56 protein-coding genes and 2 tRNA genes (1 of these 58 cut by a window edge) are annotated in these 56,503 nt (G+C 56.3%); 29 read left to right on the forward strand and 29 right to left on the reverse strand.

Annotated features, from left to right (window positions below; genetic code table 11):
- Positions 1-209 precede the first annotated feature (209 nt).
- The 4 genes from pgi (at position 210) to B3527_RS01665 (ending at position 3,127) form a co-directional block, all read left to right on the forward strand.
- Positions 210-1,766, forward strand: coding sequence for a glucose-6-phosphate isomerase (gene pgi, locus B3527_RS01650; protein ID WP_290479465.1), 1,557 nt, complete (start codon positions 210-212; stop codon positions 1,764-1,766).
- A gap of 48 nt (positions 1,767-1,814) precedes the next feature.
- A complete protein-coding gene (locus B3527_RS01655; RefSeq protein WP_290479466.1) occupies positions 1,815-2,789 on the forward strand; it encodes a ribonuclease E/G in 975 nt (324 codons plus the stop codon).
- Entirely contained in the window at positions 2,786-2,995 is a 210-nt protein-coding gene (locus B3527_RS01660) for a DNA gyrase inhibitor YacG (RefSeq protein ID WP_206990518.1), read from the forward strand. Before B3527_RS01655 ends, B3527_RS01660 begins: the two co-directional genes overlap by 4 nt.
- A gap of 57 nt (positions 2,996-3,052) precedes the next feature.
- Positions 3,053-3,127 (forward strand) — tRNA-Phe (locus B3527_RS01665).
- Positions 3,128-3,146: 19 nt separating this feature from the next.
- Here B3527_RS01665 and B3527_RS01670 read toward each other — a convergent pair.
- Both B3527_RS01670 and B3527_RS01675 read right to left on the reverse strand, forming a co-directional pair.
- On the reverse strand, positions 3,147-3,779 hold the full coding sequence (locus B3527_RS01670; protein WP_290479467.1) for a GNAT family N-acetyltransferase: 633 nt from the start codon (positions 3,777-3,779) through the stop codon (positions 3,147-3,149).
- Positions 3,776-4,231, reverse strand: a complete 456-nt coding sequence (locus B3527_RS01675) for a hypothetical protein (RefSeq protein ID WP_290479468.1) — start codon at positions 4,229-4,231, stop codon at positions 3,776-3,778. Before B3527_RS01675 ends, B3527_RS01670 begins: the two co-directional genes overlap by 4 nt.
- 187 nt (positions 4,232-4,418) lie before the next feature.
- On the opposite strand from B3527_RS01675, the gene B3527_RS01680 reads away from it, so the two are divergent.
- Positions 4,419-5,369, forward strand: coding sequence for a LysR family transcriptional regulator (locus B3527_RS01680; protein ID WP_290479469.1), 951 nt, complete (start codon positions 4,419-4,421; stop codon positions 5,367-5,369).
- 1 nt (position 5,370) lies between these two features.
- Here B3527_RS01680 and B3527_RS01685 read toward each other — a convergent pair whose 3' ends face one another.
- Together B3527_RS01685 and B3527_RS01690 are read right to left on the reverse strand one after the other, a co-directional pair.
- A complete protein-coding gene (locus tag B3527_RS01685; protein WP_290479470.1) occupies positions 5,371-6,411 on the reverse strand; it encodes an acyl-CoA dehydrogenase family protein in 1,041 nt (346 codons plus the stop codon).
- 4 nt (positions 6,412-6,415) lie between these two features.
- Positions 6,416-7,609 carry an acyl-CoA dehydrogenase family protein gene (locus B3527_RS01690; protein WP_290479471.1) on the reverse strand — a complete coding sequence of 398 codons (1,194 nt, stop codon included), beginning with the start codon at positions 7,607-7,609 and terminating at the stop codon, positions 6,416-6,418.
- Positions 7,610-7,721: 112 nt separating this feature from the next.
- On the opposite strand from B3527_RS01690, the gene B3527_RS01695 reads away from it, so the two are divergent.
- Positions 7,722-8,486, forward strand: a complete 765-nt coding sequence (locus B3527_RS01695; RefSeq protein ID WP_206990523.1) for a crotonase/enoyl-CoA hydratase family protein — start codon at positions 7,722-7,724, stop codon at positions 8,484-8,486.
- 3 nt (positions 8,487-8,489) lie between these two features.
- Here B3527_RS01695 and B3527_RS01700 read toward each other — a convergent pair whose 3' ends face one another.
- Together B3527_RS01700 and B3527_RS01705 are read right to left on the reverse strand one after the other, a co-directional pair.
- Positions 8,490-9,713, reverse strand: a complete 1,224-nt coding sequence (locus B3527_RS01700; RefSeq protein WP_290479472.1) for a TIGR03862 family flavoprotein — start codon at positions 9,711-9,713, stop codon at positions 8,490-8,492.
- The gene (locus tag B3527_RS01705) at positions 9,706-10,467 is read right to left on the reverse strand and encodes an RNA methyltransferase (protein WP_290479473.1); all 762 of its coding nucleotides are present in this window, start codon (positions 10,465-10,467) and stop codon (positions 9,706-9,708) included. Before B3527_RS01705 ends, B3527_RS01700 begins: the two co-directional genes overlap by 8 nt.
- A gap of 76 nt (positions 10,468-10,543) precedes the next feature.
- Between B3527_RS01705 and B3527_RS01710 the strand changes: the two genes are divergently transcribed.
- On the forward strand, positions 10,544-11,764 hold the full coding sequence (locus B3527_RS01710) for an NADP-dependent isocitrate dehydrogenase (protein ID WP_034815359.1): 1,221 nt from the start codon (positions 10,544-10,546) through the stop codon (positions 11,762-11,764).
- A 171-nt stretch (positions 11,765-11,935) separates the two neighbouring features.
- Here B3527_RS01710 and gmk read toward each other — a convergent pair whose 3' ends face one another.
- The 7 genes from gmk to fabD form a co-directional block, all read right to left on the reverse strand.
- The gene (gmk, locus tag B3527_RS01715) at positions 11,936-12,589 is read right to left on the reverse strand and encodes a guanylate kinase (protein ID WP_206990526.1); all 654 of its coding nucleotides are present in this window, start codon (positions 12,587-12,589) and stop codon (positions 11,936-11,938) included.
- Complete coding sequence (locus B3527_RS01720) at positions 12,579-13,466, reverse strand: YicC/YloC family endoribonuclease (RefSeq protein WP_290479474.1); 888 nt, start codon at positions 13,464-13,466, stop codon at positions 12,579-12,581. The genes gmk and B3527_RS01720 overlap by 11 nt, the downstream gene beginning before the upstream one ends.
- Positions 13,463-14,491 carry an endolytic transglycosylase MltG gene (gene mltG / locus B3527_RS01725; protein ID WP_290479475.1) on the reverse strand — a complete coding sequence of 343 codons (1,029 nt, stop codon included), beginning with the start codon at positions 14,489-14,491 and terminating at the stop codon, positions 13,463-13,465. The genes B3527_RS01720 and mltG overlap by 4 nt, the downstream gene beginning before the upstream one ends.
- Before the next feature lie 62 nt (positions 14,492-14,553).
- On the reverse strand, positions 14,554-15,840 hold the full coding sequence (gene fabF / locus B3527_RS01730) for a beta-ketoacyl-ACP synthase II (protein ID WP_206990529.1): 1,287 nt from the start codon (positions 15,838-15,840) through the stop codon (positions 14,554-14,556).
- A 16-nt stretch (positions 15,841-15,856) separates the two neighbouring features.
- Complete coding sequence (locus B3527_RS01735; RefSeq protein WP_027839729.1) at positions 15,857-16,090, reverse strand: acyl carrier protein; 234 nt, start codon at positions 16,088-16,090, stop codon at positions 15,857-15,859.
- Between the two features lie 114 nt (positions 16,091-16,204).
- Positions 16,205-16,942, reverse strand: coding sequence for a 3-oxoacyl-[acyl-carrier-protein] reductase (gene fabG / locus B3527_RS01740; RefSeq protein WP_206990530.1), 738 nt, complete (start codon positions 16,940-16,942; stop codon positions 16,205-16,207).
- 5 nt (positions 16,943-16,947) lie between these two features.
- Complete coding sequence (fabD, locus tag B3527_RS01745) at positions 16,948-17,898, reverse strand: ACP S-malonyltransferase (RefSeq protein WP_290479476.1); 951 nt, start codon at positions 17,896-17,898, stop codon at positions 16,948-16,950.
- Between the two features lie 208 nt (positions 17,899-18,106).
- Here fabD and rpsF point away from each other — a divergent pair, with 208 nt between their 5' ends.
- The 4 genes from rpsF to B3527_RS01765 all read left to right on the forward strand — a co-directional run bounded on the left by rpsF (position 18,107) and on the right by B3527_RS01765 (position 20,949).
- Positions 18,107-18,445 carry a 30S ribosomal protein S6 gene (rpsF, locus tag B3527_RS01750; RefSeq protein WP_034815377.1) on the forward strand — a complete coding sequence of 113 codons (339 nt, stop codon included), beginning with the start codon at positions 18,107-18,109 and terminating at the stop codon, positions 18,443-18,445.
- 15 nt (positions 18,446-18,460) lie between these two features.
- Positions 18,461-18,718 (forward strand): 30S ribosomal protein S18, encoded by a 258-nt coding sequence (gene rpsR, locus B3527_RS01755; protein WP_034815380.1) that lies wholly within the window; start codon positions 18,461-18,463, stop codon positions 18,716-18,718.
- Positions 18,719-18,730: 12 nt separating this feature from the next.
- The gene (gene rplI / locus B3527_RS01760) at positions 18,731-19,318 is read left to right on the forward strand and encodes a 50S ribosomal protein L9 (protein WP_034815383.1); all 588 of its coding nucleotides are present in this window, start codon (positions 18,731-18,733) and stop codon (positions 19,316-19,318) included.
- A gap of 134 nt (positions 19,319-19,452) precedes the next feature.
- Complete coding sequence (locus B3527_RS01765; protein ID WP_034815385.1) at positions 19,453-20,949, forward strand: replicative DNA helicase; 1,497 nt, start codon at positions 19,453-19,455, stop codon at positions 20,947-20,949.
- Positions 20,950-20,952: 3 nt separating this feature from the next.
- Here B3527_RS01765 and B3527_RS01770 read toward each other — a convergent pair whose 3' ends face one another.
- Together B3527_RS01770 and B3527_RS01775 are read right to left on the reverse strand one after the other, a co-directional pair.
- Positions 20,953-21,921: an alpha/beta fold hydrolase gene (locus B3527_RS01770; RefSeq protein ID WP_290479477.1), complete on the reverse strand. Its 969-nt coding sequence runs from the start codon at positions 21,919-21,921 to the stop codon at positions 20,953-20,955.
- 7 nt (positions 21,922-21,928) lie between these two features.
- On the reverse strand, positions 21,929-22,840 hold the full coding sequence (locus tag B3527_RS01775; RefSeq protein ID WP_034815390.1) for a crotonase/enoyl-CoA hydratase family protein: 912 nt from the start codon (positions 22,838-22,840) through the stop codon (positions 21,929-21,931).
- Between the two features lie 150 nt (positions 22,841-22,990).
- On the opposite strand from B3527_RS01775, the gene B3527_RS01780 reads away from it, so the two are divergent.
- The 7 genes from B3527_RS01780 (at position 22,991) to B3527_RS01810 (ending at position 31,629) form a co-directional block, all read left to right on the forward strand.
- On the forward strand, positions 22,991-24,292 hold the full coding sequence (locus B3527_RS01780; RefSeq protein ID WP_290479478.1) for a metal-dependent hydrolase family protein: 1,302 nt from the start codon (positions 22,991-22,993) through the stop codon (positions 24,290-24,292).
- Between the two features lie 121 nt (positions 24,293-24,413).
- Positions 24,414-25,343, forward strand: a complete 930-nt coding sequence (locus B3527_RS01785; protein WP_290479479.1) for a sterol desaturase family protein — start codon at positions 24,414-24,416, stop codon at positions 25,341-25,343.
- Positions 25,344-25,452: 109 nt separating this feature from the next.
- The gene (locus B3527_RS01790) at positions 25,453-27,000 is read left to right on the forward strand and encodes an acyl-CoA synthetase (protein WP_290479480.1); all 1,548 of its coding nucleotides are present in this window, start codon (positions 25,453-25,455) and stop codon (positions 26,998-27,000) included.
- Positions 27,001-27,057: 57 nt separating this feature from the next.
- Complete coding sequence (locus tag B3527_RS01795) at positions 27,058-28,203, forward strand: aminotransferase class V-fold PLP-dependent enzyme (RefSeq protein ID WP_290479481.1); 1,146 nt, start codon at positions 27,058-27,060, stop codon at positions 28,201-28,203.
- Between the two features lie 110 nt (positions 28,204-28,313).
- Positions 28,314-28,769 carry a MaoC family dehydratase gene (locus B3527_RS01800; protein WP_034815688.1) on the forward strand — a complete coding sequence of 152 codons (456 nt, stop codon included), beginning with the start codon at positions 28,314-28,316 and terminating at the stop codon, positions 28,767-28,769.
- 147 nt (positions 28,770-28,916) lie between these two features.
- Positions 28,917-29,327: a peptide-methionine (R)-S-oxide reductase MsrB gene (msrB, locus tag B3527_RS01805; RefSeq protein WP_206993219.1), complete on the forward strand. Its 411-nt coding sequence runs from the start codon at positions 28,917-28,919 to the stop codon at positions 29,325-29,327.
- A 58-nt stretch (positions 29,328-29,385) separates the two neighbouring features.
- On the forward strand, positions 29,386-31,629 hold the full coding sequence (locus B3527_RS01810; protein WP_290479482.1) for a S9 family peptidase: 2,244 nt from the start codon (positions 29,386-29,388) through the stop codon (positions 31,627-31,629).
- Positions 31,630-31,690: 61 nt separating this feature from the next.
- Here the strand turns inward: B3527_RS01810 and B3527_RS01815 are convergent.
- From B3527_RS01815 to B3527_RS01840, 6 genes are all read right to left on the reverse strand, one after another.
- Positions 31,691-31,767 (reverse strand) — tRNA-Pro (locus tag B3527_RS01815).
- A 53-nt stretch (positions 31,768-31,820) separates the two neighbouring features.
- Positions 31,821-32,285, reverse strand: a complete 465-nt coding sequence (locus tag B3527_RS01820; protein WP_290479483.1) for a MerR family transcriptional regulator — start codon at positions 32,283-32,285, stop codon at positions 31,821-31,823.
- A gap of 16 nt (positions 32,286-32,301) precedes the next feature.
- Positions 32,302-32,595 carry an integration host factor subunit alpha gene (locus B3527_RS01825; RefSeq protein ID WP_034815398.1) on the reverse strand — a complete coding sequence of 98 codons (294 nt, stop codon included), beginning with the start codon at positions 32,593-32,595 and terminating at the stop codon, positions 32,302-32,304.
- A gap of 103 nt (positions 32,596-32,698) precedes the next feature.
- Complete coding sequence (locus B3527_RS01830; protein ID WP_206990538.1) at positions 32,699-33,670, reverse strand: beta-ketoacyl-ACP synthase III; 972 nt, start codon at positions 33,668-33,670, stop codon at positions 32,699-32,701.
- 23 nt (positions 33,671-33,693) lie between these two features.
- Positions 33,694-34,719 carry a phosphate acyltransferase PlsX gene (plsX, locus tag B3527_RS01835; protein WP_290479484.1) on the reverse strand — a complete coding sequence of 342 codons (1,026 nt, stop codon included), beginning with the start codon at positions 34,717-34,719 and terminating at the stop codon, positions 33,694-33,696.
- 92 nt (positions 34,720-34,811) lie between these two features.
- A complete protein-coding gene (locus B3527_RS01840; RefSeq protein ID WP_290481841.1) occupies positions 34,812-35,303 on the reverse strand; it encodes a ubiquinol-cytochrome C chaperone family protein in 492 nt (163 codons plus the stop codon).
- A gap of 135 nt (positions 35,304-35,438) precedes the next feature.
- Between B3527_RS01840 and B3527_RS01845 the strand changes: the two genes are divergently transcribed.
- Positions 35,439-35,915 carry an outer membrane protein assembly factor BamE gene (locus tag B3527_RS01845; protein ID WP_034815402.1) on the forward strand — a complete coding sequence of 159 codons (477 nt, stop codon included), beginning with the start codon at positions 35,439-35,441 and terminating at the stop codon, positions 35,913-35,915.
- A 240-nt stretch (positions 35,916-36,155) separates the two neighbouring features.
- The gene (locus B3527_RS01850) at positions 36,156-36,350 is read left to right on the forward strand and encodes a hypothetical protein (RefSeq protein ID WP_206990540.1); all 195 of its coding nucleotides are present in this window, start codon (positions 36,156-36,158) and stop codon (positions 36,348-36,350) included.
- A 12-nt stretch (positions 36,351-36,362) separates the two neighbouring features.
- Here the strand turns inward: B3527_RS01850 and B3527_RS01855 are convergent, their stop codons facing one another.
- Entirely contained in the window at positions 36,363-36,548 is a 186-nt protein-coding gene (locus B3527_RS01855; RefSeq protein WP_290479485.1) for a NepR family anti-sigma factor, read from the reverse strand.
- Between the two features lie 275 nt (positions 36,549-36,823).
- Here B3527_RS01855 and B3527_RS01860 point away from each other — a divergent pair, with 275 nt between their 5' ends.
- Both B3527_RS01860 and B3527_RS01865 read left to right on the forward strand, forming a co-directional pair.
- Positions 36,824-37,690: an alpha/beta fold hydrolase gene (locus tag B3527_RS01860; protein ID WP_206990541.1), complete on the forward strand. Its 867-nt coding sequence runs from the start codon at positions 36,824-36,826 to the stop codon at positions 37,688-37,690.
- Positions 37,691-37,765: 75 nt separating this feature from the next.
- Entirely contained in the window at positions 37,766-38,506 is a 741-nt protein-coding gene (locus B3527_RS01865) for an SDR family NAD(P)-dependent oxidoreductase (protein WP_034815410.1), read from the forward strand.
- On the opposite strand, the gene B3527_RS01870 is transcribed toward B3527_RS01865, so the two are convergent.
- Both B3527_RS01870 and B3527_RS01875 read right to left on the reverse strand, forming a co-directional pair.
- Positions 38,503-39,669 (reverse strand): CaiB/BaiF CoA transferase family protein, encoded by a 1,167-nt coding sequence (locus B3527_RS01870; RefSeq protein WP_290479486.1) that lies wholly within the window; start codon positions 39,667-39,669, stop codon positions 38,503-38,505. The genes B3527_RS01865 and B3527_RS01870 overlap by 4 nt on opposite strands.
- Before the next feature lie 145 nt (positions 39,670-39,814).
- Positions 39,815-41,002: a glycosyltransferase family 2 protein gene (locus B3527_RS01875; protein WP_290479487.1), complete on the reverse strand. Its 1,188-nt coding sequence runs from the start codon at positions 41,000-41,002 to the stop codon at positions 39,815-39,817.
- A gap of 193 nt (positions 41,003-41,195) precedes the next feature.
- On the opposite strand from B3527_RS01875, the gene B3527_RS01880 reads away from it, so the two are divergent.
- Positions 41,196-42,242 (forward strand): glycosyltransferase family 2 protein, encoded by a 1,047-nt coding sequence (locus B3527_RS01880; RefSeq protein ID WP_290479488.1) that lies wholly within the window; start codon positions 41,196-41,198, stop codon positions 42,240-42,242.
- Here the strand turns inward: B3527_RS01880 and B3527_RS01885 are convergent.
- Positions 42,207-43,286: a D-2-hydroxyacid dehydrogenase gene (locus tag B3527_RS01885; protein ID WP_290479489.1), complete on the reverse strand. Its 1,080-nt coding sequence runs from the start codon at positions 43,284-43,286 to the stop codon at positions 42,207-42,209. The genes B3527_RS01880 and B3527_RS01885 overlap by 36 nt on opposite strands.
- Positions 43,287-43,533: 247 nt before the next feature.
- On the opposite strand from B3527_RS01885, the gene B3527_RS01890 reads away from it, so the two are divergent.
- Both B3527_RS01890 and B3527_RS01895 read left to right on the forward strand, forming a co-directional pair.
- On the forward strand, positions 43,534-46,008 hold the full coding sequence (locus B3527_RS01890; protein ID WP_290479490.1) for a TonB-dependent siderophore receptor: 2,475 nt from the start codon (positions 43,534-43,536) through the stop codon (positions 46,006-46,008).
- A gap of 278 nt (positions 46,009-46,286) precedes the next feature.
- Positions 46,287-47,324 (forward strand): LacI family DNA-binding transcriptional regulator, encoded by a 1,038-nt coding sequence (locus B3527_RS01895; RefSeq protein ID WP_290479491.1) that lies wholly within the window; start codon positions 46,287-46,289, stop codon positions 47,322-47,324.
- 1 nt (position 47,325) lies between these two features.
- Here B3527_RS01895 and B3527_RS01900 read toward each other — a convergent pair whose 3' ends face one another.
- The gene (locus B3527_RS01900; protein ID WP_290479492.1) at positions 47,326-48,306 is read right to left on the reverse strand and encodes a hypothetical protein; all 981 of its coding nucleotides are present in this window, start codon (positions 48,304-48,306) and stop codon (positions 47,326-47,328) included.
- A gap of 126 nt (positions 48,307-48,432) precedes the next feature.
- Positions 48,433-49,683 (reverse strand): MFS transporter, encoded by a 1,251-nt coding sequence (locus tag B3527_RS01905; protein WP_206990549.1) that lies wholly within the window; start codon positions 49,681-49,683, stop codon positions 48,433-48,435.
- Between the two features lie 88 nt (positions 49,684-49,771).
- Here B3527_RS01905 and B3527_RS01910 point away from each other — a divergent pair, with 88 nt between their 5' ends.
- Positions 49,772-50,662, forward strand: a complete 891-nt coding sequence (locus B3527_RS01910; protein WP_206990550.1) for an ROK family protein — start codon at positions 49,772-49,774, stop codon at positions 50,660-50,662.
- Positions 50,663-50,850: 188 nt separating this feature from the next.
- A complete protein-coding gene (locus B3527_RS01915) occupies positions 50,851-52,260 on the forward strand; it encodes an alpha,alpha-trehalose-phosphate synthase (UDP-forming) (RefSeq protein ID WP_290479493.1) in 1,410 nt (469 codons plus the stop codon).
- A 7-nt stretch (positions 52,261-52,267) separates the two neighbouring features.
- Here B3527_RS01915 and B3527_RS01920 read toward each other — a convergent pair whose 3' ends face one another.
- Complete coding sequence (locus tag B3527_RS01920) at positions 52,268-52,519, reverse strand: hypothetical protein (RefSeq protein WP_290479494.1); 252 nt, start codon at positions 52,517-52,519, stop codon at positions 52,268-52,270.
- Positions 52,520-53,006: 487 nt separating this feature from the next.
- Between B3527_RS01920 and B3527_RS01925 the strand changes: the two genes are divergently transcribed.
- Positions 53,007-53,630 (forward strand): GNAT family N-acetyltransferase, encoded by a 624-nt coding sequence (locus tag B3527_RS01925; RefSeq protein WP_290479495.1) that lies wholly within the window; start codon positions 53,007-53,009, stop codon positions 53,628-53,630.
- Positions 53,631-53,746: 116 nt separating this feature from the next.
- Here B3527_RS01925 and B3527_RS01930 read toward each other — a convergent pair whose 3' ends face one another.
- On the reverse strand, positions 53,747-54,229 hold the full coding sequence (locus B3527_RS01930; protein WP_290479496.1) for a hypothetical protein: 483 nt from the start codon (positions 54,227-54,229) through the stop codon (positions 53,747-53,749).
- 162 nt (positions 54,230-54,391) lie between these two features.
- Here B3527_RS01930 and B3527_RS01935 point away from each other — a divergent pair, with 162 nt between their 5' ends.
- Positions 54,392-56,503 carry the 5' portion of an amidohydrolase family protein gene (locus B3527_RS01935; RefSeq protein ID WP_290479497.1) on the forward strand. Its footprint extends 1,128 nt past the window's final position, so the window shows 2,112 of its 3,240 coding nt (coding positions 1-2,112); it begins with the start codon at positions 54,392-54,394; the stop codon falls past the right edge of the window.

Consider the following 56,503-nt stretch of genomic DNA (forward strand, 5'->3'; position numbering starts at 1 on the left):
TCGGGCCTCTCCTTTATTCAAATTAGGTGTCCGGCCCGCCGGACGCATGAACACCAGGCCGAATAGCCTGTTAAACGCGCCTCATAGCCATGTGCGGCGTGGGTTTCAAGCACGCAAATGCCAGTTCACTGCGGTCTAGTTTCCAGTCTTGCCCCGGTCGGAAACCCCGGATAAGCGGAAACAGCCAGAACTTACGCTAGGACAATGACATGACCACCGACCTCAAGCCTCATGCCGACCGGGTAAGCCAGACTTCTCTGAAGGCGCTCGCAGATGCGCGTGCATCTTCTGCTCCGCTGCGCGCCGCAGGTTGGTCCATTGACCTTTCCCGACACTATCTGGACGCCGAAGCAGAAGCAGGATTGCTTCAGTTTGGGCGTGTCTCCGACCTTCAATCGGCTGCAGACAGCTTGTTCGCTGGTGATATCGTGAACCCTTCGGAGAGTCGTCCCGCCCTGCATTGGGCATTGCGCGCGCAGTCCGAATTGTCAGGCGAGGCCGAGACAGTCAGGCAAAGCGTTCTGCCCGCCCTCTCCTTTGCGCGGGATGTTGTGTCAGGCAGCGTGACGAGTTCGACTGGCCTACCGTTCAATGCCGTTCTCCACATCGGCATCGGCGGGTCTGATTTCGGTCCTCGCCTGATCGCCGACGCGTTTGAGGACAAAGCCTCTGGCAATATCGATCTCCGCTTCTGCGCGAATGTCGACCCCTTTGACCTGGACCGCGCCATGCATGGGCTTGACCCGACGCGCACGCTGGTCATCGGTGTCTCCAAATCCTTTGGTACTGAGGAGACACTCTACAATCTCGCCCGCGCGCGGACATGGCTTGAAGAATCTGTTGGCGATCAATCGCAACAGCATCTCGCGTTGGTTACAGCAAATCCGGATCGCGCCAAGGCTTGGCTGAATGGCCGAGAAGCACATGTGTTTGATATGCCCCTGTCAGTGGGTGGGCGTTTCTCGCTCTGGTCGGCAGCATCACTGGCTTGCATGATCTATCTCGGCGCAGACACGTTCGAGGGCATACTGAAAGGCGCCGCCGAGATGGATGCGCATGTCCGGTCGGCTCCACTCGAAGAGAATGCCGCCATGCGCCTGGCCCTGCTCGACTATTGGAACGCGACAATTCGGAACGAAAAGATGCGCGTCCTGCTCGCATATGCGAACCGGTTGCGAATGTTGCCGACCTATCTGCAACAGCTTGAAATGGAATCGAATGGCAAGACCGTTGGCCCGACGGGCACAATGGTATCTGGTGCAACCGCTCCGGCGCTCTGGGGCGGCGAAGGATCGGTTGGCCAGCACTCCTACCATCAATGGCTACACCAGGGCTCACAAGACGTGCCTTGCGAATTCATCCTCGCTCCAGATCGCAGCCGGGATCCGGAAGGCATTAACGCTCTGACAGCTCATGCCTTGGCGCAGGCCGAAGTGCTCGCGAATGGACGGAGCTTCGATGAAGTCAAACAGGAAGAGCCTGATTTGTCAGACGAAGTCGCACGCCAGAAGGTCCATGCGGGTGGTCGCGCATCCACCTTCCTCGTGCACAATACGTTCGGGCCAGCGGCATTCGGCGCACTGGTGGCCCTGTATGAGCATCGGACCTATCTCGCCGGGCATTTGTGGCAGCTCAACCCGTTTGACCAATGGGGTGTGGAACGAGGCAAGACGATGGCATCACGTCTCAAGCCAGCAGTCGAAGGTACCGCAGCGGCGGACGACGCGGTTACGTCAGCCCTAATCGCCATGATTGCGGGGGATTAACCGATCCGAATCCTGCGCGAAGTCTGTGTTGGCGAAACGCGCCAAGTCTTGCTGGACGATACGGGCCGTCCTGTCGCACTCAAGATCACACGTTGGTCCGACAGCGAGGCACGGTTGACCCTGGGCGCGCAGGCCCCTGCCCGGATCCGATCGCTACAACCCGAACAAGGCGGCGCATTTGTCGAGACGGCCGGTAAGGCTGAGGCGTTCCTGCGCCTGCCAGCAGACCACGGACTTACAGAAGGTCAGTCTGTAGAAGTGACGGTCATGGCAGAGGCACGAAAAGACAAGCTGCCTCGCGTGTCGATGACCGACACGCGCATCCCAGCAGCAGACAACAACTCATGGCGCGAAGCACCAATTCACGATGTGGAGATCGGTGATGACCGCATTCAAGCGGCGTTTGACGAAGCCTCGTCGACAGTTGTGACCATCCCGAAGGGAGGGCGTCTGTGCATCGAGCGCACCAGGGCTCTGACAGTGGTCGATATTGATAGCGCCGGGCGGCAAAGCAAGGGTAGCGCGGCGAGCCGCGCGCTTCAGCTCAATCTTGATGCTGCCCGAGAGCTGGCCCGACAGGTAGGCCTCCGTAGCCTCGGCGGTCTTGTCATCCTTGATTGTGTCGCGCCCCTCAATACCGGATCTCGTAAGAAGGTTCAGGATACGATGAAGTCCTGCCTGGCAGAGTTTGGTCTTCATACCGCCACCGTCCTGGCACCGTCCAAACTTGGCTTGATGGAAGTCGCGCTGCCTTGGCGCGAAACGCCGCTTCATGAACGCACGCTCGATTCTCGCGGTAACCCTACCGACGAGACACTTGCGCTGACGGGGTTGAGACTATTGGAGCGCACAGCCAAGCAAAATCCGATGCACAAGCTGACCCTTGAATTGCCAGGCCAGGCCAAGGTCTGGCTGGACAAGACGGGTGCGCCCCTTCTGGACAAGCTGTCAGACAAGTATGGTCAACGCTTCACATATCTTGCCTCGACGAAGCCGATGCCCTCAGTATATCAGACCGCATGAGTAAACCTGTGTCCCCCAAATCCGTCCAACCGAAATGTTCCCAATGCCGCAAGAATCCTGTCTCTGCGCAGTACCGGCCCTTCTGTTCAAAACGCTGCGCCGATGTCGACCTGAACAAATGGTTGTCTGAAGGATATGCCATTCCAGGCGCACCGGCGGATGTGGCAGATGAGGTGCCGGGTCAAGAGATGTCAGAGGATGACTGAAAACAGCATGGACAAGTTCAAAACCCTTCGTTAGATACCGCGCTTCCCCAGTGGCCCGCCCGGGTAGCTCAGGGGTAGAGCAGCGGATTGAAAATCCGCGTGTCGGTGGTTCGATTCCGCCCCCGGGCACCATTCCAGACTTTCCGCACATTTATGCCGCTTGTTCATCGGATTGCGATCTGGCGACCGAGGTTTCCAGAATGCCGGGTTCGTCCCATGCACCCTCGGGACGGATGATGCGGTAAGGGTCTTCTTGCATTCGCAGCGCTAACGGATGGCTGGGAATTGGGATTTCGATCTCGCGATACTCGTAATCCGAGAACCAGAAAGCCGGCCGACCCTCAATCAAACGACATTTGAAGGTTCGGGACCAGACCGGCCAGAGGCGCGACTGAATTTGGCCAATCATCCTCTCATACCCTTTACGCGAAACTATCTCGAAACCGGTTGCCAAGAGTACGCGCAATCCGACGCGCCCGCGCTCACACGGCAGCAAGGCGATCCGTTCCAGCTTCGCAAACTCCGCGAACCAGCGAATGCGTAATGTCCCGACCGGACGCCCTTTCGCCTTCAGAAGGAGATGTGTTGCGCAGAAGTCGTTGCCGTCAAATTCTTCCTCATATGGACAATCCTGTTCGCTGAGAAAGACGGCAGATCGAATGGCGCTGATCTGATGGAAACCATCGAGAGTTCTTACAATTTCTGTTGAGTATTCGAGATAAGCTTCAGGCGGCACGCGGCGGAGAAGCACAGACTCTCCGATCTTGTTTTGGATCTGGCTCATGATGTCTGGTCCAAAACCGTCTGGAATGGCGGCTGGATAAACAAATCTGGGAGCCCCCCTTCAAATTCTTGAAACCCCAAGCTCAACATGGAGCGCCGTCCGTCCTCCGTGGCGCCTCGCGCATAGGCGGGAAACACACCGAACATTTCCACACGAAGAACAGCGGACGCCGTCATGATTTTTTTTCGCGCTTCCCGCGAACTGCCCGCATAGACGCCGACATAGAATGCCGCGATATCCTTGCCCTGCGTTGCCAAATGCTCAGACGACGGCGCCGCAGGCACATAAGAACCATTCCTGACGGCAGCTTCGCCTTCCGCAGATAGCGGTATGGTCAGGAAAATGCCGTCAACCGGATCTCCCGTCACCCATGCCGTCATACCGGTTTGAACGTTCATCGCCGAAATCGCATCGACTGACGCTAGCTTTCCGTCAATCAGCGATTCCGCCATGGAAATGGCGGCTTGGAGTTCGTCGCGGTCTGCGAGCCGAAACCCAAAATCTCTTGCCCGCGCAGCAAGTACCTCAGGTTCAATATCCGCCCTTGCCCTATTTCTAGCCTGAGTTGCATTCATGAATATTCTCCATTATATGGTTAATTTTCATGACATGAATTTGGGCGGGTGACTTCAGCACAAAATGAAACGGGGGCTTTCACACGCGCAAGGCAGTCAAGGCTCTTTCGATCAGTTTGACTGGGACCGGTTGAGAATCTTCCGCGCGGTGGCACGGACTTGCAGTATGAGCGCTGCCGCATCCCTGCTTGGCGTCTCATTGCCAACGATCAGCCGCAGGATAACCGAGCTCGAATCCACGCTGCATACAGAGCTATTCAGGCGGAACCACACGGGGGTAATCCTGACGAAGGCGGGAGACGCGCTACTGCGACACGCCGACCTTGTCGCGGACACGATCGAAGCCGCTCAGAACGAAGTCTGTAGTGCAGCAAATGATTCAGGAACGCACATCCAGCTTGTCTGCAGTGAGGCGATAGCTCTTTACTGGATTGCACCTCGTCTTGCGCAGTTCCAACTGAGCAATCCCGATACGATCGTCGATCTCACAATCAGCGATTCACCATCTGATTTTCACGACCTGGCGGGAGACATCGCCATTCAGGGGCTGCGACCAACCGAGTCTGACCTGATGGTCAGTCGTATTGGCAGATCGCACTATGCCGGCTTCGTATCGACCGAATGGGAAATGGATCACGCAATGCCATCGTCACTAACCGACCTGGCAAGGAGAAAAGCTCTTGTCCATAGCCCCTACGTTGAACTTCTTCAGAGATCTGGAAACAGCTTCCCCGGTCTCGACATGATGCGCCGCATGAACACATTGGAAACAATGGTATCATTCTGCGAGTCCGCAATAGCGCCAGCCTTGTTACCTACCCACATAGCTGATCGTTTTCCCGATCTCGTTGTATGTCCGGCGCCTCGATCTCCCGCGATAGACATCTGGCTCTACCATACGCCACGCGTCAGAAAGTTAAAAAATGGAGGTTGCTTTCTGGAGTGGCTCCACCACATTTTCTCAGCCGACCAAAGCGAATGGTTCCGCCAAGTTGATGTCACGCGTATGTGCTGACCTATGCGACCAGCCCCTGCTGCTGGGCAGCCAGTTCCCTGAGCGCCATTGGCGACCCCATGATCTGGCGGTTTACACCAATTCGCTTGTACCAGTAATGCAGGCCAACGAGATCCGTGAAGCCCATTCCGCCATGTACTTCCGTAGACGTTTTGGCAATGAAGGTTCCGACTTCTGCCATATGCGCCTTGGCGAGAAACGCCATCGCTAGCGCTTCATCATCCTCAACGTCCAACGCATGAGCGGCGTGCCATATCAACGCGCGTGCAGGTTCAAGTTTCGCCGCCATTTCAGCGCAAAGATGCTTCACCGCCTGAAAAGAGCCAATCACGCGACCGAACTGCTGGCGATCCCCCGCATAGGCAACGGCCTTGTCCAACATGCATTGGGCGGCACCGAGCGTGTCAGCGGCAAGAAGAATGCAAGCTACGGCGAACGTCTTTTCGATTTCGGCTCCCGTAATTTGCTTCTCGAACGAGGTAATTGTGACCTTTGAAAATTCACGCGTACGGTCGATCGTCTTGACCTGTTCTGCAGAACCGGCCTGACCGATCCGGACCGTGTCATTCGCCAGAAAAAGCAAGTGAGTCGAACGCGCGACGTCCGTGGCCATGAGTGATGCCCCGGAGACGGCCTCGTCACGAATCGACAGGCCAGAACCATCCCGTCTCGAAAGAAAATCGTTAAGGGCTATGCCGAAGCGCGCATCGTTGTTCGCAATGTCGTTCAGAATGCTGGAACCAGAGTCACGCAACGCATAGGCTGCGACAGAGTTCGATAAGAAACGTGCGGGAACAATACCGTATCCGAAGCACTCCTGGACAAGGGCCGCGTCGAGCACACCGAGCCCCGACCCTCCATCTTTCTCCGGCACAAGTAGCCCATCAAGACCGAGCGCGGTCAGTTTCTCGGCAAGCGTTTCAGCGACTTGGATTTCGCCCTCTGCAATCTGGCGAACAAGATCGAGCGACACTTCTTCGGCGACGAAGCGGCGAACGGTTTCCTGCAACATCACCTGGTCTTCTGAGAGTCCGAATTCCATTGATTTAACTCCTCGCCAGCCGGGGTTCGCGCGGCATGCCAAGCCCACGTTCCGCAATAATGTTCTTCTGAATCTGAGCCGTACCGCCACCGATGATCAGTCCGAGATCATACATGTAGCGCCACTGCCAGGCCCCGCCGGACCTCAAATGCTCGCCCTCCTCATAGAGGATGCCAAGTTCGCCCAGCGCATCGATGGCCAAGGCCGCAATCTGGTGATTGAGTTCGCAGCCCTGAAGCTTCACGACCAGGCCTGCCAGCCCCGCCGCCTCGCCCTTGAGCCTGTTTGTCGTGATCCTCAGCCCATTGGCCTGCATGGCGTAGACTTCGGCCTGCAGCGTCATGAGCCGATCACGCAGCACCGGATTGTCGATCAGGCGTTGCCCGTTTACGGTTTCAACCTTCATCAGCTCGACCAGTTCGATGAACCGGGCCTTGGTGGCATTCGGGTCCCCCAGCATGCCCCGCTCGTGAGTGAGCGTTGCGTTGGCGACTTGCCAGCCCTTATTCACCTCGAACACGACGCCGCTTTTCGGCACTCGTACATCGGTGAAGAAGACCTCGTTGAAGTTTGCCGAACCGGTCATATCGACAAGTGGGCGTACTTCGATGCCGGGCGTATCCATCGGGAACAGGATATAGGTGATGCCATGATGCTTCTTGGCATCCGGATCAGTTCGGACGAGACAGAACATCATGTCGGCCTGGCGCGCCGTGGAGGTCCAGATCTTCTGACCATTGATGACGAAGTCATCGCCATTCTCGACTGCGCGCGTGCGCAGCGCCGCAAGATCAGATCCCGCGCCCGGCTCCGAATACCCTTGGCACCAGATCAGCTCTCCCTTGAGCGTCCGCTCAATGTACGCCTCTTTCTGTTCCGGTGTTCCGAGTTCAAGCAATGTCGGCACCAGCATCGAAATGCCCTGACCGGCGAGCGGCCGTGGCACCCCGGAACGCGCGAACTCTTCGGCAATGATCCGGGATTTCAGGATATCGGGCTCAGCGCCATACCCGCCGTATTCGGTGGGAATGGTACGCGCCGTCAGGCCTTCCCGGATCAGGAACTCCTGCCAGGCGAGACGTTTCGGATGCTTCAGGCCCTTGTCGTCAGGGCCCGGCGCAAGATGGGCGTTGGCTTTCAGCGTTTCTGCGACCTGGTCACGAAACGCGGCGTATTCGGGGCTCAATGTCAAATCCATAAGCCAACTCTCGAACGGCTTCCCCAAGGGCTGGCAATATGAAATCGAAGTCTGTCTTGCAGAACGTTGGGGAAAGCCTGTTAGCGCTGGCTTTCGTCAAAGGAGGACACTCATGCCCGTCGAGTACAAGAAACAAGGCAATGTCGCGATCATCACCATGAACCGACCCGAGGCACGCAACGCCATCAACGCCGAAATGGCAAGCACTATGGAAGCCGCGATCGACCAAATGGAATCTGATCCGGAAGTCTGGGTCGGCATTCTCACTGCCGTCGGCAAGGCATTTTGTGCCGGCGCAGACCTCAAGGAGATCTCCGCAGGGAATGGTGCTGGCCTGTCCACGAAGAAAGGCGGGTTTGCAGGAATCGCACGTCGCGAACGGACCAAGCCACTGATCGCGGCCATTACAGGATCTGCCCTCGCAGGCGGCACCGAGATCGCCCTTTCGTGTGACATGATCATTTGCGCGGACAACACGAATTTCGGTCTTCCGGAAGTAAAACGCTCTCTCGTCGCCGGAGCTGGCGGCCTGTTCCGCTTGCCCCGCGCTGTCGGGCGCGCAGTCGCGCTTGAAGCCATCCTGACAGGTGACCCACTTCCGTCACAGCGGGCCTATGAACTCGGTATGGTCAACAAGGTTGTGCCAGAATCCGAAGTGATGGGCGAAGCCGAAGCGCTTGCCGCAAGGATCACCGCCAATGCACCGCTCGCTGTCGCCGCCAGCCGCGCCGTGGCGATGGATGCGACCAGCAAGACGGATGACGAGCTCTGGAAAGACAGCGGCAAGGCATTTGCCGGCATCGTCGGGACGGAAGACTTCAAAGAAGGCCCGAAAGCGTTCATCGAAAAACGTGCGCCCGTCTGGAAGGGCCGCTAACGACTATACCTGTGATCTGAGCCACCGGACCGCGCCCATTCCGGCCGCGCGTCCGGTGGCCATGCAGGCCGTCAGCAGATAACCGCCTGTGGGCGCGTCCCAGTCCAGCATCTCGCCCGCGCAGAACATGCCAGGCTGTTCCTTCACCATGAATTGATCGTCCAGCACATCGAAAGAGACGCCGCCCGCCGTGGAGATCGCTTCATCCAGCGGGAAAGGCTTTGCAAGCGGGATCGGCAGACATTTGATCAGTCGGGCCAGACGTTCCGGCTCATTGGAGACATCCGACCCACCAAACTCGAGCAACAATGCGCGCTTCACGCCTTTCAGGTTTGCTGCTTTGCGGAGATGGTTTGAAAGCGACTGTTTTCCCCGGTCTTGTTTCAGACGGCTGACCAGAGCTTCCTCCGAGAGGTCGGGCGCAAGATCAATCTCCAAAGTCGCCTTCCCGTTATTCTCCAGCCCGTCGCGTACGGCGAGTGACAGCGTGAAGATCGCACCACTTTCCACGCCCCGGTCGGTCACAACGAATTCTTCCCGGCTGGTCTGGTCCCCGAAACGAACAGCAACATTCTTCACGGGCGTTCCGACAAATTCCGTCCTGACACGGTCTGACCAGTCGAAGATGAAGCCGCAATTGGACGGGCGGAAAGGCTCTGTGTGTATGCCCCTCTCGGCGAACACAGATGGCCAACTCCCATCCGAGCCGAGCCGCTTCCAGCTTCCTCCACCCAGAGCAAATATCTGTGCGTCTGATTGTACAGATATTGGCCCCTCTGGAGTGTCAAAGATCATGTTAAAATCGTCGCTCCATCCCGCCCATCGATACCGTGTATGTAGCTGGACGCCGTGCGACTGCAGTCGTGCGAGCCACGCCCTCAGGAGCGGCGATGCTTTCATTTGTACCGGGAACACCCGGCCCGTTGGCCCAATTGTCGCCTCGACCCCGAGAGCCCGCATCCATTCCGCAATGGCTGCTGGCCCAAATTCGCCAAGGGCAGTTTTCAGCATGGGTGCCACACTTGGAAACCGCGAGGTAAATGCTTCCCCCTCGCGCATATTGGTAATGTTAAGGCCGCTCTTGCCAGCCATCAGGAATTTCCGTGCCGGGCTGGGCATGGCTTCATAGAGTGAAACGGCATACCCGGCGTCTGACAGGATTTCTGCTGCCATCAGGCCAGCGGGTCCTGCGCCGATAATGGCAACATTCGGCGAGTGCTCAGTCATCGCGATTGACGCGCGCCTTGCCCCGGCCAAGCGCGAGCGCCTTGATCGCGCCTCGGAAAGTCTGCACTTCCTGCCGCGTCCAGTCAGCCCGGATCAGAGCTGCACGCAAATTGTCTTTCATGAGCGGTGTCTTTTCCGGAGGGAAGAAATAGCCGGCGCGTTCCAACTCCTCTTCGAAATGCTCGAACATGCGGAAGAGCTCATCTCGCGGGGCTGGCTCGCCCAGTTTCGCCTTGTCCTGAGAGATCACGAGATCCGATTGCTCGCGGCGCTTTCCCCACTCTGCGCAGAACACACAGACGGCTTGAGCAAGGTTGAGGCTCTTGAACTCCGGATCGACCGAATAGGTCATCAGGAAGTCTGCAACAGCCACGGCATCGTTCGGCAGGCCCGATTTCTCAGCGCCGAACATGATGGCCGACTGACCGCCCCCCAATCGCTCGAACGCCGTATCCGCAGCTGCGCCCGCATCCCCGACGCGCTTTTCGATGCCGCGTAGGCGCGCCGTAGCTGCTGCGAGCCAGGTGATGCCCTCCAGCGCCTCTGGCAAAGTCTCGAAGACGCGCGCTACTACACCCGACTCGAACGCCCCGGCAGACATTGTATCTGCTGCAGGATTCGGCCAGCCATCCCGCGGCGTAACCAGACGAAGGTCGGTCAGGCCGAAATTGCGCATCACACGCGCCGCAGCGCCAATATTCTCACCCAATTGGGGGCTATGAAGGATAATTGCAGGGTTGCGCTGATCTGACATGGTTTTCCCTGTTTTGACGCGGCTGTGGGCTCTGCTATAGCCCTGCGAGAATAGTGCAACCGCAGGGAATACAAACATGGCGAAAATCAAGGTCAAAAATCCAATCGTCGAGATGGACGGGGACGAAATGACCCGCATCATCTGGCAGATGATCAAGGACCGGCTGATCCATCCTTATCTCGACATCGACCTCAAATATTACGACTTGTCGGTCCAGAAGCGTGATGAGACAGACGACCAGATCACCATCGACGCAGCCAATGCAACCAAACAATACGGCGTCGCTGTCAAATGCGCCACGATCACACCGGATGAAGCCCGCGTTGAAGAGTTTGGCCTGAAGAAGATGTGGCGTTCGCCAAATGGCACGATCCGCAACATTCTCGGCGGCGTAGTCTTCCGCGAGCCAATCGTGATCTCCAACGTCCCACGTTTGGTGCCAGGCTGGACGAAGCCGGTTGTGGTTGGTCGTCACGCCTTTGGTGACCAATACAAAGCCACGGACTTCCTCGTTCCCGGCAAGGGCAAGCTGACCATGAAATGGGAAGCATCCGACGGATCCGATTCCAAGGAATTCGAAGTCTTCGACTTCCCTTCCTCCGGTATCGCCATGGGCATGTACAATCTCGACGAGTCCATCCGTGACTTCGCGCGCGCCAGCCTGAACTACGGCCTGCAGCGCAAATGGCCGGTCTACCTGTCGACCAAGAACACGATCCTGAAAGCCTATGATGGCCGCTTCAAGGACATTTTCCAGGAAGTGTTCGACGCTGAATTCGCAGACAAGTTCGCCGAGTTTGGCGGCACCTACGAACATCGCCTGATCGACGACATGGTCGCAGCGGCCATGAAATGGTCCGGCGGCTATGTCTGGGCCTGTAAGAACTATGACGGCGATGTCCAGTCCGACACGGTCGCCCAGGGTTACGGCTCGCTGGGTCTCATGACGTCCGTTCTGATGACACCGGATGGCAACACGGTCGAAGCCGAAGCCGCACACGGCACGGTGACGCGTCACTACCGCAACCACCAGAAGGGCGAAGCCACGTCGACCAACTCGATTGCGTCGATCTTTGCCTGGACCCGCGGACTCGACCATCGCGGCCGTATGGATGACACACCAGACGTGCGTGCCTTCGCCCAGAAGCTGGAAGAGACCATCATCAAGACGGTCGAGAATGGCCAGATGACAAAAGACCTCGCCTTGCTCGTCGGTCCGGATCAGGAATGGCTGACGACTGAAGGCTTCATCGAAGCGGTCGACAAGAACTTCCAGGAAGCCATGTCGAAATCCTGATAATCTCAGGCCTTACAGAACAAAGCCCCGCAGCTTGGCTGCGGGGCTTATTTGTTCAAGCGATGTATTTGGCGACAAACCATGCGCCCCAGACGATCCCGAGCAACGGGATCAGCGCCACCAACCAAATTGGGCGAGCCTTTACGTTCCCAAGCTTCTCCTCCGGCTCCATCACGCCTCTCCCAGAAGCGTGCGCACATGGTCTTCAAGATCAAGTTGACGCAACCGTTTCAATCGCTCGGTCAACAATATGCGTCGTAGCCTTTGATAGGCCACTTCCAGATCATCGTTCACAATCACATAGTCATAGCGGCGCCAATGCATGATCTCCCGTTTGGCGTCGTCCATGCGGCGGGCAACAATCTCCGGGGTCGAGCCGGGTCGGGCCGCGAGACGTTGTTCCAGCGCGTTGATGCTGGGCGGGAGAATGAATACCGAAACCACATCGTTTGGCATCTGGTCGTGCAGCGCATCTGCGCCCTGCCAGTCCACATCGAACAAGACATCCTCGCCCGCATCCAGCTTGGCGACCGTGTCGGCCTTTGGCGTCCCATAATACTTGTCGAAAACGTGCGCCCATTCCAGGAATTCCCGCCGTTCGATCATGTGATGAAACTCGTCGACAGACCGGAAGTGATAGTCTTTTCCGTCGTTTTCGCCGGGACGTGGTGGACGCGTGGTCGCCGACACGGACAGATTCACATCGTCGAACTCTTCGATCAATTTTTTCGCGAGCGTTGTCTTGCCTGCACCTGAGGGGCTCGACAGCACCAGCATGAGCCCCCTGCGGTGCCCATGATCCTTTGGATGTCCACTATTCGACATTGGCTGCCTGCTCCTTGAACTGGTCTATGGTTCCTTTGAGACTGAGTCCGGCATTCGTCAAATCAAGGCTAACAGATTTCGAGCAGAGCGTATTGGCTTCACGGTTGAGCTCCTGGGCGAGAAAATCAAGCTTCCGGCCCACCGGTGAGCCACCGGAAAGCAGTTTTCGCGCAGAGTCGAAGTGTGCGAGCAAACGGTCCAGCTCCTCGCGGACATCGGCCTTCGCAGCGGTCAGCGCGAGTTCGGCTGCCAGCCGTTCCGGTTCCACCTGCTGGTCTGCCCCCAATTCTTCCAATTGCTTCGTAAGCCGTGCCTTGAGCAATGCAGGCTGGTCCCCTGCGAGCGAGATAGCGGTGTCCGTCGCCGATACCAGTTCGTCGACCAGGTCTGACAGCATCGCTTTCAGCGCGCGCCCCTCAGCCTGACGTGCCTCGTCCAACTCCGCAAGCGCCGCGCCCGCAGCAGATTCAAGTTCAGCCATCACGTCCGAATTCGCCGCAACGTCCCGTATGTTTGTGGATCCGATTTCCACAACGCCTTTTACGGTCATCAGGGTGGCGATGGCTTCGCTGGAAATGCCAACGCCGTGCGCTTGTTCCGCCGCCGCCAGCAATGTGTCCAGCAAGGCCTGATCGATCGTGGCGCCCCCCGCCTGTTCGCTAAGTTCAATCCTGAGCGAGACCTGAAGGGATCCGCGATTGAACCGTTTCGAAGCCGCGGCTTTGATCACACGTTCCAACGCATCAAACCCGGGAGGGGTGTTCACCCTTACATCCAGTCCTCGCCCATTCACGCTCTTGGCCTCCCAAGCCCAAGCGCCCCATTCCGCTTCCCCTGTGACGCGGGCAAAGCCGGTCATGCCGGATAGGTTTTTCATTTCCCTGCCCGCTCCCTCTGGATTTCTTCGCGTTCATATTTGCGATAGGCCGCGACATTGCGATTGTGTTCGGCCAGCGTCTTCGCGAACAAATGGCCGCCCTTGCCGTCTGCCACGAAAAAGATGTGGCCTGTCTCATCGGGGTTCAGGACGGCCGCAATTGCCTCCCGGCCCGGATTGCAGATCGGCGTCTTTGGCAGACCATCAATCTGATACGTATTCCAGTCCGTCTTCCGGTCGATCTCGGATCGATAGAGCGTTCGGCGCTCTCCACGACGATTGTACAGGGGCTCACCCCTGGAGATCCCGTAGATGATCGTCGGATCGCTCTCCAAACGCATACCTCGCTTCAGACGGGTAACGAACAGGCCAGCAATCTGTGGGCGCTCTCCGGCGATACCGGTTTCCTTCTCGACAACGGAGGCAAGGATTACCGCCTCTTCCGGCGTTGAAATGGGCAGACCTTCAACGCGTCTGGGCCACAGGTCTGCCAACATGTCGGCTTGTGCCTTGCGCATTCGCTCGACCAGTTCTGCGCGGGTGGTGCCGCGCTGAAAGAGGTATGTGTCCGGGAGCAGCGTGCCTTCACCGATTTCCGTCTCCGGCATCTCGCCAGTAAGGATCGGGTCAGCTTCAACGATTTTTAGTAATTGTGACGTGGTCCGGCCTTCCGGCAGCGTTATCTTGTGGAGGACCGATTTGCCCTCAATCAGGACATCCATCACGTCTGTCACACTCGCGCGCGGCTCGAGAATGAATTCGCCGGTCTTGATGGCAAGTTCAGTGCCGTCGAGCCGTGCCTTTAGGCGTACCAGACGGTCGTCCTGCACGATACCGTCCTGCTCCAGCCGCAAGGCTACGCGGGTCAACGTTTCGCCCGGCTCAACCGTGAAGACGTGCTGCTCTGTGGAGGGGCCCGGTTTCGAGACTTCGTTCTGGAACCAGAGCCATCCGCCGCCAAGGGCTGCGCCACCCACAAACAGCAGGAGCACCAGCACCGAAAGCAGGACTTTGATGAATTTCATGAACGCCTCGCGAATCCTGACTGTGCCAGCCTACATGCCAACCCCAGCCCGGAGAAACAGGCTTACTGAACTTCCTTGAGAACCAGCGATGCGTTCGTGCCGCCAAAGCCGAAGCTGTTGGACATGGCCGCACGCACCCGGCCCTTCTTGGCCTTGTGCGGGATCAGGTCCAGAACAGTCTCGAAGCTCGGATTGTCGAGGTTCAAGGTCGGCGGCATCACCTGGTCGCGGATCGCGAGTGCGCAAAACGCACTCTCGATGGCTCCGGCAGCGCCGAGCAAGTGTCCTACGGCCGACTTGGTCGACGACATGGACATGTTCTTGGCATGCTCGCCGAAGGCCCGCTCTACGGCACCGGCTTCACCTTCATCCCCCTTCGGGGTCGATGTGCCGTGGGCGTTGACGTAGTCGATCTCTGTCAGGTCCATGCCCGAATGCTTGAGCGCCATCTTCATGGCACGGTATCCACCCTCCGCGCCTTCAGCAGGGGCCGTGATGTGATAGGCGTCACCCGTCAGGCCGTAGCCTGCGACTTCCGCATAGATCTTCGCACCGCGTGCCTTTGCATGCTCGTACTCTTCGAGCACGACGATGGCGGCGCCTTCACCCATGACGAAGCCATCCCGGTCCTTGTCATAGGGGCGCGAGGCCTTTTCAGGCGTATCATTGAAATTCGTGGACATAGCCTTGGCAGCGCAGAACCCTGCGATACCGATGCGGCCAATGACAGCCTCGGCGCCGCCTGCAACCATGACATCCGCATCGCCATATTTGATGAGGCGGGCAGAGTCACCGATCGCGTGAGCGCCGGTAGCACAGGCCGTCACCACCGAATGGTTAGGCCCTTTGAATTTGTGCCGGATCGATACCTGGCCAGAGGCCAGATTGATCAAAGCAGCAGGGATGAAGAACGGGCTCACCTTGCGCGGCCCGCTCTCATGAAGCGTGATCGCAGTCTTGTAGATCGATTCAAGACCACCAATACCGGACCCGATGAGAACGCCAGTGCGCTCCTGACCTTCGTCATCCTCGGGCTTCCATCCGGCATCCTCTACAGCTTCGTCTGCTGCAGCGATCGCATAAAGAATGAATTCGTCGATCCGACGCATCTCTTTTGGGGAGACGAATTTGGCCGGATCAAACGCATGGGGATCTCCTTCGCCGCCGCCGCGGCCTGTTACCCACGGAACCTGAAACGCAATCTTGCACGGCATATCTTCGGGATCGAACGTATCAATACGTCCAGCCCCAGATTTGCCTTCAAGCAGGCGCTCCCAGGTTGCCTCACGGCCAGCGGCCAAGGGTGAAACAATCCCTATTCCGGTAATAACAACGCGGCGATCTGACATAGAAATCCTAGAAATCTTAGATGTGGGCTTTGATGTGCGTTACCGCATCACCAACTGTGCGGATAGATTCCTGCACATCATCCGGGATCTCAATGTTGAACTCTTCCTCGAAAGCCATGACCAGCTCGACGAGGTCAAGAGAGTCAGCGCCGAGGTCGTCGATGAAGCTTGCGCTCTCAACAACTTTGTCACCATCCACGTCGAGATTATCGACAACAATTTTTTTAACGCGTTCTAGAACGTCAGACATGAGTACCTCTCTGAAAATGCCTGAGGACTGGCCCAGATTCGAACCATTGTGTTGCGCCTAGCATACACTGGGGACGAGCGCCAAGTCCTATGAGTGGGGCTTGCTGTAGTGAAATCAGATCATTGCCATGCCGCCATTCACGTGGATTGTCTGTCCCGTGACATATGCAGCCTGGTCTGAAGCAAGATAAATGGCTGCAGCGGCAATGTCTGCACCCTGGCCGAGACGACCTGCAGGAATCTGTCCCAAAAGAGCGTCTTTCTGCTTTTCCGGCAACACTTCCGTCATGGGTGATTCGATGAATCCGGGCGCAATCGTATTGGCGGTAATACCGCGGCTGGCGACTTCCTGGGCCAATGATTTGGTAAATCCGATCATGCCAGCCTTGGAGGCGCAATAATTGGCTTGGCCCGGATTTCCGGTAACACCGACAATGGATGTAATTCCGATAATCCGGCCGTGACGGCGCTTCATCATGCCTCGCACACAGCTCTTGGTGAGGCGGAAATAACTGCCCAGATTGACCGACAGAACATCGTTCCAGTCTTCATCCTTCATCTGCATCAGCAGCTTGTCGCGCGTGATACCGGCATTGGCGACGAGAATGTCGAGCGGGCCGATTGCTTCCTCAGCCCGGCCCACAAGGCCATCGACTGATTCCGCGTCAGACAGGTTGCAGGGCACGATGGCGCTCTCGCCTTTCAGTGTGCCGGCAACTTCTTCCAGCACGTTCTCACGTGTCCCGGAGAGAGCCACTTTGGCGCCCGCTTCGGACAAGGCTTGTGCGATGGCGCGGCCAATTCCGCCGGAAGCACCCGTCACGAGGGCCGTACGGCCGGTAAGATCAAACATCTTGTCTATCCCTTCATTGCTTCTGCAAAGGCTTCGAGATCCTCGGGAGTCCCGAGCGTAAAACCGTTGAGTGACTTGTCGATTCGGCGTTGCATCACCGTCAGCACCTTGCCATTGCCTGCTTCGCCCGTCGCTTCAACTCCCTGAGCGACCATGAATTGCACACTCTCGGTCCAGCGCACACGGCCTGTGACCTGTGCGACGAGGTTCTTCCGGATCGTTTCCGGGTCGGTGACAGCACTTGCAGACACGTTCGCGACCAGTTCACTCACCGGCTGCGCAATCGACACCTCGGCCAGCGCCTCGGCCATCGCATCAGCGGCTGGCTGCATCAGGGAACAATGGAACGGTGCGGAAACATTGAGAAGCATGGCTTTCTTGACGCCGCTATCCTTCGCCTGCGCGCAGGCGGCTTCAACCGCATCCTTGCGGCCAGATATGACAAGCTGACCCGGCGCATTGTCGTTCGCGATATCACAGGCGCCGCCGGTTTCGCGTCCAGCTGCACAGGCGGCTTCCGCTTGATTTATGTCGGCTCCCAACAAGGCTGCCATTGCACCCTCTCCCGGCTGCACGGCGGCCTGCATGGCATTGCCGCGAATGCGCAGGAGGCGCGCCGTATCCGCCACACCAAGCGCGCCTGCAGCAGCAAGCGCAGAATACTCGCCCAGGGAGTGACCCGCCACATAGGCCGCGTCCTTGGCCGACAAGCCAAACTCAGCTTCCAGAGCGCGGGCGGCGGCAACACTGTGCGCCATGAGCGCAGGCTGAGTATTTGCCGTCAGGGTCAACTCGGCAATATCGCCGGCCCACATGAGGCCAGACAGATTCTGTCCAAGGGCTTCATCAATCTCGAAAAAGACATCGCGTGCGGACTGAAAGGCCTCCGCAAGCGACTTGCCCATTCCGATTTCCTGGCTCCCTTGACCAGGAAAGATCAGCGCGAATTTTTTCATGTCTGGTTTCTCCAAATTGCGCCCGTGGTTAAAGGTGACCGCGAATGTAAGCAAGCGCTTGAAAAACAGGCCCAAATGCGCTTTACACCCGCATTCACTCGCAGGCATGCGGCCCTCGTTAGTTTGGAATGAGCCAGATGAAGAGGGGCCATCGCCCGGCAGTTTCCCGCTGTCTGGCGCCGCATGGCTCTACTATGGGACTGAAAACATGGCACTATATGAGCATGTCGTGATCACACGACCTGACATTTCGCCTGCTCAAGTCGAGACTTTTGTCGAAGAACTGAGCGGCTTTCTCAAGGAAAAAGGCGCATCTGTTGGCAAGACCGAATACTGGGGTCTTCGCAACCTGGCCTATCCAATCAAGAAACAACGCAAGGGGCACTACTCGCTTCTGAACATCGACGGCCCCGCCGACGCAGTTCAGGAACTTGAACGCCGCCTTCGCATCTCCGACGACGTCATGCGCTACATGACGATCCGCGTTGAAGCCCTGAGTGATGAGCCGTCGCCGGTTCTCTCTCGCAAAGACCGTCGTCGCGACTAGGGAAGGACACTCGAAATGGCTCAGAAACTGAACATCACGAACATTCCTGCTCGCCGTCCGTTCGGACGTCGCCGCAAGGTCGACCCGTTCACCGGTCAGAACGCACAGGAAATCGATTACAAGGACGTGAAACTGCTGCAGCGCTATATCTCTGAAAAAGGGAAAATCGTGCCCAGCCGCATCACGGCCGTAAACCTCAAGAACCAGCGCAAGCTTGCTCAGGCGATCAAACGCGCCCGCATGCTGGCCCTGCTTCCGTTCGAAGTGAAGTAAGGAGACACGAACATGCAAGTCATCCTTCTTGAACGCATCGAACGCCTCGGCAAAATCGGCGAAGAAGTGAATGTGAAGAACGGGTTCGCCCGGAACTTCCTGATCCCTCAGGGCAAAGCCCTGCTCGCCAATGATCGTAACCGGGCTCGCTTCGAGTCTGAGCGCGAAGCCATTGAAGCTCGTAACGCAGAAGCTCGCGCAAATGCCGAGTCCGAAGCTGAAAAGCTGAACGGCACCGTCTTCACGCTCATTCGCCAGGCTGGGGATACGGGGCAACTTTATGGGTCGGTTACTGCTCGCGACGTTGCTGATGCGGCTGAAGCAGCAGGTCACGCCGTACCACGCTCGGGTGTACGCCTGAACCGTCCGATCAAGGCCATCGGCCTGTACGACGTTGCAATTCGCCTGCACGCAGAAGTCACCGTCACGGTTCAGGCGAACATCGCCCGCTCCGCTGAAGAGGCTGAACGCCAGGAGAAAGGCGAGGACATCGTTGCTTCGCTCCAGGCTGCAAACCAGGAACTCGCTGAAGAGCAGGCTGGCGAACTCGCCGAAGCTGCTGCTGAGCGCGCCGAAGCCGGCGGCGAAGACGAAGAATAGTCTTCTGCAAATTCGAATTGAGGGCCGCGGCTATCCACAGCCGCGGCCCTTTTTTTGTGAAGTGACGGTGAATTGCGCAGCTCAATCCGCATCAAGGCGATGAATTCGCGTCGCAGGTAAGGTAAAAGAATCGCATGCCTCTAGATGATGCCCCCGCTGCCACAATCGCGCCGCCCCACAATCTGTCGGCGGAAGCCGCAGTGCTGGGTGCCATCCTGTTCGACAACAACGCCTACCAGCGCGTGGCAGATATCCTGCGGCCCTCAGATTTCTATGCGCCAGCGCATCAGGAGTTGTTCGACGTGTCGGCAACGATGATTCAGCAGGGCCGCATTGCAGACGGCGTCACGCTGCGCGAGCATTTCGAAAAGGCTGAAAAACTCACTGAAATTGGTGGCGCCCGGTATTTGGAGCAATTGCTCGACTCAGCAGCCTTTGGCCCGGAAGTCGGCGACTATGCACGGATGATCCGCGACCTTGCCATGCGACGGTCGCTGGTCGGCATCGGCAGCGAACTGACGGGTCGCGCCTTGAACCCGACTCCGGAAGAAAATGGCGAACGCCAGATCGAACTGGCTGAACGGCAGCTCTTCGACCTCGCAGAGCGCGGCTCGTCGGGTCGCGGTTTCACGACCTTCTCCGAAGCCCTGACAGAATCTCTCAAGAACGCTGAAGCTGCGTTCAAGCGCGAAGGCAAGATTGCCGGCATCCCGACCGTGCTGCGCGATCTCGATGAGAAGCTGGGCGGACTGCACCGATCTGATTTGATCATCCTTGCCGGGCGCCCCTCAATGGGGAAAACCTCTCTTGCAACCAACATTGCCTACAATGCCGCAGCGGCCTATCGCGCAGAAGTGCAAGATGACGGCTCGAAGAAAACTGTAGACGGCGCAATTGTCGGCTTCTTCTCGCTGGAAATGTCGAACGAACAGCTCGCAACAAGGATCATCGCCGAGCGGACTGGCATCACTACCCATCGGATTCGTCAGGGCGATCTCGACAAGAGCGACTTTGAACGACTGCGTGAAGCGACCGAAGAGCTTCAAAACCTGCCGCTCTATATCGACGATACAGGCGGTATCTCGATCAGCCAACTGGCCGCTCGCGCCCGACGTCTGCAGCGCTCTGTCGGGCTCGACATGATCGTGATCGACTATCTGCAGCTGATTACAGTCACCAGCGGCAACGCAAATGCGAACCGGGTCCAGGAGATTACGCAAATCACGACTTCCCTGAAGGCGCTTGCGAAAGACCTCAACGTACCGATCATCGCGCTGTCGCAGCTTTCACGTGCCGTTGAACAACGCGACGACAAGCGCCCCCAATTGTCTGACTTGCGGGAATCCGGATCGATTGAGCAGGATGCTGACGTCGTCATGTTCGTCTATCGCGAAGAATACTACCTGTCGCGAACCGAGCCCGGCGCCGATCCGAGCGATCCCTCCTCGAACGAAAAATGGAGCCAATGGCGCGAGCGCATGGACCAGGTCTATGGCAAGGCCGAGGTCATCATCGGCAAGCAACGTCACGGTCCGATTGGCCGCGTAGAACTGGCGTTTGACTCGAACATCACCCGCTTCGGTGATCTCTCCCGCGACCAGCAAGGCTATGGAAGCGATTTCGACGAATAGCGACTAAAGCTGGCCCAGCCAGTCCAACAGCAGGCGATTCACCTCTTCAGGCCGTTCCTGCTGAGTCCAGTGCCCGCACCCCTCAAGCAGTTCAGCGCCGCGCAGATCGCCAAGGCTCTTTTTCATCGCTGCGACCATGTCACCGGGGTACATCTTCAGAACCAGGTCCTTGGTGCCCCCGATGTAGAGAGAAGGTTGAGCGATCACAGCGGAAGAAGGGTGCCTCTTCAGGGAAGCATGATCGCGATGCCAGTTGCGGTACCGGTTCAGCGGGCCACGAAACCCGGATTGACGGAACTGGGCATCATAATAGGCAACGTCTTCATCACTGAGCCAGGGCAGCGGCATGTCCGGCTCCGGCAGTCGGTGAAGCAGCGTGTCACCATGCTTCTTGTCGACCGGCCAGGTCCCCTCGGGCGCGTCACCTGAAATCGCGTAATAGAACTTTCGGATCGTTTCTGCGGGATCGGCTTCTAGCTCTGCCTCAGGTGGACCTTCATCCTGAAAATAGACCTGATAGAAAAACAGGCCACGCTCTGTGAAGAAGGTGCGGGCCGCATCGATGAAAACCACATCGCCCGGCGGCACATAGGGCACCGACAGCCCGGCGACTGCCCGGAACCGGTCGGCATGGAGCCGCGCCGTATTCCAAGCGATCGGTGCGCCCCAATCGTGCCCGACCACAACCGCCGGCGCAGCCGGAGACAAGGCCTCGGCAAGCCCGGCAATATCTGCGGTCAGGCTTTCCATATCGTAAGCTTCGACCGCGTGAGGCCGATCGGACCCACCATAACCGCGCACATCCGGCGCGGCCACGCTGTAACCTGCCTCGGACAATGCCTTGATCTGGTGTCGCCAAGAATACCAGCTCTCAGGAAACCCATGCACGAGGACGACCAACGGCCCTTCCCCCGCCAGCGCCACGCGCAAGCGGAGTCCGTTCGTTTCGATCATCCTCAATTCAGGGGTCATTGCCGGATCAGTCCTTGCCGCCAATCCATTTGAACTCGGGCTCGTCCCACCACGGATAAAAGTTTGGCATGCCATCCGAGACCTTAACCGGATAGACCGGCTTGCGCTTCTCCAGGAAGCTCATCACGCCTTCCTTGGCGTCTTGCGTTTTGCCGCGGGAGTAGATCGCCGCAGAATCCACGATGTGCGCCTCCATCGGATGGCTTGCGCCCAGCATGCGCCACATCATCTGGCGAGTCAGGCTGGTTGATACTGCGGCCGTATTGTCAGCGATCTCTCTCGCCATGGCGCGCGCCACATCCATCAGTTCAGATTGCGGATGGACTGACCGCACGAGCCCGCCATCCTTTGCTTCTTGTGCCGGGAAAACGCGGCCGGAATAGCACCATTCCAATGCCTGCGAGATGCCGACCAGACGCGGCAGGAACCAGCTGGAGGCCGCTTCCGGATTGATACCCCGCCGATTAAACACAAATCCAAATCGCGCATTGTCTGATGCGATGCGTATATCCATTGGCAGCTGCATCGTCACGCCAATACCCACGGCTGCGCCATTGATCGCGCCGATCACAGGCTTCAAGCTGTCGAAGATACGCAGTGTCACACGGCCACCACCATCGCGCTGGATGTCCACATCGTCGGTCCGGCCAACTTCGCCACCTTCGGCACGCTTGTCATAGTCGAACGTTTTGGCACCTTCGGACAGATCTGCCCCGGCGCAGAACGCCCGATCACCTGAGCCGGTCACGATGACGACACGCACATTGTCGTCGGCATCCGTAATATCAAACGCCTCAATCATTTCGTACATCATCTTGCCGGTGAAGGCATTCATCTTGGCTGGGCGATTCAGCGTAAGGGTCGCGATACCGTCTTCGATATCGAGGGTGATCTGTTCAAATTCTTTTGGCTGCGCCACGGCTGGCCTCCCTTGTGATGATTTTCCGGGCCCAAGCTGCCTGTGCCTCAGCATTCGTCAAGACTTACCCAGCGGCATTCAGCCCAACGCTTGACCTTGCCGCAGGCGCGGCTCGATAAACCCAGTCCTCACATTCAAAGGATCTTCACGATGAAACTGACAGCCCTGCTAACCGGTGCATCCATCGCGCTGCTTTCGCTGCCTGCCGAAGCTGAGACCCTTTATCTCACGGCTGGCAAGTTTGTAGATCCAGTGACCGCGGAAACTGTGAACCGGCCAGTCTTCGTGATTGAAGATGGGGTCATCACGGCGCGAGGGACGGCGAACAAGCTACGCAAACCGTCAGGTTCCACATCTATTGATCTGAAGAATGCGACATTGGTGCCCGGCTTCATCGACATGCACACCCACCTAACCTCGGATCCCGAAGATCCGGCCTATTTCTCGCTGAGCTTTTCAGATGAGCGCCAAGCTATTACGGGCGTCAAGAATGCTCGCAAGACCTTGCTCGCAGGGTTCACCACCGTGCGGAATGTCGGCGCTTCCAGCTACAGCGACGTTGCGCTTCGGGACGCAATCAATGAAGGCGATGTCCCCGGCCCACGCATGTACGTCTCCGGGCCTCCGGTTGGCATTTTGGGCGGACATTGCTCGGACACCAATCTCTTGCCATCCGAGTATGATCTCACAGGCGAGAATGTTGCCACAGGCCCTTGGGAAATGCGGGAAAAAGTTCGCCGGAACATCAAATACGGCGTCGACCTGATCAAGACCTGCTCCACGGGCGGCGTGTTTTCGAAAGGCACCAGTCTTGGCGCGGCACAGGGCACGCTGGAAGAGCTGACGGCCATCGCCGAAGAGGCTCATGCGCGCGGCATGAAGGTCGCCTCCCATGCACATGGCACGATCGGTATCAAGAACGCGATCCTCGCGGGCATCGACACTATCGAACATGCCAGCATCCTTGACGAAGACACAATCCGCCTCGCCAAGGAAAACGGCACCTATCTGTCGATGGACATCTACAACACTGAATACACGCTGGCTGAAGGCGAGAAGAACGGCGTACTGGAAGAATCTCTCGCGAAAGAACGGGCGATCTCTAAAATTCAGAGAGACAGCTTCACTGCGGCGGTCAAGGCCGGGGTCAAGGTCGTGTTCGGCTCAGATTCGGGCGTCTATCCGCACGGGGACAACGGCAATCAGTTCTCCCGCATGGTCAATCTCGGCATGACGCCGATGCAGGCCATCCAGGCTGCGACCAGCCTGTCGGCTGAAGCACTGGGAAAAACAGGAGAACTCGGATGCGGCGACGTCGGTTGTCGTGCTGACTTTATCGCCGTGGACTCCGATCCGCTTGCGGATATCTCCGCATTAGAGGACGTGGATTTCGTCATGAAGGACGGCACGGTCTACAAACGCGATGGCAAACCGCAGGTTAGCATCTACTGATCCAACCCCGTTTGTGAAAGCGACTGACTCGTCTAGAAGCATGCGAGGTCACAAACTCGTCACGAGAGCGCCATCCAAGGCGCAGCCCAACTGATACTTTGTAGGACGGTACCCCCACAAGATGGAATTCAATCCCCTGCCCGCCGTAACGACCTTCGCCGCGCCAATATTCATTTTATCGGTCGCGCTGGAATGGTGGGCGGTAAAGTCCGGACGTGCTGCAGGGAGATATGACACCAAGGATGCACTCGCTTCCCTCACAATGGGGCTGGGCAATGTCGTCATCAATACACTCACTGGGACACTCGCCGTCTGGATGATGCTGATCGCCTGGCCATTCCGTATTTTCACGCTCCCGTTCACGGTCGTGTCAGCCGTTATCGGCTTCGTCCTTTATGACTTCATCTATTACTGGAAGCACCGCTTCGCACATCGTGCCCGATGGTGGTGGATGGAGCATGTGACGCACCATTCCTCGACGCACTACAATTTGACCACCGCACTACGCCAGCCCTGGTTTGGCCCACTGACCGGACTTATCTGGATCGGCCTCCCCATGGTCGTCATCGGCTTTCATCCCTATGTCATATTCTTCGTGGGTGGCCTGAACCTGCTTTACCAGTTCTGGATTCATACTGAAGCGATCAACCGCATGCCACGCTGGTTTGAAGCAGTGTTCAATACGCCCAGTCACCACCGGGTTCACCACGCGACCAATGCCAGGTATCTCGACACAAATTTTGCCGGAGTGTTCATCATCTGGGACAAGATGTTCGGAACCTTCGTACCGGAGTTGGAAAACGAAAAGCCGATTTACGGTGTTGTGAAGCCTCTGAACAATTATAACCCTTTCGTCATAGCATTTCACGAATTCTTCGCGATCCTGAAGGATTGCGCATCCGACGGATTTCGCCCTCATCGCTGGGTCGGACGCCTGGTCAGCGAGCCCGGCTGGTGCCCGGAAGGCAATCACAATCGCTCGACTGAACTCAAACAGGCCTATCTGCAGGAAAATCCCGAGAAACGCGGAACACCAGGCTTTCCCGAATAAACCCGGCTGACGCGACGTTGCCCGTGGACGAATGCGAATGTCCCGCTAGAAACGCCTCCAGACCGTCGAGCGCGCTCACCAGAAGCGCCGCCGATATCAGGAGGAAAACATGCATCCCTGCCACCACGCGAAGACCCATCCTGACAAGGCCGCCTATATCATGGCTGCCTCCGGAGAAACCGTAACCTTCAAACAACTGGATGAGCGGTCGAACCAGATAGCGCACGCATTTCGCGACGCCGGCCTGAAACCCGGTGATACGATTGCGCTTTTCGCAGAGAATTCGGCACGCTATTTCGAGATTTGCTGGGCCGCTCAACGCTCAGGCCTGTATTTTGTGTGCGTGTCTTCACGCCTGACGGCGCCCGAAGTTAAATACATTATCGAGGATTCCGGCAGCTCCCTCCTGATCGCCAGCGCCGGAAAAGGCGACGTTGCAAAACAAGCGAAACAACTGGTCGCCATTGATCAGTTCTGGTCCATTGATGGTGACATCGAAGGCTTCCAGCGGTTGGAGACGCATCAATCGGCCTTTCCAGTGACGCCCATCGCGGACGAGATGGCCGGTACGGACATGCTGTATTCCTCCGGGACAACGGGAAGACCGAAAGGCATTCGTCCGCCACTCGAGCGGGATATGCCTATCGATGCTGACAATGTCCTGCTTCAGATTACACGAGGAATGGCAGCTGCAGGACCAGACAGCGTCTATCTTTCGCCAGCTCCACTCTATCATGCTGCCCCGCTCCGCTGGTGCATGACGTTCACACGCCTTGGCGCCACGCTGGTGGTGATGGAAAAGTTCGATCCAGAAGCCTTTCTCGATTGCGTGCAGGCTCACAAGACGACCCATGTTCAGATGGTCCCAACCATGTTCGTGAAGCTTCTGAAACTTCCGGAGGACGTCCGAAAATCCTATGACGTCGCAAGCCTGCAATTCGTGATTCACGCAGCCGCGCCGTGTCCAATCCCTGTAAAAGAGCAGATGATCGAATGGTGGGGACCGATCATCGACGAGTACTATGCAGGTTCGGAAGGCAACGGCATGACATGGGCCAAAAGCGCCGAATGGCTCGAGCACAAAGGTACAGTCGGGCGCGCAATTTTCGGCGAACTTCATGTGTGCGATGAAAACGGGGATGAAGTGCCGGTTGGCAGTGAAGGCCAGATTTACTTCGGCGGCACCACCCCACCAAATTATCATAATGATCCTGAGAAAAATGCCTCGGCACTTAATCCCAAACACCCTGACTGGTCGTCTCTCGGCGATGTTGGCAAAGTCGACGAAGATGGTTTCCTGTACCTGACCGACCGCAAGGCCTTCATGATCATATCGGGCGGCGTGAACATCTATCCGCAAGAAGCGGAGAATGTCCTGATCACTCACCCCAAGGTCGCCGACGTGGCAGTCATAGGGGTGCCCGACGAAGAATTCGGAGAATCTGTAAAGGCCATCGTCCAGCCAATGCCGGGGATAGTCCCATCTGATGAGCTTGCCGCGGAACTGCTTGAATTCTGCCGAGGCGAGCTATCAAAGATCAAATGCCCGAAAAGTCTGGATTTCGACCTCGAGCTGCCCCGGCATCCGACCGGAAAACTGTATAAGCGACTGATCCGTGACCGTTATTGGGGCAAGAAAGAAAGTCGCATCGTTTAGGCTGAGCAGAATATGGAGGCGCTTCCCCTCATTTTTCTTTCACGCTAGGGAAGAAATATGAGCGTCATTCCAAACCAGCGCCATTTGTTCGATATCCCGGACGATGTTGCCTATTTCAACACAGCAACGATGGGACCGATGACGACAGCCTCGGTCGAAGCCGGTAAAGCCGGACTGGCCCGTAAGCTGCGGCCTTGGTCTATTCAGGACACAGACTTCTTTGCGGATACTGCGCGCCTCCGTCCCCTACTGGCCCAATTAATCCATGCTGACACCGACGGCATCGCCTTTGTCCCATCTGTGAGTTACGCGCTAGCCACGGCTGCCGCCAACATAAGCTTGGCAGAAGGTCAGGAAATTCTTGTCCTGGAGGACCAGTTTCCCTCGAATGTTTACGTGTGGCGCGCCTTGGCGGAGTCTACCGGCGCCCAACTGAAAACCATCACCCGCACGGGCAGTTCGACTCTGTCCGACTGTCTTCTCAACGAAATCGGGCCCAATACCGGACTTGTGGCTTGCGCTCATATTCGCTGGACCGACGGTGCATTGGTCGATGTCGCGACGGTCGGCAAAAAATGCCGGGATTATGGGGCCGCCTTCGTGCTGGACCTGACCCAAAGCTGCGGTGCACTGGATTTCAATACGCAAAATGTTCAACCCGACTTCGTGGCAGTCGCCGGTTACAAATGGCTGCTCGGTCCCTATGCGACCGGCTTCCTATATGCGGCCCCAAAGCATAGATCGGGCCGTCCATTGGAGCAGAATTGGATCACCCGGAAAGGCGCCTCCAATTTCGCGAGGTTGATTGACTATTCTGACGAATTCGGAGCCGGGGCCGAACGGTTTGACATGGGGGAGCGTTCGAATTTCGCGCTACTTCCAGCCTTCGAAAGCGCCGTTCGCACAATTCTGGATTGGGGCGTCGAAAACGTGGAGCGCACGCTTCGCACCCGCAATGCCGACCTGTCGCAAAGGCTCAATTCAGTTGGAGTGTTGTGCCCTCCAGAGGCCGAGCGCGGCCCCCACTATCTCTGCCCCTTACTGCCGGACTCTGCGCCCGAAGACCTGACGGCACGCCTGAAGGCCGAAGGAATTTTTGTGTCTCGCCGAGGCGACCGATTGCGCATCACTCAGCACCTCTTCACGAATGACAAAGACACCAACCGGCTCGTGGAACGCCTCGCCTATTTCCTCCGATCCTGAGCAGCTCAGCCGGTACCTGCTCTGCTACAATCTGCACTTGCCGCTCGGTCAAGCTTGCCGAGACGTCAATCGCACGCCAAAACAGGGAAAATTTCTAATTGGAGGAAAACATGGCGGACCCACGCACAGTTGCATATGACGATCTCGAATCCCTGGCTGGCCAGGAAGTCGGCGTGTCCGATTGGCACACAATTGATCAGGATCGCGTCAATATGTTTGCCGAAGCCACGGGCGATCATCAGTGGATCCATGTGGATGTCGAACGCGCCACGAAGGAACTCGGCAGCCCCATAGCGCACGGCTTCCTGACCCTGTCGCTGCTGCCAATGCTGGGCTCTGAAGTCCTGCGCGTCTCCGGCACGACACGCGGCATCAATTACGGCTCCGACAAGGTCCGGTTCACGAATATGGTACCGGTCGGCTCCAAGGTGCGCCTGCGCCAGAAATGCCTGTCGGTTGAGCCGAAGGCTGGCGGCAAGCAGATGAAGATGGAGGCCACGGTGGAAATCGAAGGCCAGGAGCGCCCCGCGCTGGTCGCAGAATCCATTACGGTTCTGTACGGCTAGTTTCAACGCCCATTCCCAAACCATTCAAGGGATCGCTCTCCGGCGATCCCTTTTTCTTTGCCGCTTTCCCTCCAGATTACATCACCTATCATGGTGTGATGCTCCGAACCGCCTATATGATACGCGAACACTCTCATGGAGCTCATGATGACAAAAACCAGGATTCAGCGGTCCGACCGCGAATGGCGCGAAATACTGACTGAAGAGGAATATCGCGTCGGTATCAAAGAGGGTACCGAGCGTGCCTTCACGCCCGGCAATCACAATGACGAACACCGCGAGGGACTCTTTTACTGCAAGGGGTGCGATACGCCGCTCTGGTCGTCTGAGCACAAATTCGAGTCTGGAACGGGATGGCCGAGTTTCTGGCAGCCAGCAAGCGAAGGCGTGGTTGCGACCAAGACCGACTTCAAGATGATCTTGCCGCGCACTGAATGCCATTGTGCAATCTGCGGCATGCATCAGGGACACGTTTTCAAGGATGGGCCGCCGCCCACCGGAGAACGTTGGTGCATCAACGGCGTCGTTCTTGAGTTCAAACCGACCAAACAGGCCTAGACACGATCAGAAGCAGCTGGTCCTATCGAGGCTTGCTCACAGCTTCGGAGTCTTTGATATGCGCCTCCTTCCCCTTTTCATGATCAGCGCTGCCGCGATGGCGCTTACGACCGGATGCACCATGACTGAAACACCTTCCCCAGATCTGACCCAGGCCGACACCTCATCGCCGAATGCGCAAGCGGCGGCGCCCCTCACATCGCCAGTTGCCCCGCGTATTGATCATGAAATCACGCAGGTTGGGCGGACCCGCAACGATCCCTATCACTGGATGAAGGATGAGAACTGGCAAGAGGTCATGCGCGACCCAAGCGTCTTGCGCCAGGATATCCGCGACTATCTCGAAGCGGAAAACGCTTTCACAAAGGCAGCACTTGAGACTCCAACCACTGCTCTGCGCGATGAACTTTTCAAGGAAATGCGAGGACGCATCAAGGAAGACGACAGCTCGGTTCCCGAGATTGACGGTCCTTACGCATACTACACCCGCTACCGTGAGGGTGGCGAGTATCCGATTATAGCCAGAAAACCTGCCGAAAAGGCCTTTGACCCCGATGCTGAAGAAACCATCCTATTGGACGGGGACGCACTTGGAAAGGAAGAAGACTATTTCTCATTCGGCGGTATTGATACCTCACCGGACCACAGTCTGATCGCTTATGCGACGGATACGCAAGGCAGTGAGTTTTATACAATTCGTCTAAAGAGTATCGAAACTGGCGAAGATCAAGGCGTTGGCATTGAAAACGCCTATGGACCGTTTGAATGGAGCGCCGATGGCAAGCGGATTTACTGGATCCATCGCGACGAAAACGCGAGACCGGATTCAGTTTGGCAGAGAGATCTCGAAACTGGCGAAGACACTCTGATCTACAAGGAAAGCGATCCGGGAGTCTTTCTCAGCATCAACAAGAGTGCGAGCGAAGAAGTTATTTTCATTGGAGCGTCCAGTCACACGACATCGGAGGTTTACTGGTTTCCCGCCGACGAGGCAGACCCGGCGCCCCGAATTATCGCGCCGCGCCAAACCGACAATGAGTATAATGTCGTCCACTGGGACGGTCAGTTCTACATCTATACCAATCTCGACGGCGCCGTGGACTTCAAATTGATGCGTGCCCCGATGGAGTCGACCAGTCGCGATGCATGGGAAGAAGTAGTTCCGCACCGTCCGGGCACCTTGATCTTGGGAATACAACCCCAAAAGGACTTTCTCGCCATCATGGAGCGCGAGAACAGCCTGCCACAGATCGTTATTCGGGCGCGTGAGGACGGCTCCAGCCACAGGATCAATTTCGAGGAAGCGGCATATTCGCTGGGCCTCGATAGCGGATATGATTTTGCGACGCCAATCCTGCGATTTGAATATTCGTCTCCAACGACTCCGGACCAGGTATTCGACTATGATCTGAACACACACGAACGCACGCTTCGCAAGACGCAGGAAGTGCCATCGGGCCACAAACCAGAAGATTATATTGCCGAGCGATTGATGGCGCCGTCATGGGACGGAGTGGAGGTGCCGATCACGCTACTGCGCCACAAATCAACTCCCGTTGATGGCTCGGCGCCCATGTTGCTGTATGGATATGGATCATACGGAATCACCTACCCAGCTGATTTCCGCACCAGCCGACTCAGCCTTGTCGACCGCGGCGTGATCTATGCGATTGTGCATCCTCGCGGCAGCATGTCCAAGGGGTATCAATGGTATCTCGACGGCAAGCTCGAAAAGAAATCAAACACGTTCAAGGATTTCATCGCGGCCGGACATTATCTCGTCGATCAAAACTACACGTCTGAAGGCAACATCGTTGCCTATGGCGGATCTGCCGGAGGACTTCTCATGGGCGCGGTCGCAAACATGGACCCGGAACTGTTTGGCGGCATTATCGCAGCCGTACCATTTGTCGATGTTGTGAATACCATGTCTGACGAAAGCCTGCCGCTGACGCCGCCGGAATGGCCGGAATGGGGCAACCCACTTACGTCCGCCGAAGATTACGACACGATCATGGCCTATAGCCCATATGACAATGTAGCCGACAAGCCATATCCGCCCATGCTCATCACTGGCGGCCTGTCGGACCCGCGTGTCACCTATTGGGAGCCCACAAAATGGGCTGCACGCCTGCGCCACGATGCGCCCGATGCTGGCCCTTACTTTCTGCGCATCGAGATGGAAGGCGGCCATGGCGGTGCATCCGGTCGCTTCGAAGGCCTGAAGGATATCGCGCTCGATTATGCCTTCGCTCTTGCGGCCATGGGCAAAGTTGATGGTGTGGATTTTAAAGAAGAATAGTCCGGCCCGGATGCCGCCACTTCACGCCCAATTCAATCTCCGGATTGGATTGGGCGGTGAATGGTCGGAGCGATAGGATTCGAACCTACGACCCCTCGCCCCCCAGGCGAGTGCGCTACCGGGCTGCGCCACGCTCCGACACCGGCGGCTTGTACCCAAGCCGCCAATATTCCGCAATGTCTTATGTGGGTTCAGGCTGCGCGAGTCTGGCGAACCGCGTCGAGCCGGGCTTTCAGATCTTTCAGTTCGACCAATGTATCCTGAAGGCGTTCTCTGGGATCGCCTGATACTTCAGCTGCCACATCAGCCCGGAACGCGTCTGCCACGCTTTTCTGAAGCTCGCGCGCCGGGCTCGTGCCGAGCGTTGCTGCTCCGGAGAGGACCGCTGGGACACCCTGCTCGGCAAGCAATGCCTTGGCACCTTTGAGCGTCATTCCTTTTTCGTGCACGAGAGTCTGGATGGCCCGAAGCGCATCCAGGTCCTGCGGACGGAACATGCGGCGACCATCGGCGCGCTTGATCGGACGGACATCCTTGGTGAATTTGGTTTCCCAATATCGGATCACATGTGTCTCGAGCCCAAGTTCGCCTGCAGCCTCGCCAATCGAACGGAATGCCTGAGCTGATTTGGTGACGCGGGCTCGGTTTGCCGACATGAGGGATCCTTCCTGACTATTTGTGGTCCACCAATGATTTCAACATTGGTGAAGGGCGGAAGGTGACGACGCGGCGCGCGGCGATGACAGCTTCCTGCCCGGTTTTCGGGTTGCGGCCTTCCCGTGGCGCTTTTGATCGCACCACAAAATTACCGAAGCGAGAGAGCTTGACCTCATCCTGAGTTTCCAGAGCCGACCCGATCAATTCCAGCGTTCTGTCCAACAAGTCCGAAGACTCTTGGCGAGTCACACCGACTTCGCGGACGATGGCATCCGTGACTTCTGCCCTGGTGACGGTCTGATTGCTCATGGGATTCTCCCGCTCTGGTTAATGGTTAAACGCGTTTCGTTAACGGATCCCTAGCGAAACCGTTGCGTCAGTTCTTTGATAATGCTGATTTTTGAGGATCAGGCTAGAGGCGGAAAAGGCTCGCACCCCAGGAAAATCCACCGCCCATTGCTTCCGAAAGAATCAAGTCGCCCGGTTTAGCGCGGCCCGTGCGAACGGCATGATCCAGCGCGAGCGGAATGGACGCTGCAGATGTGTTGGCGTGCTGGTCGACCGTGATGATGACCTTTTCGTCATCAATCTTCATCCGTTTCGCCACGGCGTCGAGAATGCGCTTATTGGCTTGATGAGGAACAAACCAGTCAATCTGCTCAGAGCTCAGACCAGTTTCATCCAGCACGGCCTGGATCGCCGAGGAGATGTTGGCGACAGCATGGCGGAATACCCTGTTTCCTTCCATACGCACGTGACCGATCGTTCCCGTCGAGCTTACACCACCATCTACATAGAGCAGATCGGATTTCGTACCATCGGTCCGTATATGATGTGTGATTATCCCGGCATCATCAGCGCCAGTCCACTCCTCAGCTTGCAGCACGACCGCACCGCCGCCGTCGCCGAAAAGAACGCAAGTTCCCCGATCTGACCAATCCAGAATCCGCGTGAAGGTTTCGGCTCCAATCACGAGCGCGGAATTGAACAGGCCCTGCTTAAGCATGGAATCGGCGGTCGCGAGCGCGAACAGGAAACCTGAGCAGACCGCCTGAACGTCAAAAGCTGCGCCATGATCCATGCCGAGCTTGGCCTGAACAGCGGTGGCAGTCGCGGGGAATGTCTGATCGGGCGTGGTGGTGGCCAACACGATCAGGTCTATATCGCTCGCTTGAAGGCCTGCAGCCTCTAGCGCACGTTTCGCCGCTGCGGCCGCGATGTCGGACGTGACTTCGCCGTCAGCCGCAATATGTCGACGTCGAATTCCGGTGCGCTCCACGATCCAGTCGTCGGTCGTCTCGACCATTTTCGACAGGTCCTCATTTGTCAGGACCTTCTCTGGCAGATAGCTGCCGGTTCCACGGATAAAACTGCGCCGCGCCATGTCTTGCCTATCAATAGGACGGCCTATTCGGCCGCCATACCTTTCGTTCTGATTTTCTCGAGATTGGCCGCAACCTCATCCCTGAAGTGACTTGCCGCGAGATCTGCTGCCAACTCGCAAGCCCTGGCAAAGCCTCGACTGTCTGTGCCGCCATGACTTTTGACTGATACGCCGCCCAAGCCCAATAGCACACCGCCATTTACATTGCTTGGGTTCATCTGCTCTCGCAGACCTTTCAAACCACCCATGGCGAGCAATGCGCCGACCTTGGACAGGACGCTGCTTGTCAGCGCTTCACGCACGCGTGTTCCCAACATTCGGGCAACGCCTTCACCAGCCTTGAGCGCGACATTTCCGGTAAAACCATCAGTCACGATGACGTCGACGGTACCCGATGAAATGTCATCGCCTTCGATAAAGCCATGGTAGGCAAGGTCGAGCCCGGAATTGCGCAACCATTCGTGCGCCTCACGGATCTCGTCATGCCCCTTCATCTCCTCGGAGCCGATATTGAGGATACCTATGGTCGGCTTCTCGATGCCAAGAATGGCGCGTGCATAAGCTTCGCCCATAATCGCGAAGGTAACGAGTTGTGCCGCGTCTGCTTCAAGGTTCGCGCCGACATCCAACACGACGCTCCGCCCCCGAAGAGTCGGCCACGCCGCGGTCATTGCCGGACGGTGCACGCCATCCATCTTGCGCAGGACCAGCATGGAGATCGCCATCAAGGCACCCGTATTGCCCGCCGAAACTGCAGCGCTCGCGTGGCCATCTTTAACGTCATGAATAGCATTCCACATCGAGGATCCCTTGCCGCGCCGAAGGGCCTGGCTGGGTTTCATGTCGCTGGTCACATGAAGATCGGTGTGAACGATTTCGATACGCTCCGACGGTTTGGACAGGAGCGGCTTCAGCTGAGCTTCGTCACCATGCAGACGCACGGAGGCATCCGGACGCGCCGCAAGAAAGAGCTCTGCGCCCGCGACCGTCACATCGGGGGCCTGGTCGCCCCCCATTGCGTCAATTGCCAGTATTAGGCCTTGGGCCATTGGGCTTCCGTGCTCCACCAGTTCGTTCGGGATACTTTTCGGTGTTTACGGCGCGCCTCTGTCATTGGCAACGCCGCGGATGTGAACGATGGCTAATCTTGACCCGGCAGCTGCCAGGACAATTTGCCGGCGAGCACATCGTCGTCCGCTGCAGCGGCAAAGCACGTCGCGTTGTGTAACAAAAAGGCCGCAAGCAGGGGTTCCCGGCCCGGTTCGCTTATCCCGTTTCGTTTGGCACATTCAGACACGGTTTGATGGATCTCTGAATGAGGAACGCTCAAGGCCTCCATCAAGGCCTTGCCGAGACCATAGTGCAGCTCCGCCAGTTTTCGCACTTTGCGAGAAATAGACGAATCACCGACCCCCAATTCGCGGAACGCTGCGTCAAATCCATCCAGCGCCAGACGATTCACATGTTCGGCGATCTTTCGTGCGCGGGCCGAGTCGATGTGCTTCAAACGCCGTATGACCAATGTGGCGTTTGCCGTAATCATCGCAGCACGGCCCTCGAATGTGTCCCGCGCCGCCCCTTGCTCGTACAATACCGGCTGCAGCGCGGCGGCGGCGAGGTCTGTGTACAGCATGTGGGCTGAGGCCTGGACCGTGCCCCCCCACCCACTCCAGAGATTGCGAAACCCGACCACACCTGCACTCCTTCGCTTGCCAAGACCTGCCACCAACAGCTAGGTCTTTCAGAACGATTTAACAGGAGTAGTCCTATGTCGCGATGTGCGATACTGGCACTGTCACTACTGGCTCTGCCCCTTACAGCTTGCTTGACGCCATCGCGCGATTATCACGGCTATGTGGCGGACGAAGCTCAGCCGCGCGAAATGAAGCCAGGCGAAGATACTCGCTCCAGCGTGTTGGCCCAACTTGGGTCGCCCTCCACCACCAGCATCTTTGACGAGAACACCTGGATCTACATGTCCGAACTTCAGGAGCGCATTGCGTATCTGAACCCGAAGGTGAAAACTCGCAGCGTTGTCGCCATACGCTTTGGTGAAGACGACAAAGTAGAAGAAGTCGTCGAATATGATCAGGATGCTGGCCAGATCGTGAATTATGCGTCGCGTGAAACGCCAACTCGCGGCCGAGAGCTTGGCTTCTGGGAGCAGATCTTCGGTACGATCGGCGCAGTTCAGCTGCCACGCACCAATGAAGCCACGCCGGACAATCCGACCGGTCGTCGTTAGGGTACTGGCCTCTTGGCTCCATAGCAAAAGATGCAGCCCATATAGGGACCGCTCTATCTCGCGTGGAGTGAATTATAGAAAAGTAACTCGCTTCTTGGCGGATTTCGGGGTAGTCTTGGCTTATTCCGTCACGATTTGGCGAAAGGCGCCGCGATAGACGTTCCAGCCTCAGACGGAAAAGGTGTGTAGTTGTGTGGAATTTCGGTTCCGAACGAACAACCTTGAAGCAGGAGGATGGTGATGGTCTGGAGACTACCTCTCTTAAACAGGACCTTGAAGTCGCTGCAAAAATCGAGTGAGCAGTCATCAACACAAATGTTGGCGACGGACGATATCCAAAAGCGCTATGAAGCGGTCAAGTGCTTGGCCAAGCAGCGTTTGGATCGTGCAGACAGGCTGATTTTCGAGGAAGATATCCCTCAACAATTTGGCTGAGGCCAAGCGTCTTCAGTCCTTGCGCTTAGTCTGTTTTGATTCCTGAGCACGCAGCTCATCCAAAAGATCCAACATGGATTGTGGGCACGGCTCCGCGAGAACTTCCGCATAGGCTTCGCGCAATGCCGCTCCAAGTTTGGCGGCACGCTTGATGCGTGCGACATCGTGTTCACTTAGATGCTTAGCGACCGCTTTCACGCTGCCCCTCCCAGTGCGCTCCCCAGATTCCGATCATCCATTCTGACCATAATCACGCCAAAAAAATATATGGTGGAAGCTTTAATATGCTCTTACCATTCTCCCTTTAGGCGAAAAATATTCTCGAGCCTTGCCTGTGTATCACCCATGCATTGCTGTCACCACATCTGTCCTTGCTTGGCGAAAAAGCTGTTTCACTCGTTTAGCCGTCGCCAGAGGCGCATGCCGCTACGGAGAGACTGGACAAGCTTGGCGAGGCCCGAAACTATAGCCAGATGATACATGGACCAACCTCCCAAACCTATATTTCGCAACGCCTTCGTCTTCACTATGTGGATTGGGGCAATGAAACCGCTCCGCCTTTGATTCTCTTGCATGGCGGACGAGACCACTGCCGTAGCTGGGACTGGGTTGCCCAGGAACTTCGCAAGGATTGGCATGTTATCGCCCCCGACTTGCGAGGGCATGGTGATAGCGCTTGGTCGGCCGATGGCGAATATTCTGCGCGGGCCTGCCTGTACGATTTTGCTCAACTCATCCATCAAAAAAAACTCGCACCGGTTACGATTGTTGCCCACTCCTACGGCGGCAACATCGCGTTGCGGTATTCCGGGATCTATCCAGACAATGTACGCAAATTGGTGGCCATTGAGGGTCTGGGCCCCTCCCCCAAAATGCTGAAAGAGCGGTTTGGACGCCCGATCGGCGAGCGCATGCGCGAGTGGATCGATTCCAAGCGCGGCATGGCCGGGCGGACGCCGAAAAAGTATGGCAGCCTCGAAGAAGCATACACGCGCATGAAGGATGAAAACAGCTATCTCAATGACGAGCAGGCGCGACACCTGACCCTGCACGGGATCAGCCAGAATGAAGATGGCACATGGTCGTGGAAATTCGACAACTATTTTCGCACGTTCCCGCCCTACGACATGGCGCAGGAAGATGTGGAGCAGTTGTGGGGAGAGATCACTTGTCCGACCTTGCTGCTCTATGGAGAAAAAAGCTGGGCTTCGAACCCCGCAGAGGATGGCCGGATCGAGAAGTTCAACACGGCGACCGTCAAACTCTACAAGGATGCCGGTCATTGGTTGCACCATGACAAGTTCGAACAATTCATGGGCGACTTGAAGGCGTTTCTCTGATCGACTGCCCCGAGGACAGTGCTGGCGCGCAGGCGCAACTGCACTAAGCTCTCCAAAAATACTGGAGGGATAGCCATGAACGATCCACTACTGAATTTCGAAGGCAAGGTGGCCCTGATTACCGGCGGCAGTCGCGGACTGGGATACCAGATGGCAAAAGCGCTTGCTGCACGCGGCGCAGATATCATCATAGCCAGCCGCAAAGTGGATGCCTGTGAAGCGGTGGCTGAAGAGGTTCGGGCAATGGGACAGCGTGCTCTCGCCGTAGGTGCGCATTGCGGGAAATGGGACGAGATCGATAAGCTGATCGAAGCGGCATACGCCGAATTCGGGCGCGTCGACATTTTGATAAACAATGCCGGCATGGGGCCGCGTATGCCGAGCCATGAGATGCCCGAAAGTCTGTATGACAGTGTGCTGAACTTGAACCTGAAAGGACCCTATCGTCTGGCCAGCATCATCGGCCAGAAGATGAAAACGCAGGGCTCTGGCAGCATTCTCAACATCTCTTCGATTGCCTCCCTCCAGCCACTGGCCCAAGTCGTTCCTTACAGCGCGGCCAAGGCTGGTCTCAACGCGATGACGATTGGCATGGCCAAGGAGTATGCGCCGCACGTTCGTGTAAACTGTATCTGCGCAGGCCCTTTCCTGACCGATATTGCGGACGCATGGACCGACGAAGCCCGCCAAACAGCGGATAACGCCCTCCGTCGCCCCGGACGCCCCGAAGAAATCGTATCGGCTGCCCTTTACCTATTGAGCGACGCGGCCAGTTTCTCCACCGGATCCGTGATCTCGGTAGATGGCGGGACCTAGTCGATCCCCAATCCCAACTCGGACAATACGAGCTCCGTATGTTCGCCAATTCTTGGCGCCGGAGCGATTTCTCGCTGCTGCGTGCCTCGAAAAATGACGGGTGGCTGCGTTTCCCAATAATGACCTTCCGTCGGGTGCTCGCGTCGTTGAAAGAAGCCTGTCGCCACAAGATGCGGGTCTGATTGCAGATCCGGGAAATCGTTCACTCGGGCCGCCGGAATATCTGCTTTTCCCAACGCGTCAATCCAATACTCCGTCGTCTGCTTGCCGAAATATTCCTGCACGCGCGACATCATGTAGTCCTGGTTGAAAAACCGCCCCTTGCGATCGGCGATGCGTTCGTCTTGCAATTCTTCCGGGGCACCCATGACATCGAACAGTTTGATCCAGCGCGCGTCAACATAAGGTGCAATCACGATCCAGCCATTCGACGTCTTGAGCGGCTGGCGTGAAGGGTCGACCTGACGCTGATACAGGAATGGTCCGACCGGTGGATCGAACTCAGCCTCGTAGAAATGCTCCTCCAAGAGGAAGTGGGTCACGCATTCGAACATGGGAACTTCGACATGAACTGCCTCGCCCGTGCGGTCGCGATGGTGAAGTGCCGCAAGCGTTGCATACATTGCATGCATTCCGGAAACCTTGTCGGCGAAGGCGGTGGGAATAAAGCGCGGTCGCTCGTTTCCGTCGACCTTTGGCAAGAGCATGGTTGCGCCGGACAGGCCCTGAATCAGGTCATCATAGGCAGGGCGACCTGCATAGGGACCATCCGATCCGAAGCCCAGGCAATGGACATAGACAATGTCGGGCTTGATTGCACGGACTTCTTCGAAAGTCAGGCCGAGGCGCGTAACCGCATCTGGGCGAATATTGTGGATGAAGACATCGCTCTGCTGGATCAGCTTCCTTATGGCCGCCTTACCGGGTTCAGATTTCAAGTCCCAGACGACGGAGCGCTTACCTCGATTAATCGTCAAATGGCATGGTCCCATGCTACGATTGTTCGCAGGCTTGCCAACATTGCGAAAATCATCCCCTCCCTTTGGCTCTACCTTTACGACATCCGCGCCCATGTCGGCCAAGGTCTGCGTGCAATAAGGACCGAAAATGACTGTGGTCATGTCCGCAATCTTGATGTCCGACAGAAGGTTAGTGCCTGGCATGTTGCGCATCCTCCAAATTTAGTCTTGCTGCGATTGGCGAGCCGCAGATGCTTCCAAGGCAATTAGACGGGGTGTCGTTAGGACAGACAAGCCGGATCAGCGTTGTTTCCACGCATAAATAACCGGTACGAGGATCTGCCGTTTTTCAGATTGCGCTGGCTAGTCGAGAGACTCCGGTTCGGACCCCCAATCGCACACCTGTCAGGCGCCAAAAAAGCCCCCAGTACGCTCGGGCGCGCTTGAAATCACGTTCCGAAAGTTGGATGCGAATTCGATAGGTGAGCAACCCCGCAATCCGTGACAAGGCTTCATTTCGGTCTTCCAATGGAGCCAAGACATCCCTGACCCGGTCCATCCATTCCGGATGCTCTACCAGTTCATCAAGACCATAACGGCATCCAAGCATGCCGCTCAGGATATGGCCTTCCAATGGATTGAGAGGAGTAACTCGGTCAGCCTTCACGGCGCCGTGGAGTGCCTCTATCGCACTGGGCCAAAGCTTCTTGCGCGCCGCGATTACCGCCTTCTGAAACAGCGCCCGGCGGGCACTGAATGGATCACCCTGGCCACCACTCAGTTCATCTAGCGAAAGTGTGGGCAATATTCGCTCCATTAAGCCAGTGTCCGCGGCACACCAACGGGCATATCGTGTATCGGCGGCATAGCGGATATCGCTCGGGCCGCGTGGGCCCTCATGTTGCCGCTGGAACAGAGTCACCGCGTCGACACGACGGGCTTCATAACGGCGCGCGAGTTCTATCAGCACCGCATAATCCTCCGACACCGTTATATGCTCAGGCAACGGACCGATAGCGTCGTAGCAAGATTTCCTTACGAGCAAGCATGGCTGGCCGGTGATGAAACAATCCTCGAGCACATGTAGAAAGAATGATCGTCCATCTTCTGGCGGATAGGGGAACGTCTTTACATACTCGGTCCGACCGGTGCTCGCGTCCAGGGAGAATTTCTGCAACGCACCATACGAGATGTTTGTGTCCGAACACTCCAGAAATGGTGTGATCAGGTTCTCTAGCGCATCCGCTGGTGCGATATCGTCATCATCCATGATCCAGATGAGGTCGCCGCTTGCGCAGGTGAGTCCGACGTTCAGAGCTGAAAGTTTCCCGCCATTCGCCTTCTCCAAATACCTGACTTGCCGCTCATACGCTGCCACCACACGATCCGTGTGGTCGGTAGAACCGTCGTCAACGACAATGATTTCTTCAATGGGCCAAGTCTGCGCCAACAAACTATTGATACTTTCCGCAATCAGATGAGCCCGATTAAAGGTCGGAAGGATTACGGTTACGGATGGCGGGGCAACAGACGTCATGTGGATGCTTGGAACTCAATGGCATGCAAGAGGAAGATAATAGGGACAGCGCAATATTCGAGCCAAAGAAATTGATGTTCTTCCAGATTTCGGTATGAAAATCGCATGGGATGCTATTGTTTTTCCAGTCACTTCCCCATGACTCAACGTATTTGAACTTCGTTTTTCTCGAAAAGAAAGCAAATTCGTACAAATGAACAACGAAATCACGCCCCCACAAATTGCCCGTGTAACGATTGTCGTTTCACCGAGAGAGCGTTTCGAACAGGCTGAGATGTCATTGAGTTCCTGCTTTGACATGACCGATACGCCATTCCAAATGGTCTATATTGACGGTGGTTCGCCGCGAGACATCGCACATGTTCTGAAGACTGAAGTGGAAACGCGGGGACACACTTACATCCGGCGGGACGGGTTCCTGACGCCCAATGACGCTCGCAACACCGCGCTGCCATTAATTAACACCGAGTACATAGCATTCATCGACAATGATGTTGTTTTTCAGCCCGGGTGGCTGGACACTCTGATCCAATGTGCAGATGAAACCGGCGCAGGACTGGTAACCCCCACTATTCTGGTTGGACCAGCGGCCAGAATGCCGGACCTCAGCATTCATCATGCGGGCGGCATTCTCGATATTGACGAGGGTGAGAATGGCAAAACCATCCACCGTCGTCATGGTTTCGAACACCAACCTTATCTGTCCACCAAGAACGACCTCGTTCGGCAGGAAACAGGTTGCACCGAATTTCATGTTGTCCTGGCCCGCACGGAAATGATCCGGGAAATAGGGCCTTTTGATCCGAACCTTGTTGGGTTCACCGATGAAATAGACATGGCGCTGATGGCGCGCAAAAAAGGCTGGAAGATCTTTTACGAACCGGAGTCGGTCGTGGCCTACGCAGTCGGCAAAAAGCTGACTTGGCGAGATCGACCCTATTTTTGCGTTCGCTGGAGTCGTGCGCGCGTTATGCGCGCCGAGAGATATTTCTACGATAAATGGGGGCTGTCGCATGACTTCGAGCGGCAAGAGAATTTTTTGCGCGATCACAAGCGTCACGCTTTCCCGTTCAAAAAACTTCAAAGACTGGCCGGATGGCGAATAACCGTAACGGCAACCGCTTTGGTCTGTGAGGCTGTTTCTGCCTGGGCGTCTCGGCGCCTTATCAAACCGGATCAGTCACCATCTGTGCCTCTACCCCAATTAGCCAATCCAACGCCCGATTCTGTTCCAGGCTGACAACAGACGGTGGCGACCGCGAAACCGCTTTAACTCAGGGGTTAGCGAGAACACGTCTTCTTTCGAGAAGCTGTGAAGCAGGTCTTCTCCCTTCAAGTACCGGGCGTAGTTTTCCTCGACCATATCCAGCGTGCGGGAAGTTCGGTCAGGCATTTGCGGTGTGAAATGCGGCGTGATCATTATGTTTGGCGCTGACCAAAGCCGATGCCACGGAGGAAGCGGCTCATAGGGGTCTGTTACGTCCAGTCCCGCGCCTGCCAAGTGTCCGGACTCCAATGCCGAGATCATTGCCCCCTCATCGACAAGCTGTGCACGCGCAACATTGATCAAATAGCTTCCCGGCGCCATCGCAGCAATTTCACGCGCCCCCAGCATTCGATAACTGTGGTCATTGAGCGACGCACACATCACCACGAAATCCGAATCCCGCACAGCATCCAACAAGCTATCCCCGCGCGTAGCGCTATACATTTGCACACCGGGGACTTTGGCCGGAATATCTTTCCGCCGATATGCCCTGATATTCATTTCAAAGCTCTGGCACTGACGGGCAAGGCACTCTCCTGTCGCCCCATAGCCTATGATGGATATGTTCCGGCCATTTAGCCCGCGTAAGGTATCCTGATCCCGGATGCCCCAGACGCGGCGCCGCTGGGCGCGCGCAAGGGTCGATGCCCTGTACACCAGCGAGAGCATGAAGAAGACAGCGTGTTCGGCGAGCACCGGACCAGACCGGCCCTTCGAAGAAGTCACAACAAGATCGCTGTCACTCAGCCTCTGTGGTGCATAACCATCGAGGCCAGACTGGTCGCAATGCACCCATTTCAGCTTGGGCGCAGCAAGATAGCGATCATCCATCACGCCATCAATCAGGGCGACTTCGCAAGTCTGGAGAGCTGTGTCGATGGCGACTTGATCCTCTCGCTCGACGAAAACCAGTTCAGCAGGCGCAAAGATATCTTCAAGGCGTTCGCGATGTTTCGCGGACCATGGAAGTCGTGCCATGATCTTTGGTTTGGACTCCAGGAGTTTGCGTGTTGTCATGACTAACTTCCAAGGATGGGCAATTGCACCGATGCGAAATTCTGCTGTAAACTGAAAAGAGCAAGAAGTGCGCCGTTTCTCTTCAACTATCGTCTCATTCGCACTCTTCCCTTGGTGAACCCATTACAATCGATTGTATTTATGTATTGCAATCGATTGTATTTTGATATTATGAAGAGCCAACCGGGACGTGCCGGTCTAGAAATCGACTGGTGCACACACCAGCAGTGATAGGGAGGAAAAAGTCATGTCGATTGTTCGCAATACACTTTTGCTTAGTGCTGGCGCATTTGCCCTGGCGAATGGCACCGCGTTCACTCAAGAAACTTTGAGTGCAACTGAGGCAGAGGCTCGACAACAAACCATCATCGTGACCGGCATCATAAAGGCAGGCGGTCAAAACCGACTCGACAGTTCCATATCTGTCAGCAGTCTAAATCAAGACGAGCTGATGAAGACTGCCCCGCGCAGCACCGCAGAAATCTTTCGCGCCCTGCCCGGCATTCGTGCCGAAAGTTCCGCCGGCGGCGGTAACTCCAATATAGCGGTCCGAGGAATGCCGCTATCCACAGGTGGGGCAAAGTATGTGAGCCTTCAGGAAGACGGGCTGCCGATACTGTTGTTCGGAGATTTCGACTTCGCGCCTGCCGATGGCTTCTACAAAGTGGACGGTACACTTGACCGCGTTGAGTCGGTTCGGGGCGGTACGGCCTCCACGCTGACCACAAACGGCCCTGGCGGCATCATCAACTTCATTTCCAAAACTGGAAGCACAGAAGGTGGTTCGATCGCACTCAGCACGGGACTCGATCATGATGATTACCGGGCAGAATTCGAGTATGGGGGCGCGCTGACTGACACTGTCTACTTCCATGTTGGAGGCCATTGGCAACAAGGTGGAGACTATCGTGATCTTGGCTTTGATGCGGTCAGTGGCGGTCAAATTCGCGCCAGCCTCACCAAGGAATTCGAGAACGGCTTCATACGCGTGAACTCGAAGTGGTTGGACAAAGCCGACGCGACATACATGCCACAAGCTGCTGGTCTGTCTGGTGATGAAGTCACCGACAGCATCGCTGGCTTCTCAGCGACGAATGACAGCCTGCACAGCCCCTACATTCGGAATGGACGCGATGTTGATGGCAACAATACCGTCAACAATTACGACCTTGCAGATGGCATCCGCACACAAATCAAGTCTCTAGGTGTTGAGGCAAACTTCGATATTGGTGCAGGAATAAATCTGGACGCCAAGGCCCGTTACCAAGACATCTCAGGCTATTTCAACGCTCCTTTCACGCACTTTGTGGGCGATGCCGATACTGTTCTGGCATCCACTTATGGCGGCGCGTCAGGGAGCTTCTTCAACGGTCCCGGCGCGGGCAATCCGGTGACCTCCGCATCGCTGGCGGCCGCAACGGGCAACCCCTACGTTTCGGAAGTTGCCTACTTCAACACCGACCTCGACGATATGAGCAATTTTGCGAGCGAGTTGCGCGCCTCCAAATCTCTGGCCTTTGAAGGCTCTTCATTGGACCTGACGGCCGGGTACTTCTTCATGAATCAGAAATTCGTTCAGGATTGGCACTGGAATCGGTTCCTGACATCAACTGACACCAATGCGGCTTTGATCGACGTGAATGGCTTCACCGACAATGGAATTCTTGGCTACAACCAAGCTTTCGGTTGGACGGGCACCAACCGCAATTATGACCTCGAATATCAGGCCCGCGCACCTTTTGTGGCAGGAAGTTGGGCACTTGATAACGGTCTGACGATTGACGGTTCAGTACGCTTCGACACGATAGAGCAAACCGGGACACGCACCGAAGGCGCTGGCGGCGCATTTGATGTAGATGGCGACGGCATTATTGACGCCCCGGAAATGATGGTATCGCTCAATACTGGCCAAGGTGGCATCGCCAACTTCGAGGTAGACCACACCTCCTTCACTCTCGGCGCGAACTATCTGGTTTCAGATACACTCTCCGTATTCGGACGCTACAGCGACGGTGCAGCCTTCAATGGCGAGCGGCAATTGTTCAATTCGCTAAATGCAGGTGGCGGACTCGTCCCTGGTGGTGAAGAGACATATGTCGATGAGACGGAACAATTCGAAGCAGGTGTGAAATGGCAAGAATCCAGTGACGCCATTCCGGGACAGCTTGACCTCTATGTCACCTATTTCAATGCAGAGACAAAAGAGGATAATTACGAAATCACGACCATGACGGCGCTGGGCAATACCTATGTCTCGCAGGGTATCGAAACTGAATTCAAATATGGTTATGGCGGCCTGGACTTGTCAGGATCGGTGACCTTCACTGATGCCGAAATAGACGATAGCGATACCGCGCCTGCCAATATCGGAAACACGCCGCGCCGTCAGGCAGATTGGATCTGGTCCCTTACACCAAGTTACACGATCGACGGTCTGGGGCGCATCGGAGTGAACTTTACCGGCACCACGGACACTTATGTTGATGATGACAACGTCTATGTGATGCCCGGCGCAACGATTACAAATTTCTTCGCTGATTGGGACATCTCCGAACAGGCTACCTTGTCAGTTGGCGTGAACAACGTGTTCGACGAAGTCCTGTTCACAGAAGCCGAGAACGGCCGAGTGTTCGACACCGATGGCGATGGTGCTGCAGATGTCATCGTTGCCCGCTCGATCAACGGCACCTCCGCGACTGCAACTCTCAGATACCGCTTCTGATTGCCTCCTGCATTGTAGCTGAGAAAGCCAGTCCTTTTCGGAGCCTGCCATTCACACTGGCAGGCTCCCATCTTTTCAGGAGGAAGTGCTAGCCACGCCCACAGTTACTTCTGCAAGATCACATAATTTCGAGGTCTCGCTATTCCCTTTGTGACTCAGCTTGATTTATAATGGATAATTCGCCCTGTGTGCGGGACACATCGGTCCTTATATGCCCGTTTAATCGGCAATTCAGGCCGCAGACAACAAGACGTCATGACGAGAGGAATTCAGGCGACATGAGCGAGCACGCAAGCAAGTCGCACCGAAAGATGACTATGGCAGAGCTTGCCAAGTTGGCCGAGGTTGATGTCTCGACGGTTTCGCGCGCTCTGAACGATAGTCCGTTGGTGAAGGAAAAGACCAAGCGTCTGATCCTCGATATCGCGGCCGAGACCGGCTATGCAGTCAATGCCTCCGCGCGAAATCTTAGGCGCCAATCGTCCGAGGCAATCGGAATAGTCATCCCGCTACGACCGGAATCTGGCCAGACTATCTCAGACCCCTTCTATCTGGAAATGGTTGGAGCGGTCAGTCAGGCCGCCTCAAGAAATGGCTATGACCTGATCGTGAGTATTCCACGTGAAGACGAAACGATCGCGGAACGCCGCCTTCTGCAGACGGGTAAAGCCGATGGCCTGATCGTGATCGGCCAGGCAGGCATGTCGCAACGGCTTGAAGAGCTAGGACCCCTGGGTCGCAAAGTCGTCGTCTGGGGTGGCAACGCTGGTCACCTAAACTACACACTTGTCGGAAGTGACAATGTCGAAGGCGGTCGACTTGCGGGTGACCATCTTCTTTCGATTGCTCGAAAACGTATATTGTTCCTGGGGCCGGGTCGCCTTCCTGAGGTCCAGCTGCGATACAATGGATTTCTCAAGGCACATGACGAACGTGGCGTACGCTGGGACGATACGTTGACTCTGGACATTGAATTCGGCGCGAAAAATGCGTTCGAGGAAGTTCTTCAATTTTTGGATTCGGGCAAGAAATTTGATGCCATCTTTGCCGCCTCTGATGTTTTGGCAATGTCCGCTTTGCTGGCGCTCAACGCACGCGGCATTTCTGTGCCAGATGATGTAGCTGTAGTCGGTTACGACAATATTGCACAAGCTGGTATGGCAACCCCGTCACTCACGACAATTGACCAGAACATAGCCCGTGGCGGCGAACTGATGGTGGAAAAACTACTCGCTCAACTGGCCGGTGAGACTGCCAAGTCGGAGTTAACGCCCACGCAGCTGATCGTTCGTGAATCAAGCGGTGGATCGCGCTAGGCTACGCTGCTGGACCAGACACCGAAGTCAGAGAAACATTTCGCACTGGCGGAAAACTCAGCTGCTTCTCCGGGCCCGCTTGCTCAGTGAACGGACCGAGTACGCTCAACGTACCCGCCACAAGATCATGGTCCACAAGACTACATCCGAACATGCCATCAAGGCCTGTCAGCACGCTACCAGACACCAACGCTGACTCCCATTGCCCATCCAATGATGCTGATGTGTACAGTCTTTGCTGAAACTCAACTTCGCTATCAGGCTGGCCTTCATATTGGCGATTACAGGCTGATACGAGGAGTAGCCAGAGATCCGATGCTTTGTCGTGATAGAGTTTCGGGACTTCAGACTGAGTATACTCGGCTGCGTCGGGCAGTTCGATCGGAGGCAGCAACTCCGTCATCGAGACGCCAGCCGGCCCTTCCGTGAGTCGCGCGCGCGCTATGGCAGGCCTCGTTGGTCCGATCTTGGCAGACCAGAAGGCATTGAGTTCGTCATTGTGATCCCGCACCAGGAACGGATCGCGCCAAGCCATTATGGGACCGCCCTCTTCTCCAGCCCGGTCACCCAGTCTATCCAGTGGCCCCAGATAAAACCCCAGGCGGGTGATCTGGTCATAGTCGCGCAGGGGACAACTGATCGAGGCAGCAGGCACAGTGGTCATGGCATCCGGTGTTGGGCCTGCCCCTACACAAATAGTCTGGAGGAAAGTTCGCGCCGGGGAGATGTTACGGACCCCGGTATATCCGAAGAGGGTTTGGCCCGTTTTTCCCATGATGACAGAACCACTCCACACGTTGAACGCATCTGCGCCATCGGACGCGCCGCCGGGCTGGATCGCCACACCTTGATCGCGCCACGAGAGACCATTGTCGGCTGAACGGAAATGCCGAATATGAAAGGAATGGTCGTTGCGCTGCGGCGGCAGGATTGCTGATCCATCGAAGTCCGTCCGACTGAGCGCCAGACAGTATAGATGCAAGTGCCCTTCCCCCGACTGAATCGTCCAAGAGTCCCACAACCAAAGATCTGGATGACGAATGTCTCCCGAAAAGGATAGCTCGCATGGATCAGGGATCGGCGCTGTACGGCGACTCATAAACTATCCTCAGGAATATTCCGACTGGTCTGCAGCCTTGAGAGCGGCCGCTGCAGGGTTTGCAATCCAGTTCACAAGCCCCATCACGAACAATAAGCCTGCAAAGCCTGTCGCGAGGACGAAGCCAATCCGCATGTCGCCTCCGCCAAACATATCACTGGCCACCGCCATCAGCAGAGGCGCAAAAGCCGCCGACGCGGCGGTAAAAAACAGGATCAGTCCTGCGACTGCGCCATGATCACTCTTTGGAAAACAGCTGATGCCCTTGGAGTTCAGAGTCGGATAGATCATCGACATGAACAGGCCCGATAGCGGCAGCAGGAAAACCGCCGCAGATTTACCGATCAGCGCACTTGCGAGGAAACAGCCAAAAATGATCGCGGTGAACGCCATCATTACCAACTTCCAGTCAACGATGCGGAGAATCCAAGCCCCAAGAAACCGTCCGACAGCACGCAATACAAAGAAAATCATCACCGCATATGCCGCAAACATCATGGCGGTGTTGGTTCCGGTGAACCCTTCGAGAAAGGTTGGCAGCCAAACAAAGATAGCGACTTCGCAGGCGACATAGAGGGCGATGGCCATGGAAAAACCAAGCGCGTGCGCATTACCCAAAAGTGACAGCGTGTGTCGTACCGACGCTGGCGTCTCCTTCTCACCGGTAATAGGTGGATACTCTGTCACCAGCGCAGCGATGATCATCAGCGCGCACAAACATGCGGCAATCATGTACAGCCAGGTCCAGGACAAGCCCTGTCCCGTCAGCCACACTACCAGCAATGGGCCGATGATGGCCCCGACGCCGAAGAAGCCCTCGACGGCGTTCATGCGTGACGTGTGATCATCCGTGGAATTCGCGAGGTCTCCAACCAACGCCAATGCGGAGGTCTTGAACACTCCGATGGCGAGGCCAGAAATGAAGAGCAGTGTAAAGTAGAGCTGAAAGGACTGGCCTGTCATGAAAAGTGCGCTGGCGACGCCATACATTGCCAAACCACCTATGATCGTCTTCTTGCGTCCGAAGCGATCCGCGAGAAAGCCCAGACCGATCCCGCTCATGGCAATCGCAATCATTGTTGCCCAATGAAACGCGCTCGCCTCAGTATTGGAAAGATTCATGTCCACACGCGCGATCTTGATGATCTCGCCGACCGCATCGGTCGTCATGGCGAACATAAAGAACATCGCGTAAGTGAGTGCGGAAACGAGCGCTACAGAGACGCCCTTTTTGCCAGACCCTACTTGTGTTCTTGTCATCTTGTTGTCTCCTCCGCGATTGTGATAACAAAAATACAATCGATTGCAAATGAATATTCGAAGTTCTGAAATGATCGGGGAACGGGTTATGTCGACCAGAAACTTTCGCGGCGGAATCGATGCTGGCGGCACCACGTTCAAATGTGGCATCATGGACGATAAAGGTAACATCGTTCAGAAGTTTCGCGTCAAAGTCTCGACACCAGACGAAACTATTTCCAGCTGCATCAATTTTTTTCGGCCCGTTTTCGAAACCGACCGCCTGTCTTCGTTCGGAATCGCCAGCTTCGGGCCGATCGATATCGATCCGCGGTCTTCAACTTATGGCACCATTTTACAAACACCAAAGCCCGGTTGGTCCCTAACCGACCTCAAGACCGCGTTCGGCTCTGCTATGGGAGTACCTGTTCGCTTGGACACGGATGTGAACGGCGCTCTAAGGGCAGAGATGGCATACGGAGCAGCGAAGCATGTGGACTCCGCTGCCTATGTCACTATTGGCACCGGTATTGGCGCAGGTGTTTTTGCCAATAATCAGCTCTTGGCACACCCCCACCATCCGGAGTTTGGCCACATACCTGTGAACCGTCATCCCTTGGACTCAAGCTTCAATAGCGTTTGCTCATATCATGAAGATTGTCTGGAAGGTCTTGCCTCCGCCACGGCCGTGCACGCCCGGGCCGGGGACCCTAGTGAACTTCCACAAGATCATCCTGTTTGGGACGTCACGGCTGATTACCTGGCTCAGGCGTGCCGCAGCTTGTTCCTGACAGCCCGCCTGAACCGAATCATTCTGGGCGGGGGGCTTATGTTGGCGCCGCACCTGCTGAGCCGCATACACGTCGAATTCGTTCGTCAGATGAACGGCTATCTCGGAATGGATTACCCGATTGCCGAAGACCTCATTTGCACTCCGGCCTTGGGAGATGATGCCGGTCTGATCGGCGCGATCCTGTTGGGAGGTGACGCAGAACACTAGAGTTTGCGCACTCATAGTTCAGCAAGTACAGCGCTCGCCAAAACGCTCACTATACAGATTTCCTCCAATTCCTCGCGCCAATAACCAGCTGCCAGTTTGCTTCATTTTGGCGCAACTTTTTCAGCTCTAGCGAGTTGGTTGATCATTGTGGCCGGAATGCCGTTGATCAACCAGAAGATGAGGATGCTGTGTCCAGACTCGTAGTTTTTTCGAACCGATTGCCATTGGGATCATCGCCGTCTGGGGGACTGGTCGTTGCCTTGGGAAGAACGATGGAGCAGCGAGGGGGAGTGTGGATTGGCGCCACGCCCGGGAAAAGCGGAACAGGCCAGCATACGCTCCAGTCATATGAAGGAGCCAGCTTTGACCGGCACGCGCTTCATCTGCCGGAAGGCGAATACAACGACTATTACCTGGGATATTCGAACTCCGTCCTGTGGCCGCTTTTCCATGGTCGCACAGACCTTCTGGATGTCGAAGAAGGACAACTCGCAGCTTATAGCAGCGTCAACAGGAAGATGGCGGAAGCATCTGTCAACCTGATCCAGGAGGGCGATGTGATCTGGATCCATGATTATCACTTCATTCCTCTCGCTGCGGAACTGCGCAAATTGGGCGTCAACAATCCGATCGGTTTCTTTCTGCACACGCCATTCCCATCCTCGAACAATGTACGCGCGATGTCTCACAAAGAATTCTTGCTGGATTGGTTGGCTGCGTACGATCTTGTGGGATTGCAAACCCAACGCGATGTCTCTGCACTGATCGAGGTTTGCCGCGCCACATTCGGCGGACAGTTGCTGTCAGACGGGAGAATCCGCTGCAAAGGTCAGGATATCTGGGCGGCCAGCTTTCCAATTGGGATAGATGCAGAGACGTTCCGGCAGACAGCCGAGACGCAGGAAATGACGTCACCCCGGATCGACCCTGGCCAGAAACTTCTGATCGGCGTGGACCGATTGGATTATTCAAAAGGACTGCCTCACAAGTTCCGCGGATTTCAGCGCTTTCTGGAAGATCAGGATTCCGAAAGTGAGCGCCTTACACTGTTGCAAATCGCATCGCCGACGCGCGAAAATGTGGAAGCCTACCAGGATATCCGGCGCCAGCTTGAGCAGTTATCCGGTGAGGTCAATGGAGAGTTTGCCGAGCTTGGATACATGCCTATCCAGTACATCCATCGCGCTGTGCCCCGCGACTATCTGGCAGGCCTCTATCGACGGGCTGCGATTGGTCTCGTCACACCACTGATCGATGGAATGAATCTGGTGGCGAAAGAATACGTGACTGCGCAGGATTCCAGTGATCCCGGTGTACTGATACTCTCGGAATCTGCGGGGGCGGCAGAGCAGCTGGGCATTGGCGCCCTGACGGTCAACCCCTTCGATCCGTCCTCTATTGCTGGCGCGATACGCAAAGCCGTCGCCATGCCCCTAACCGAACGAATTGAACGCCATCAGGCCATGTGGGATGAAATTTCTCTGCACGACGTCTATTGGTGGACTGAAACCTTCCTGAATCGGCTAGACAAAAATGCAAGTTCCCGCAGGAAAAGGAGCAGGTCCATTGCGGACCTGGAGACAATGTTGCGCGGTTAATGCGTCATCACGAGTCCCGGGACTCTTCATCAACCAATGTATTTTCAGTAACGACGGGACCGATTTCCGGTTCGGGTCCCAATTCAACTGAATCGTCCTCACCCTTGAAGTGACTCACCGGCGCTTCCTGTATTGGCTCGAACGGGCCGTTCCCGGGCAGCATCTGCTCGCGCCGTCTCTCGGCAGCTTTCTGGATCTCGCCAGCTTCTTTGGCGGTGGATCGCGGATAGCCCAGATGATCTAAAGTCTTGCGTGTCATCAATTGTCTCCTCAAAGACAATCAACCCATACCAATCATATTGGTTGCACAGGCGGGAACCGACAGCATCGCCAAAGGCCTGCAACACCTGCCATCAACCTCAGCATTCAAAAAATTGGCGTCACTAATTATCACCCCTTATCGAACATTAAGACAGTCACGCGCTGACTGTTTGCTTGCCAAAGCCAAGCAAACAGTCAGGTGACCATGGCAACAATCGTCCACGAGTACAGAGAGCAGCTGATTTACACTTTCAATCTCCGCAGTGTAGATCATGCGACGGGCGTCGCCTCGACACAGATCGGCCCCGATTAACGAACCGGAGTGCTTCAGTGCTTCGCTCGCATGACGTGCCATTTGAATGAACCAGGGCGGGAACGCGATTTCATGCTTGCACGCCGATTACAAATTACTGCCGTGCCATGGTACCAGACTATCGTGTGCGCATCATCGAAAACGTCCATTTTGCACCTGTCAGGAGCGATACATGCAGCTTTCACGTATATCTGGGGCCCTGGCAGCCCCGGACGATTTCGATGCAGTCTTCGGGATCTATGAAAGCGCCCTTCCCGCAGCTGAGCGCAAAACCAGGGCCGAGCTTGCCACACTGTTGGAGCGAAATGACTACGCAGTGATCGCGGCTAGGCGAGGCAAGCAGGTGGTCGGCTTTTCGGTAATCTTTCTCCCTGATCAGAACACCTTCTCGCTTCTCGAATATCTCGCGACACGACAAGGGTGCCGAGGACAGGGCATCGGACAAGCGCTGTTCGAACATGCTCTGGAATTATCGCATGGTCGCACCTTGTTGATCGAAGTCGAGGCCGAATGTGGCCCAGAGGCGGAACGCAGACTGCAACGCAGGCGGAAACGCTACTATGAGAGACTCGGGTGCCTTACGTTCGAATCGGTTTCCTACAAGATGCCTCAACTAAACTCCGAGTCACCGCCCGCACTTGATCTGATGTACCATCCGAACGGAATGGACACATCAATCAGCAAGGACGTGATGCGGACTTGGATAACGCGTATTTATTCAGGCGTTTACAATCGCCAAATTGGCGAACCAACCATGGAAGCGATGCTGCAAGACTGGCCAGCAAATCAAGGCTAGCCGCAACATGATGAGTTATAAGCTGATTGGCACAACATCAACTCACCCCACGCCTCATGTCATGAAGTTCATTCACGAAAAGCAGGATGAATTGGCGTTGCGCCCGACTTTCCCGGTTAATCAGCTGGGTCAGGATCGTCGACTGCCGTATCAGTTACGATCTTCCACTCGCCGTTCACTTTCCGCCAGACGGTTACATAATCACCCGTCGTATCGGGATCGCCATCGACGACGAAACTTCCCCAAGTGATTCCCAAATCACCACTCGCCGCACCCATAGCGCCTTCAGGCTGCCAATGAACGGGCGACGGAACCATGTCCAACTGTCGCTCGGCCATGATAGCCGCCTGGCCTGTCAGAAACCCCTCACCTGCTTCGATCATGAAACCTTTTTCAAAATCCACAAACTTCAGAGACGCTGCTTCATAGCCATGCGCGAGATTGTAGGCTTCATAAGCGCGATCAACTGCCATCAATTCTGCCTCGATTTGCGGGGCTGTTGCGTGCACGTCCGACGTCGGCAGGCTGGTGCACCCTGTTGTGCCGATGGCAAGGCCGAACATGGCAACGCCGCACACCGTATTGACTGTTTGGTTCATGAAAATCTCCTGAGGTGAAGCACGGAATGTATCTGCAACCAAAGCGCACAGGCACTGCGTATTGCGCTAGGATCGGTGCATCATGAGCACCAGGTCACCGACAGATTGCATCACCCCTGAACTGACGGAGATGCTAACCTGACGTCAGTAGGAGAGACAAAAATGCACATCCGCTTACTGATTTTATTCGTTCTTGCTTACGCTGCGGCGCACCCGGCCCCCGCCTCCGGAGACAGCCTCAGCAGTCATACTGGCGTTAAAACCGTCAATCTGGACTTGTCGGAAGGAACATGGATGAGCCTGGACGTCAGTCCAGACGGGAAGTTCATTTCGTTCGACCTCCTGAACGATATTTACGTTATGCCAGCATCGGGAGGTAAGGCCGTCGCGATCCATCAGGGTTCCGTGGCGCAACGTAGTCCGCAGTTCAGTGCAGATGGACAGTTTCTGACTTATCTGAGCGACGAAAGTGGTGCCGACAATGTCTGGGTATCGCGTGTCGATGGCAGTGAAGCCCGCCAGATCACGCAGGAATCGCACGCCATGATAGCTGGTCCGGCTTGGGCCGCTGACGGGAAATCCATTGCAGCAGTGAAAACCTATTCGGACATCTTTCGTGTCCGAAACTCTGAAATACACCTCTACAACCTCGATGGCACGTCCGATGAGATCATCGTTTCTCCCCCGCAGAGTGGCAAGGATGTTCAGGAGCCACGTTTTTCGCCCGATGGCCGGTATCTTTATTATACGGAACGTATTGGCGGTGATCACTATGTCTACATGAATACCGGCCTGAAGAACTTCGCCATCAACAAGCTGGATCTGGAGACGGGGAAAAAGCGTCGTGCCATTTCCGGCTTCGGTGGTGCATCGACTCCGCAAGTCTCTCCCGATGGCAATTCAGTGGCTTTCATTCGCCGTCTGGGCGCAAAGACCGTGCTGTTCGTCAAAGACCTGGAAACCGGGTACGAACAGCCAATCTATGATGAACTCGGGCGAGACCTGCACGGAGATTACCTGCCACAGGAACACTACTATCCATCTTTCGACTGGTTTCCGGACAACCGAACAATTGCGATCTGGGCAAAGGGAAAGATTGTTCGCATTGATACGCACTCTGCCTCTGCGGAAGAAATTCCTTTCAGCCTGACCTCGCGGCACGAGCTTCAGCCAGCCATTCGCGTGAAACAGGACCTTGCACCTGAACAAGTCACCATCCGCACGCTGCGGCAGCTGGCACCTCAGCCGAACGGACAGACCATGCTGTTCCGCGCGGTCGGCAAGCTATGGAAAATCAAGATGGACGCGCCAGCCAGACCGGCGCGCCTCACCACCTCCGATGCAGCCGAATCCGACCCTGCCTGGTCTCCGGACGGACAGAAGATTGTCTATACGAATTGGACGGATCAGACCGGCAGTCGGTTGGTCATCCGCAATGCGGCTACGGGAGAGGAAAGGACTATCGTTGAAAGTCGAGGCGTGATCCGAGAACCACGGTTTTCCAACTCTGGAGACTTGATCGCGTATCGCATCATGGAGCCGGATCCGTCGTTCAATGCGGCCGGTCCGGAAACAGGCATCTATATCGTAGATGCGTCCGGAGGAACTTCCAGATTCCTTTCACCGTCTTCCGGCTTGATCGGCTTCTCCGCCGATGACAGCCGCTTGTTCCTGTTCGCCGAACCCGCCTTCTACGACCGACGATCCTCCGTTCTGATGAGCGTCAACCTGGACGGCGGCGATCCCCAAGAGCACGCCATCGCTGAGACCGCGGACATACGCAATCTCAGCCTCAGCCCCGATCAGGCCTGGCTGGGCTTCAAGTATCACAATCGCCCCTACGTCATGCCGTTCGACATCCGCGACGAGCCCATTGTTCTGTCGATGGAAGACAACTCCTCAGCCCGTCTCCTCAGCGAGACTGGTGGATATGAGATGAGCTGGTCTGCGGACGCATCCAGACTTTATTGGACCATGGGAGCGGAAATCCTGTCGGTTAAGCCTGCCACCCAGTCAGCTGCGATCCAGTCTACACCCATACAAATGGAGATGCAGACCGACATACCTGAAGGCATTATTGCCTTTGTAGGTGGCAAGATCATTCCGATTGAGGGCGAAGTCATCGAGAACGGCACCGTCATTGTTGAAGGCAATCGCATTACGGCCGTTGGCCCGCGTAGCAAGGTCAAGATACCCCGGAACGCGACCCGGATAGACATCAAGGGCAAGACACTGATGCCGGGCCTGTTTGATGCCCACGGCCATATTGAATGC

The organism is Hyphomonas sp. UBA4505 (genome assembly GCF_002388685.1).
Taxonomy (GTDB): domain Bacteria; phylum Pseudomonadota; class Alphaproteobacteria; order Caulobacterales; family Hyphomonadaceae; genus Hyphomonas.

Excerpts from the sequence above, each read along its gene's own strand:
- B3527_RS01710 (WP_034815359.1), top strand. The coding sequence starts at position 10,544 with ATGGCGAAAATCAAGGTCAAAAATCCAATCGTCGAGATGGACGGGGAC.
- fabD (WP_290479476.1), bottom strand. The coding sequence starts at position 17,898 with ATGAAAAAATTCGCGCTGATCTTTCCTGGTCAAGGGAGCCAGGAAATC.
- B3527_RS01905 (WP_206990549.1), bottom strand. The coding sequence starts at position 49,683 with ATGACAAGAACACAAGTAGGGTCTGGCAAAAAGGGCGTCTCTGTAGCG.
- B3527_RS01770 (WP_290479477.1), bottom strand. The coding sequence starts at position 21,921 with ATGACCCCTGAATTGAGGATGATCGAAACGAACGGACTCCGCTTGCGC.
- B3527_RS01695 (WP_206990523.1), top strand. The coding sequence starts at position 7,722 with ATGCCCGTCGAGTACAAGAAACAAGGCAATGTCGCGATCATCACCATG.
- B3527_RS01910 (WP_206990550.1), top strand. The coding sequence starts at position 49,772 with ATGTCGACCAGAAACTTTCGCGGCGGAATCGATGCTGGCGGCACCACG.
- B3527_RS01675 (WP_290479468.1), bottom strand. The coding sequence starts at position 4,231 with ATGGCGGAATCGCTGATTGACGGAAAGCTAGCGTCAGTCGATGCGATT.
- B3527_RS01735 (WP_027839729.1), bottom strand. The coding sequence starts at position 16,090 with ATGTCTGACGTTCTAGAACGCGTTAAAAAAATTGTTGTCGATAATCTC.
- B3527_RS01860 (WP_206990541.1), top strand. The coding sequence starts at position 36,824 with ATGATACATGGACCAACCTCCCAAACCTATATTTCGCAACGCCTTCGT.
- msrB (WP_206993219.1), top strand. The coding sequence starts at position 28,917 with ATGACAAAAACCAGGATTCAGCGGTCCGACCGCGAATGGCGCGAAATA.
- gmk (WP_206990526.1), bottom strand. The coding sequence starts at position 12,589 with ATGTCGAATAGTGGACATCCAAAGGATCATGGGCACCGCAGGGGGCTC.
- rplI (WP_034815383.1), top strand. The coding sequence starts at position 18,731 with ATGCAAGTCATCCTTCTTGAACGCATCGAACGCCTCGGCAAAATCGGC.
- mltG (WP_290479475.1), bottom strand. The coding sequence starts at position 14,491 with ATGAAATTCATCAAAGTCCTGCTTTCGGTGCTGGTGCTCCTGCTGTTT.
- B3527_RS01795 (WP_290479481.1), top strand. The coding sequence starts at position 27,058 with ATGAGCGTCATTCCAAACCAGCGCCATTTGTTCGATATCCCGGACGAT.
- B3527_RS01810 (WP_290479482.1), top strand. The coding sequence starts at position 29,386 with ATGCGCCTCCTTCCCCTTTTCATGATCAGCGCTGCCGCGATGGCGCTT.
- B3527_RS01705 (WP_290479473.1), bottom strand. The coding sequence starts at position 10,467 with ATGTCAGATCAGCGCAACCCTGCAATTATCCTTCATAGCCCCCAATTG.
- B3527_RS01925 (WP_290479495.1), top strand. The coding sequence starts at position 53,007 with ATGCAGCTTTCACGTATATCTGGGGCCCTGGCAGCCCCGGACGATTTC.
- B3527_RS01680 (WP_290479469.1), top strand. The coding sequence starts at position 4,419 with ATGAAACGGGGGCTTTCACACGCGCAAGGCAGTCAAGGCTCTTTCGAT.
- B3527_RS01850 (WP_206990540.1), top strand. The coding sequence starts at position 36,156 with ATGGTCTGGAGACTACCTCTCTTAAACAGGACCTTGAAGTCGCTGCAA.
- B3527_RS01920 (WP_290479494.1), bottom strand. The coding sequence starts at position 52,519 with ATGACACGCAAGACTTTAGATCATCTGGGCTATCCGCGATCCACCGCC.
- fabF (WP_206990529.1), bottom strand. The coding sequence starts at position 15,840 with ATGTCAGATCGCCGCGTTGTTATTACCGGAATAGGGATTGTTTCACCC.
- B3527_RS01840 (WP_290481841.1), bottom strand. The coding sequence starts at position 35,303 with ATGCTGTACACAGACCTCGCCGCCGCCGCGCTGCAGCCGGTATTGTAC.
- B3527_RS01765 (WP_034815385.1), top strand. The coding sequence starts at position 19,453 with ATGCCTCTAGATGATGCCCCCGCTGCCACAATCGCGCCGCCCCACAAT.
- rpsF (WP_034815377.1), top strand. The coding sequence starts at position 18,107 with ATGGCACTATATGAGCATGTCGTGATCACACGACCTGACATTTCGCCT.
- B3527_RS01790 (WP_290479480.1), top strand. The coding sequence starts at position 25,453 with ATGCATCCCTGCCACCACGCGAAGACCCATCCTGACAAGGCCGCCTAT.
- B3527_RS01930 (WP_290479496.1), bottom strand. The coding sequence starts at position 54,229 with ATGAACCAAACAGTCAATACGGTGTGCGGCGTTGCCATGTTCGGCCTT.
- B3527_RS01670 (WP_290479467.1), bottom strand. The coding sequence starts at position 3,779 with ATGAGCCAGATCCAAAACAAGATCGGAGAGTCTGTGCTTCTCCGCCGC.
- B3527_RS01880 (WP_290479488.1), top strand. The coding sequence starts at position 41,196 with ATGAACAACGAAATCACGCCCCCACAAATTGCCCGTGTAACGATTGTC.
- B3527_RS01700 (WP_290479472.1), bottom strand. The coding sequence starts at position 9,713 with ATGACTGAGCACTCGCCGAATGTTGCCATTATCGGCGCAGGACCCGCT.
- B3527_RS01870 (WP_290479486.1), bottom strand. The coding sequence starts at position 39,669 with ATGCCAGGCACTAACCTTCTGTCGGACATCAAGATTGCGGACATGACC.
- B3527_RS01685 (WP_290479470.1), bottom strand. The coding sequence starts at position 6,411 with ATGGAATTCGGACTCTCAGAAGACCAGGTGATGTTGCAGGAAACCGTT.
- B3527_RS01865 (WP_034815410.1), top strand. The coding sequence starts at position 37,766 with ATGAACGATCCACTACTGAATTTCGAAGGCAAGGTGGCCCTGATTACC.
- B3527_RS01780 (WP_290479478.1), top strand. The coding sequence starts at position 22,991 with ATGAAACTGACAGCCCTGCTAACCGGTGCATCCATCGCGCTGCTTTCG.
- B3527_RS01785 (WP_290479479.1), top strand. The coding sequence starts at position 24,414 with ATGGAATTCAATCCCCTGCCCGCCGTAACGACCTTCGCCGCGCCAATA.
- B3527_RS01885 (WP_290479489.1), bottom strand. The coding sequence starts at position 43,286 with ATGACAACACGCAAACTCCTGGAGTCCAAACCAAAGATCATGGCACGA.
- B3527_RS01845 (WP_034815402.1), top strand. The coding sequence starts at position 35,439 with ATGTCGCGATGTGCGATACTGGCACTGTCACTACTGGCTCTGCCCCTT.
- B3527_RS01825 (WP_034815398.1), bottom strand. The coding sequence starts at position 32,595 with ATGAGCAATCAGACCGTCACCAGGGCAGAAGTCACGGATGCCATCGTC.
- B3527_RS01720 (WP_290479474.1), bottom strand. The coding sequence starts at position 13,466 with ATGAAAAACCTATCCGGCATGACCGGCTTTGCCCGCGTCACAGGGGAA.
- plsX (WP_290479484.1), bottom strand. The coding sequence starts at position 34,719 with ATGGCCCAAGGCCTAATACTGGCAATTGACGCAATGGGGGGCGACCAG.
- B3527_RS01800 (WP_034815688.1), top strand. The coding sequence starts at position 28,314 with ATGGCGGACCCACGCACAGTTGCATATGACGATCTCGAATCCCTGGCT.
- fabG (WP_206990530.1), bottom strand. The coding sequence starts at position 16,942 with ATGTTTGATCTTACCGGCCGTACGGCCCTCGTGACGGGTGCTTCCGGC.
- pgi (WP_290479465.1), top strand. The coding sequence starts at position 210 with ATGACCACCGACCTCAAGCCTCATGCCGACCGGGTAAGCCAGACTTCT.
- B3527_RS01690 (WP_290479471.1), bottom strand. The coding sequence starts at position 7,609 with ATGGATTTGACATTGAGCCCCGAATACGCCGCGTTTCGTGACCAGGTC.
- B3527_RS01660 (WP_206990518.1), top strand. The coding sequence starts at position 2,786 with ATGAGTAAACCTGTGTCCCCCAAATCCGTCCAACCGAAATGTTCCCAA.
- B3527_RS01890 (WP_290479490.1), top strand. The coding sequence starts at position 43,534 with ATGTCGATTGTTCGCAATACACTTTTGCTTAGTGCTGGCGCATTTGCC.
- B3527_RS01820 (WP_290479483.1), bottom strand. The coding sequence starts at position 32,285 with ATGTCGGCAAACCGAGCCCGCGTCACCAAATCAGCTCAGGCATTCCGT.
- B3527_RS01830 (WP_206990538.1), bottom strand. The coding sequence starts at position 33,670 with ATGGCGCGGCGCAGTTTTATCCGTGGAACCGGCAGCTATCTGCCAGAG.
- rpsR (WP_034815380.1), top strand. The coding sequence starts at position 18,461 with ATGGCTCAGAAACTGAACATCACGAACATTCCTGCTCGCCGTCCGTTC.
- B3527_RS01895 (WP_290479491.1), top strand. The coding sequence starts at position 46,287 with ATGAGCGAGCACGCAAGCAAGTCGCACCGAAAGATGACTATGGCAGAG.
- B3527_RS01875 (WP_290479487.1), bottom strand. The coding sequence starts at position 41,002 with ATGACGTCTGTTGCCCCGCCATCCGTAACCGTAATCCTTCCGACCTTT.